The organism is Candidatus Kryptoniota bacterium, assembly GCA_036567965.1.
In the GTDB taxonomy this organism is placed as follows: domain Bacteria; phylum Bacteroidota; class Ignavibacteria; order Kryptoniales; family JAKASW01; genus JAKASW01.
Genome location: DATCTN010000024.1, coordinates 1 through 57671 on the forward strand (window position 1 = coordinate 1; position 57671 = coordinate 57671).

The window sequence follows — 57671 nt, forward strand, 5'->3', positions numbered from 1 at the left end:
ATCCAGGGAATCACTCTCACAGTAAGTGGTACGCTTAATTTCGGAACAGTGGTCGCAGGTACAACCCCGGCGGCCCTGAGCGCCAACACCAACGGCAGTGCACCCCTCTTCACAGCCACCGCCAATGGCGCGACTTCTCTCACGGTTACCTACGGAGCGACGGTTTCTCTGACCGGACCCGGCACTGCACTCACGTTCACTCCGAGTGTGGTCGGCGCCAATTCTTCCAGCAACCAATCGAGTGCTACCAGCGTTGCGTCGGGCTCAACTGTAACGACGAGCGGATCGACGGGGAGCGCGGGACACTACTATTTCTGGCTCGGCGGCTCGCTTGCGGCGATACCGGCAGCGCAGACACCAGGCACCTACAGCGGATCTTTCACTCTGACTGTCAACTATTGATTCACTGATCCTCCTGTAGTACAAGGAATTGAAGGCCTGACAGGATTCTGTCAGGCCTTCTTTTGTTTAAAGGCCATCAGGCACTCTCCTTCAAATTTCATCCAGCACCATTCAAGATTCTATCCGTTCAAAGGCGTCAACGAAGACTGTTGGGCGCGACAGGTCAATACCTTTGAATACCCGGGTTTCCCGGTGAAACAATAGCGGATAGAGGATTGTTGTGTGATTATAAACCTTGGGCTGGCGTTGCGTAATACTACGACGCGTCAGTAACACAGGAAGGAGAAGTCCAGATGCGGATCGGTATTGCATGCGACCATGGCGGCTTCGGATTGAAAGAAGAAATCGCGGAGTCGCTCAGGAGATCGGGTCATGTGGTGATCGATTACGGCGCCAATTCTCTCATGCCGGACGATGACTATCCCGACTATGTCCTTCCACTTGCGATTGCGGTCTCTTCCCGGGAAGTGGAACGCGGGATCGCAATCTGTGGAAGTGGCGTAGGAGCTTCAGTCGCCGCGAACAAAGTGAAGTGGGTCAGAGCGGCACTGGTCCACGACTGCTTCTCGGCGCATCAGGGAGTCGAGGATGATAACATGAATGTCATTTGTCTGGGTGGCAGGGTTATCGGAAACAAGCTGGCCTGGGAAATCGTCACGACTTTCCTCGGCGCGTCTTTCAGCGGAGCAGAGCGCCACAAGAGACGACTTTCCAAAGTTGCCGCGTTCTCGGAGTGAAATGCAGAGCTGACCTCATAATCTAAATCAAACGGGAGAATCAAGAATGGAGAGCAATCCGTTGTTGGAGTTGGAAAAACTTGGTTAGAGTGTTTGGATGGATTTCATAAGGAGGGGAACGATCTCCTCGGGAGAGTTGGCGAAGTGGGTGAGCCATGACGGGATATCGTGAGTAACGTCTACCCCGTCGATCTTCGAAAAGGCGATCGCGGGAAGTCATGATTATGACAGTTCCATTTACATTGATGACCGTGCTATGTTCGTGAGCGTGGCAAAAGGTCCCGGTATAGAGAGTATCGTTCACACCGATTACCGGTCTACTGTGGCTTCTCTCGCTTTAGTGGGATTATCGTTGTCGTGAGTCTGCACGTGTGCGCAATAATGTCAGGGATGAAAATAATGAGACATATTCTGATTAAGTTGAATTAAATAGAGTCAGATCGAAATGCACGCATTATATGCTTACCTCGCCGGCGATCACGAGCGGCTGGATGCCCTTCTCGATGAATCGTATCCCAATTCGGGGGTCATCGATCAGGAAAAATATTCGAAATTTCGAAGTGGACTATTGAGGCACATAGGAATAGAAGAGAAGATCGTATTTCCTGTTATTGCGCGGTTGCAGGGAGGAAATAAGTTTGAGGCTGCCGACAAGCTACGTCTTGATCACGGCGCACTCGTCGCGCTTCTAGTTCCCCCGCCTTCGGCAACGGTCATTAACACAATCCGTGCACTTCTTGAAATCCACAACGAGCTCGAAGAAAAGGAAAACGGGGTATATTCTGTACTCGACGGATTGGCTGGAGTCGAAGCCGCCGGACTTCTTGAGAAAATGAAGTTGGCGCCGGAGGTCCCGGTTCTTCCTCACAACGACAGGCCCGGAGTAATTGATGCCGCGTGCAGGGCGCTTCAAAGGGCCGGTTATCTATATCTCGCGAGATCCCTGAAAGTATCCTGAAAGTATTATCCGGGTCACTCCGCATTCCTGAGCTTAACTGTCTCGATATGTCGGTGGTGCGTCACTTGGGGATTGCGTAGGTCCGGATCCGATCCAATCTCCTCAGCGGAACGATTCGGCGGGCGTGTTGTTATAAATTGTACTCACAAAAGATTCAGGAAAATGAAATGAACATAGGAATATTCGGAACAGGCATGGTCGGAGCAACGGTAGGCACGAAGCTCGTTCAACTCGGTCACAATGTCAAGATGGGTTCGCGCACTTCGAATAATCAAAAGGCTTCCGATTGGGCAAAGGCGAATGGTACTCGCGCATCTCATGGCACATTTGAGGAGGCGGCATCCTTCGGCGAATTGCTGTTCAATTGCACATCGGGAATGGGCTCGCTTGATGCGCTTAAACTTGCGGGCGCTAAGAATATGAAAGGAAAGACATTGGTCGACATCTCGAACCCGCTTGATTTCTCGAAGGGCATGCCGCCCTCTTTGAGCGTCTGCAACACCGACTCGCTCGGCGAACAAATCCAGCGGGCGTTTCCGGACGTAAAGGTCGTGAAGACCTTGAATACGGTCAACTGCAGACTCATGGTCGATCCGGCAATCGTCAGAGGTGACCACGACCTGTTTATTTGCGGAAATGATCAATCCGCCAAATCCGAGATCACGAAGATTCTTAAAGACTGGTTCGGCTGGAAATCGATCATCGACCTCGGTGATATCTCGAATGCGCGTGCTCAGGAAATGATACTTCCGATCTGGGTGAGATTGATGGGGATATTCCAATCGCCGAATTTCAACTTCAAGATCGTCAGGTAATGCGCGCCGCGTAACAGGGGAGAGCCAGGTACACAGAGTCCCACATAGAAAAAACGGAGAGGCACTAAGGAGAAATAACAATCTCCGTGGACGACTGTAAGCCATCTTTTTCACTCCGTGCAACAAGTCGGGGGCTATCCTACGACTCAAGCCATGAGGTCGTCCATGCTATTGAAAGTATCATGGCGTCCCGATAAATTTTCTTTCTAACAATCAACCCGAAAGGTACTTTCATGCCGTATCCGAAACCGAAGAGAAGAAGCTGGGCCGAGCCATTCAAGATCAAGGTCGTTGAACCTCTCAAGACTACGACTCGCGAACACAGACTGCAGGTAATAGAAGAAGCGGGCTATAACACTTTTCTTCTGAGATCTGAAGATGTTTACATAGATCTTCTAACCGACAGCGGTACAAACGCAATGAGCGATTATCAGTGGGCGGGCATGATGCTCGGCGACGAAGCATACGCGGGAAGTAAGAATTTTTATAATCTCGAATCGAACATGCGAAAATATTACGGCTACAAGTATCTTGTCCCGACTCACCAGGGCCGCGGCGCCGAGCACATCATCTCACAGATACTGATAAAGCCTGGTGATTTTATTCCGGGGAACATGTACTTCACCACGACGCGTGAGCACCAGGAGCTCGCAGGCGGCACTTTTGTCGACGTCATTATAGACGAGGCGCATGATCCGGCTTCTACTTTTCCGTTCAAAGGAAATGTAGATCTTGAAAAACTGGAGAACCTCATTAAGAAAGTCGGGGAAAAGAAGATTCCATATATCAGTGTCGCTGCGACGGTTAATATGGCAGGCGGCCAGCCAATCTCGATGAAGAACATTAAAGCCGTCCGCGAGTTGACTTCAAGGTATGGTATCCGAGTAATCCTCGATGCAACGCGGGCCGTAGAAAACGCGTACTTCGTTAAGACGAGAGAAAGGGGATACGAGAAGAAATCCATCGAGGATATCCTTAGAGAGCTTTGTTCGCATACCGACGGCGCAACCATGAGCGGGAAGAAGGACCTCCTCGTGAACATCGGAGGCTTCCTCGCAATCAACGATAAGGATGTATTTGATGAAGCGAGGAACATGGTTGTGATATTCGAAGGGCTACACACGTACGGCGGACTTGCCGGCCGCGACATGGAGGCGATGGCGCGCGGCATGGAGGAGATGGTGAAGGAAGATTACATCCGGTCACGCATCGGCCAGGTCGAGTATCTCGGCCAGAAACTGATCGATTGGAAGATTCCTGTCGTAAAGCCGATCGGCGGCCACGCAGTTTTCCTCGACGCGAGGAAAATCCTATCGCATATTCCGCAGGATAGTTTCCCGGCCCAGACACTCGCGGCAGAAATCTACATCGACTCAGGCGTCAGGACCATGGAGCGCGGGATAGTTTCAGCCGGCCGCGATTCGAAGACCGGCGAGAATCGTCATCCTAAACTCGAACTCGTGCGCGTAACGATCCCAAGGCGCGTCTACACTCAAGCACACATGGACGTCACCGCTGAGTCCGTCCTGGAGGTGTACGAAAACAGGAAGAAGGTTAAAGGATTAAAGATGGTGTACGAACCCAAGCACCTCAGATTCTTTCAGGCGAAATTCGAGAAGCTGTGAACCTGCCGGACGCGCGCGGCTTGTTCAGCTCGACTTCGAACAGTACGTCTGGAATAATCCTGTAAGAAGCTCGGCGGCGAACGCGGGGTACGTACCCTCGATATCACTTCGGTGAATCATGGCGACAAATCTCCCGTCCCTGAACAGCGCAAAAGATGGTGACGATGGGGGCTGGTTCGTGAAATATTTCCGGGCGCGCTCGGTCGCTTCCTTGTCCTGTCCCGCAAATACGGTGGCTATATTGTCAGGGACAGTACTGTTCTTCAGCGCCATTGCGAGACCCGGACGCGCGATTCCTCCTGCGCAACCGCATGTCGAATTTACAAAAACGAGGAGCGTCCCCTTCGAGTTTGAAAGGGTGTCATCCACTTCGGCGGCCGTCCTCAATTCCTTCACACCGAGCGAAACCATGTCTCTTCTCATCTGCGTAATGAATAAGTCTATAGTCCCGGTCATTCCGTGCTCCATTTCTCTATTCTAACAATTGGGAATCATAAAAGGTTTTCGGCCAGTCGAGCTCACAACGAGTTCAGAACATGAACTCAGGGGCAAGAAGAATGATATTCTTCCTCTGTGTCTCCCCGTGCCTGCGCGTCGTAGCGCTTCGGCGCGTAGACGTGTCTCTCGTGGTTTAGTTAAAACAGTCGTGCTAAAGATGAGTTATCGCTTCGAGAACTTTGTCAACTTTCTCTTTTGAATCGGCTTCGCAATAATACCTGATGAGCGGTTCTGTGCCGGATGCTCTCACAAGGAACCAGCCGCCGTCGGCAAAGAAATATTTGAATCCGTCGATCCTCAGAACGTGATCGATCTTGTGGCCGGCGACATCTTTGAGCCCCTTCTTCAACTTAGCAAGCACCTTCTGCTTGTACTGTTCCGTCGTGCGTACATCGATTCGCCTGAAGATGTGCGGCCCAACCTGGTCGAACAATTCCTTCACGAGCTCTCCAAGAGTTTTTCCGCGCTTCACCATCATTTCACAAATCGTGAGTCCCAGGAATAATCCGTCGCGCTCAGGTATATGGCCTTTCAATCCGACGCCCCCGCTCTCTTCGCCGCCGATAAGTACATCTCTGCTTATCATGACCGATGCGACGTGCTTGAATCCCACTGGCAATTCCGTCAGGCGTAAGTTGTATTTTTTTGCGAGGATATCCGGCATCTCCCCGACCGACACCGTCTTTACCACTTCGCCCCGCAAACCTTTTGTCTCGTAAAGATATTTCAGAAGAAGTGCGTAGACTTCCTGGGGGCCCACGAAGTTGCCGTGCTCGTCGACCGCGCCTATTCTATCCGCGTCACCGTCAGTTGCCAGTCCCACGCTGTAATTTCCCTGTGGCACGAACTTCATCAATTCTGAAAGGTGCGCCGCGATCGGTTCCGGGTGCTCGCCGCCAAATGAAGGATTGAACTCGTTATGGATCACGACCGCATCTTCGATAAGATGTTTGAGAATTCCCTGGCCTGCACCGTACATCGCGTCGTGCGCGATCCGGAGACGTGCACTCTTTATTGCTGCGATGTCGATCTTAGTCTTCAGATCATCTATATACATCTGTCTCAAGTTAGCTTTCGCAATCAGACCTTTTTGGGTGAGCTCGTCGTAACTCTTCTTAATGGATGTGAGGGATTTCCGGGAAAGTTTGTTCGCCTCCTTTTCAACTTTTGCGACGTACTCCTCATCCTCCGGTCCGCCGAAATCTGCCTTCAATTTAAATCCGTTATATCTTGCCGGATTGTGCGAAGCTGTTATCACAACGCCCGCGGCCGCATTAAACTTTGGAATCGCGAGCGATAGCGCGGGTGTAGGACAATATCCGTCCGACAGTATCGCCTTCATGCCGGTGTTCGCAATCACCTCCGCCGTACGCTGAGCAAATTCAGCAGAAAGGAAGCGTGTGTCGTATCCTATCAGGATTCCATTCCTGGCTTTCTTGTGTTTCTTGTAGAACTTTGCCGTCGCAAGTGCTACCCTTGAAACATTTTCAAATGTGTAGTCCTGGGCGATTTCTCCGCGCCAGCCGTCAGTACCGAATTTGATCTTGTCCATGTATTCGTCCTCTTCGTCCTTGTCGAACAAAATAAAATCCATGACGTTAAGTTCCAATCTCGTTCGAGCCGGGAGGATTTGATATGGCCTCCAGCTCATTGGCACAAAGGCGTTGAGTTCGATGTGCTTCATCGCTTTGTCCCTCTTGAGAAATCCAATCTTCATACCACGGTTGATATTCGCGGCTATGCATTTTATATTCACGGAATCAAAAACTTCGCTGAATGACAATTACACCGGGCCTCCCTCGTGATTAATTTCCCCACTAAAGGGAAAACGCCAGACATACTGCCTGATGTTTATCTCATCAAAAAAGTACAAGGAGTAATCAATGGCTGATAGCTCGCAATTTCAGTCCTACGTCCCCGCTGAGACGACTATGAAGGAGTTCAGCGTCAGAGCCCTGATTTTGGGACTGGTAATGTGCGTCATCCTCGGAGCTGCAAACGCTTACCTCGGTCTCAAAGCCGGGATGACGATTGCCGCGACATATCCCGCAGCCGTCATCGGAATGGCTGTCCTGAGGTTGATGAAAGGAAGTCTCCTCGAAGAAAACTTTGCCAGGACCGTTGGCGCAATAGGCGAGTCGATCGCCGCGGGCGCAGTCTTTACGATCCCTGCATTCTATATCGCGGGAATCTGGAAACAGTTCGATAGCAGCCACTACCTCGAAGCGACTTCCATCATGTTTGTGGGAAGCGTTGTCGGTATTTTGTTCGTCACCATCCTTCGGCGTGTCATGGTTGAGGACAAGGAGCTTCCTTTTCCGGAATCAGTCGCAGCGTCGGAGATACACAAAGCGGGACGTAGCGGTGGGACGGGTGCAAAGTTCCTCTTCAGTGCTATGGGCCTCGGCGCAGCGATTCAGGCACTTGGACAGCTCAACTTCTTTGCCTCGGTATGGGAAAGGTTCATTAAGTTTACTCCTCTATCATTGTCGCTCAAGAACGGTTCGGGCGCTTCCACGGTTCAGTCGGGAGGCGGAGCTTTGCTTACGACTCCCGGCGTAAGTCCGGCTTATATCGGCGTCGGGTATATAATCGGGCCGCGCCTCGCGGCATTGAACTTCAGCGGCGGAATCTTGAGCTGGGGGCTGTTCGTCCCCCTTCTACTCTATTTCGTTGGACCGTCCGCTCTTCCTGCTGATGCGACCCAGGACATGTGGATAGCACTCAGCTATTCGGTCTGGCTGACGCTTGTTCGTCCAATCGCGATCGGCGGAATGATATTCAGCGCGGGATATACTCTCTATAAGATGAGAAAGAGTTTGAGCGTCGGCCTCGGAAGGGCCATTAGCGATGTGAAAAAATCGGCGGCGGGTGGAAAAGTTGAGATCCGGACGGAGCGCGATATGGACTTCAGATATGTCGGCGGCGGAATAATTCTTGCCGGCATAGCAACGTTCTTCATTTATAACTATTTCGCGCAGAACGCAGCGGCAGCTCTTACGGCGACGATCGTCATGCTGGTCACGGGATTTTTCTTTGCGGCCGTGTCAGGTTACCTCGTCGGAATAATCGGCTCCAGCAACAATCCGGTGAGCGGACTGACGATCTCGACACTGTTGATTGCAGCTATTTTAATGGTCGTCCTCGGTCAAACCGGTGCGACCGGAGTTGCGGCTGTGCTTGGTGTCGCGGCCGTCGTTTGCGTCGCAGCGGCTGTGGCCGGAGAGATGCTGCAGGATTTGAAAGTCGGGCACATACTCGGCGGTACGCCGTGGAAGATGCAGGTCGGTGACCTCATAGGTGTGCTCGCTGGATCTGCGGTCATGTTCATACCATTAATGATATTGAATCAGGGCGACATCAACCAGGGCGGAATCGGTTTCGGTGGACGGAACCTGCCGGCTCCGCAGGCGGGAATGATGGCTGCGCTTGCGCAGGGAATCGTCGGCGGACACATGGCGTGGCCATTGGTCATAGTCGGGATATTGATGGCTTTCGGATTCATAATAAGCGGAGTGCGAAGCCCGATGCTCGTGTTTGTCGGGATGTATCTTCCGTTCGGGACGGTCGCCGCGATCTTTGTCGGCGGACTGATACGAGGGATTGTCGATCTTATAGCCAAAAGCCGCAAGTATAACGAAGCCCAGACAAGCAGAGTTGAGAATACCGGAATACTTATTTCGTCCGGTCTAATCGCAGGCGAAGCACTCACTGGTCTCGTGTTCGCTGCCCTGGCGTTCTACAATATAAAGTGGATATCGATTTTTGCGGTTCCGACCTTCGGGATCAGCTTGCTGGTGTTCCTGGTTCTCGCGTTAGTCTTGATTTATTTTCCTGTTCGCAATGCCGGTTCGCCCGATCAGCCGGCACCACCGAAAGCGGCGATGTAATATTCGTAATTCGTTTTTTGTGGAGAGCGGGTCTCACCGCTCTCCTAACGAAGATCGGGACAAAAGTTCTCGAGGTCCGCGATTTTCCTTGACAAGGGCAGAGGCAATGAAGTTTGATGACATAATTTCTTATTCCGACATCGTTTCCGAAGAGGGGCAGAACATCCAGAAGGGAATGAACTTCAAGACGAGGTTTGGATATTCCATCTTGCTTATGTCAGTGAGAAGGAACGCTCCCTACGCGGATCAGCTGGACGCGAACACCAGTTTGATAGTATATGAAGGTCATGATGTGCAACGGAATCCTTCGCCGCTGCCCAGCCGTTCAAGCTCGGGCTACTACAACATGCGCACAAAGTCAAAGTCTATGAAAAGCTGGATGAAGGTGTATGGTCTTACAAAGGTTATTTCAATCTCGTGGATGCGAGAATTGTTTTCAGTGTCATGACACACGTCTTCAAGTTCTATCTACAACCCGTAGAACTCAAGTCTTTTGAACGAGTGATGGTCATTCCGAATGCGAGGATAATCCCCACCACGGTAAAAGTCCAAGTTTGGAATAGGGGCAGGGGAAGATGCGTCCAATGCGGCTCATCAGAGAACCTTCATTATGATCACGATCTCCCATACTCGAAAGGAGGAACAAGCTACAACGCTAACGAGGTGAAAATACTCTGTGCTAAGTGCAATCTCAAGAAATCCTCCAAGATAATCATGGTATCCCGCCCCATTTGAGTTAGGCTCCTCTGTCATGGCTCTCATTTCATCCAGCGGATTTTGACACTCTTTTCTACCTGTTTAAATTCGCTGTCTCCTGTTACCAGCTCACCCTTCTTCTTCATTGCCAGCGCCGCTGCAAAGCAATCTGCATAAGACATTTTGTTTGACGCTTTCAGGATGGCAGCCTGGTGAGTCAATTCTATATTGGCTTCGACAAGCTGGATGGGTAGGGTCGCCATTCCATCCTCAGCTAATCTTGCGGCTTTCTCACCGCCAACCCGCAGAGTGTGGTAGATGACCTCGCCCCAATTAATAATACACATAGATGCTTCGGAGTTTTTCGCGACGCACTCATCGAAGATTTCAGCCACTGTTTCGTAACCCGGCTCGTTTTCAAGATATGCGATTACAGCGAAGCTGTCCAAGACGATTGACTTCATAGCTCGCGCTCTCTCTTTTTGTCTTCCATCAACGATTTCAAAACCTTACCGTCCGTTCCAAGTATGCCCGCCATAGACAAGAAGTAATTCTTGTCCAGCGGCTGGATGAAGAGTCTTCCTTCGCGCTCAATGAAGGCGATCCTTGTCCCTTTCTTGATCCCAAATTTCCTGCGAATTCTTGCCGGCACTACGATTTGACCCTTCGTAGTGACTACACCTGTCTCCATTTCCTACTCTCCTTTTCCATATAATACAAAGCAACATATCGTAAGTCAAGTCCATAAATATCTTACCTTTCCTTGAATGGCGTACCCCACCCGGGATGTAGGGAAAATTGCGCCTCCTAATCCTCATTTTAGAATTTTGCCTCTGTACCTCTTACACCTTTTGACCTCCTCAAGTATATTTCTCCATAGAGATTCAAGCGTATCCCAACCATCTTAGGAGTTATCTGCCATGACTTTTCGCCATTTTATCCCAGCCTCTCTATTGTTGCTTCTTGCCTTCGGTGCCGCTGTCTTTGCCCAATCGGATAATTCTAAAGAAGGAGTAATGTCCGCATCCACTTTCACCGGTCTTACTCTCCGATCGATCGGTCCGGCTTTCACATCCGGACGCATCGGCTGCATTGCTGTGGACCCGAACAACCGTGCCCATTATTATGTCGGAGTCGCCTCAGGCGGAATCTGGGAAACCACCAACGACGGTACGTCTTGGTCGCCTGTGTTCGAACATGAACCATCATATTCAATTGGCGCAGTCGCCATCGATCCGAAAAATCCATTCGTCGTGTGGGTCGGCACGGGTGAAAACAACAGCCAGCGGAGTGTAGGTTATGGAGACGGGATCTATCGCTCCGATGACGGCGGCAAAAGCTGGAAGAACATGGGGCTGAAGAAGTCCGAACACATCGGAACGATCCTGATCGATCCTCAAAACTCAGATGTGGTTTACGTCGCGGCTCAAGGACCACTGTGGGGACCGGGCGGCGACCGCGGACTCTTCAAGACTACTGACGGAGGCATGACCTGGAAAAGCGTCCTGAGCGTAAGCGAGAACACGGGCATCACAAATGTCGTCATGGATCCTATCGACCACAATCTTCTGTATGCTGCCTCGTACCAGCGGCGGCGGCATGTGTTCGGTTTTATCGATGGCGGACCCGAGAGCGCAATTTATAAGTCGACTGACGCGGGGGAATCATGGAACAAGGTCACAGCCGGACTTCCCGGTGTGGATATGGGAAAGATCGGTCTCGCGGTTTCACCTGTTAAAAGAAATGTCCTTTATGCGACCATAGAAGCAGCGGAAGGCAAGGGCGGAATATTCCGGTCGACCGACTTCGGTCAAACCTGGGAAAAGCGGAATGGGTTCGACCAGACCGCCATGTACTATGCTACAATTTATTGTGATCCGGCGAATGTCGACCGCATCTATATTATGAACACCCTCGTCATGGTATCGGATGATGGCGGAAAAACACTCTACCGTCTCAGCGAGAAATGGAAACATGTCGACAGCCACGCAATGTGGATCGATCCGCATGATCCTGATTACTACCTGGTCGGCTGCGACGGCGGATTGTATGAAAGCTATGATCACGCACTGAACTGGGATTTCAAGAGCAATCTTCCGGTAACTCAATTTTATGATGTCGATGTCGACAATTCGAAACCTTTTTATTACGTGTATGGCGGAACTCAGGACAATAATTCGGTCGGCGGTCCGTCGAGGACCCGGAACGCGTCAGGAATCGTGAACTCCGACTGGTTCATCACGACGGGCGGAGATGGATTTCAGTCGCGCATTGATCCTGAAGACCCCAATACCGTGTACGCCGAAAGCCAGTACGGAGGTCTCGTGAGGTTCGACAGGAAAACAGGCCAGCAGGTCGGAATCCAACCTCAGCCTGGAAAAGATGAGGCTCCCCTGCGATGGCAGTGGGATTCTCCGGTAACCGTAAGCCCGTTTTCACATACGCGCGTGTACTTCGCGGGCAATAAACTTTTTAAGAGCGATGATCGCGGAGATACCTGGGCGGAGATCAGCGGCGACCTGACCCGCCAGATCGACGTGAATACTCTAAAGATAATGGGAAAAATTTGGAACGTCGATGCGGTGGCGAAGAATGCTTCGACCACTTTCTTCGGCACTTGTACCACCATATCCGAGTCGCCGCTGAAAGAAGGTTTGATTTATGTCGGGACAGATGACGGCCTCATACAGGCAACGGAAGATGGAGGGAAGAGCTGGCGGAAGATTGAGAATTTTCCGGGGATTCCCGAAATGACTTACGTGGCAAGGATCGTCGCGTCGCAGCACGATGTCAACACAGTTTACGCGGCGTTCGACAACCACAAGCGGGAGGATTTTGCTCCCTATATTCTCAAGAGCACTGACAGGGGCAATAGTTGGACGTCGATCAGCTCAAAACTTCCGGCCAACGGTCCTGTGCTTGCCTTTGCAGAAGATTTTGTCGACCCCGATCTTCTTTTCGCGGGAACTGAATTCGGCCTGTTGTTCTCGAATGATGGAGGTGAGAACTGGATCCAGTTGAAAGGCGATATGCCGACTATTCCTGTCCGTGACATCGCAATACAAAAGCGCGAGTGCGATCTCGTATGCGCGACGTTCGGCCGCGGTTTCTATGTCCTGGACGATTATTCGCCGCTCCGGAGCTCGAATGAGAAGCTCCTTTCCGGTGGTTCCACTCTTTTCCCGGTCAAGAACTCCCTTATGTACATCCAGGCGCTTCCACTTGGAGGTGAGGGGAAAGCTGCTCAAGGCGAAAACTTCTTCTCGGCGTCGAACCCGCCATTCGGCGCGACCTTCACTTATTACCTGAAGGAAAGTTTGAGGACTAAAAAAGAAATTCGTCAGGAAAAGGAAAAAGCAGACGAGAAAAAAGGGATCACGCCACCTTATCCGACTCCCGATGAGCTTACCGCGGAGAACCAGGAGCCTGCGCCGGCTGTCGAGTTGGTCGTAACTGACGAATCGGGAAATGTTGTCCGAAAACTATCCGGACCGGTGGCATCCGGATTTCACCGCGTCGCCTGGGATCTAACCTATCCGGGCATGGTTGTTCCGCAGGGAAAGGAGGAGTCCGGTCCGCTGGTGATGCCCGGGAAATATACGGTCACCCTGTACCAGCGAGTCGTCGCTTCGGTCGCTCAGCTCTCCGCTCCTCAGAGCTTCAACGTTTATGTCGAAGGAACGGATACGATGTCTGCGTCCGATCGAGCCGCTCTTGTTTCGTTCCAGAAGAACGTGACGAGGTTGAATGGCGCCGTCGACGGTGCAATCAAAACAGCAAATGCCCTGAAAGAGAGATTGAGACTCGTGAGCGATGCTCTCTCTCAAACAACTTCTCGGGTTGAGGAATTAAGATCGGAGGAGGAATCGATTAATCTGTCTGTCGACTCGATCCTCATTGCCCTCCGGGGAAATGAAACTCTCCGCGCTCTCAATCAGAATACTCCCATATCGATAAGTGAGCGCGTGGGGACAATACTCGGAAATGAATCTCTTTCCACATCGAAGCCGCCGAATACCGACTTGACTTCCTTTCAAATCGCGAGCGATGAATTCGTCACGCAGCTAAATGAATTGAAGTATCTGGTCAATACAAGATTGAAGAATCTCGAACAAAAAATGGCTGCATCTGGAAGCCCCTGGACTCCGGGAAGACTTCCGGATTGGAACGAACGATAGATTTGCGCGGCGATCGGTGGTCATTGTCTTCGGATTTTCCTCGGAAAATTCTTCACATGGAGTTAAATCTTAGCTAAATTAATCGTAACAATAATTAAATATCGTGACGGAAAATCCGAGAGATCATATGTTCAAATCAAAATCAATCTTCGTACTCGTAATCTTTGCTTTGATCATCGTGGTATACCCTGTCGCGGTATTTGCTCAGGATGAAATGGAATTTGACGAACCGGGGAGCGAAGACATTTTGAACCGACAGTTGTGGGAATTCGCGAAGGGGAGTCCTTACGATTCGGTCATGTCCTATGTTCACCGGGCTCAGGAGAGATCAAGAGGAAAAATGTCGAATGATCTGGAGCTCCCGACCGGCTGGAAACTCGGTCCAGCGGGAAAGCAGGTCGAGGTGGGACGGCTCCCGTTTGAGGCGATCATGTTCAACGGCAAGCTCGTCGTTCTGAATACCGGATACTATGTCCGCGAGCCGCAAGAAATTTCAGTTGTCGACCCTTCGTCGGCTGAAGTGATCAAGACGGAGTATCTCACTTCCATCTTCCCGAGCGCCAGGATCGGTAAAGATGGAAATCTGTATGTCAGCGGTGGATTCGATTCGAGCATATGCATGATCAACAAGAATTTCGAATTTCAACTTCAATACAATGTCGGTGGCTATGCCGCGGGACTCGCGCCTGTCGATTCGAGTCATATTGCCATCGTCTGTCTTGTTGCGAAGGATTCGTTGGGCAGGTACGATATGGGCAAGATCGAACTGCTTAATCTCAAGAATGGCGAAATTGAAAATGAAGCAGTCATAGGCTATTTCCCGTACGATGTTCAATTGGTGAACGGCAAGTACTATGTGACGTTATTGGGCGAGAACAGGGTCAATGTCTATGATACGCGCTTTCAAAAGCTCGACTCAATTGATGTCGGAAGCGCGCCGGAGGAGATGACATTAAGTGGAAACCAAATCTATGTTGTGAATACAACCTCGGACGACATATCGGTAATCGATGTAAGCACGGATCGCGTTGTGCGCACGATCTTCGTTGGAAAGCCCGGCTACAAGTCCGGTGTATCACCGACCTCCTGCTCCGTTTATGACGGCAAACTTTTTGTGAGTGAAGCAACGTTGAATGCCGTTGCGGTTTTTGAGCTGTCGACCGGCGAGCTCCTCGGCTATATTCCTTCCGGTTGGTACACGACAAAAGTCGTAATCGGTGGCGGTGATTTGTTTGCGTTAAGCGCGAAGGGAATTATTCCCCGCCGACCGAACCCTGCCGGACCCCAGCCTATCGAAGAAGAGAGCAGAACAGATTACGTCCTGACACTTTTGAGGGGCAGTGTCGGAATAGTGCCGCTCGATTCGATCGGACCAAATCTGAGTGCGTGGACGAAAATAGTGGAGGAAGGTTCACCAGAGTACAGCCCATGGAGCGGGATGAAGCTCCCGATAAAACATGTTTTTTATATCATCAAAGAGAATCGTTCCTACGACCAGGTGTTGGGTGATCTCGGACGAGGCAACGGAGACTCGAGCTTAACGATTTTCGGTCGTGCGGTAACTCCAAATGTCCACAAAATCGCGACCGACTTCGTGACACTCGATAATTTCTTCGCAGACGGGGAGATGAGCGTGCTCGGACACAGCTTCACGACGAGCGGCTACGCGAGCCCTTTTCTCGAGTGGCTCGGAAACGCGGAGTACAGCCACAAGTACAAGGGATATCCTTTCGGGACCGTCCCCGTGGTCTATTCCAGGGCATATATCTGGGACGCACTCGAGGCCGCTCATCTCGATTACAGGATCTATGGAGAACCGTACTATATAATGACGGCCGCTTATAAAGTCATCCGAACATTCTTCGGTGACACCGGCGAGATTGCGAAGAAGTTCTACGCGAACAGCATGGACCTCGCATCGAAGGTCGATAGGGGGGCTGAGTTCAGCCAATTCGTCGAATCGTTCTACGGGAAAGCATCGACAGTTTCAGCCACTTTTTCGTTGCTTGGCGATACTACGTTCACAAACGGCATTTCACGAGTACTTACCGGCGACCTGACGCTATCGGGGGCAATAAATTCTGACACGTCTTTCAAGAGAGCGTTCGCCGAGTTCGTGTACCATTATCCTCTGAACTATTATACCTGGGATCTCTGGTATTCCGACCTGCGTCGGTTTGAGTCATGGAAAACGGATTTCGACGCACAAGTGAAATCGGGTTCGGTCGTCCCATTCGAATACATCTGGCTCCCCAATGATCATACAGGCGGAACAGATCCGAACTATCAGGCTCCGTACCAGCTTGTGGCACAGAACGACATTGCACTTGGTTTAATTTTGAATACAATTTCGAATAGTCCAATCTGGAGGAGCAGTCTGATACTTGTCGAGGAGGACGACGCGCAAAACGGACCTGACCATGTCGACGCTACAAGGACGGAGGCGCTCGCGGCCGGTCCGTATGTGAAGCGTAGTGCGGTCGTGGATGATCGGTATGACCAGCTTAGTATGCTAAGGACCGTCGAACTCATCCTCGGGCTGGATCCTCTCAACTTTGAGGACGCGATGGCAGTGCCTATGTTCGGGATCTTCAGCAACGCGTCGGACACTACCCGATACAATCCAGCCCCACCGTCCGGATACCTGTCCGAATCGGACAGATTTATTTTCAACAGGATTTCTAACGGGATGAAGGACAAAAAATGAAAAGTGGACATGCTATTACACCGAATGAGCTTGCGGCAATGATCGATCACACGCTGCTCAAACCCGAAGCCACGTCGGGAGAAATTGAAGCTCTCTGCAAAGAGGCGATGGAATATGGATTCAAAAGCGTCTGCATCAATCCCGGGTACGTATTCCTTGCTAGAAACCTGCTCAAGGGATCTCGCGTCAAAGTTTGTACGGTCGTTGGATTTCCGCTCGGAGCAATCACGGCAAAGTCGAAAGTTTTTGAGACCGATGATGCAATTGCCAATGGCGCACAGGAAATAGATATGGTGATCAATATCGGGAGACTGAAGTCCGGCGATCATAAAATGGTGCGGGAGGACATCCGAGGAGTCGTCGTAACCGCCCAGTCGAAGTCCGTAATTGTCAAGGTAATAATCGAGGCATGCCTTCTGACGGATCCTGAGAAGGAGAAAGCGTGCATGCTCGCGAAAGAGGCCGGAGCAGACTTCGTCAAAACATCGACGGGTTTCAGTAAGAGCGGTGCAACGCCGGAAGATGTCGCTCTCATGAGGAGAGTCGTCGGCAATTCGGTTGGAGTGAAGGCGGCTGGTGGCATCAGGTCTTACGATGACGCAATTCGAATGATAGAAAGCGGCGCCAACCGCATCGGGGCGAGCGCGGGAATCAAGATCATCACAGAGGCACGACAAAGGTCGACTTGAAGCAGGAAGTCCAGCTGTTCCGAGCGGGCGACTTCTCGCTCTTAATGCTCAAATCAGTGATCGAATTCAGGTTTTGTTCTTACATACCAAAGCAACCTTCCAATTTTTTGTAGATTAATTCATCACGGTACGTTGAGATAATCATCGGGTCGTATTTCCGCTGAAATGTGATCGGATAGCCGTATTTAGAAGTCCGGTTGGAAATCGTCGTTGATGAACTCTACATCAACCGACGTCATCTCATGAACCGCATCCTGTCATCGTTTCTCCCTTGCGTAACTGTCGGTGAAACAGCGCGTTAATCCACAAGATTTTCTTGCCAACCTGCCAATTACGGAACGGAGATTGATGAATAGGGTATGAAGGTTATCAAGGATGACAAGAAGACAAACTCTCGTTAATCAATTACTCAAGCTGTTTCGTCCGTCGAAACGTCTTTCAGACTTTTTTATTCACTCGAACCGAATTCGCATCGAGTCAGAATTTGGAGTGACTGAAATTAAAAACTTGATTGCAGCTAAAACTCAGGAGGTTTGAAATGGTTGCCATATTTGTGGTCGCGACGATAATAGTTTTCATGATTATCGATTATTTCGTACAGCGTAGTGAGAAGCGCGCCGCGGCCACGGCTCCCGCCGCACCCGCCCACTCAAAAGCTCGGTTCGTGATCCCGAAAGGATATTTCTTTGGAAAGGGTCACACTTGGGTGGAAGTAATGTCTAACGGCATGGCGCGTGTCGGTGTCGACGACTTTGTTCAGAGAATAGTCGGAAAAGTCGAGAGCGTCAGTGCGGTTCCTGTGGGGACGGCCGTGCACGCAGGCGACAAGCTCTTTACGGTGAGTCAAGGGAAGAACATATTGTCTTTCCGCGCCCCAATATCCGGCAAGCTCGCGGCATTCAACGAAGACCTCTCCACTCTCCCGCGCCTTGTGAACGATGAGGGTTATAATGGCGGTTGGGTCGCCGTAATCCAACCCACGGATCTGAGCGGAGAAATAAGGAATCTTCCAATTGGAGACGAGGCCGCACGCTGGCTAAAGGAAGAGATAAGAAAGTTCCGCAATTTTATCACCGCACAGATAGCTCCTTCAACTGCGGCTACAATGGTGGACGGAGGGACTCCAGTCGAAGGTGCCCTGCAGCACGTTGCGCCGTCAGTGTGGGAGAAATTTGAAAATGATTTCCTGGCCTAGTTGATCCACAAACGAATTGTTGATCGCCTGTTAAGAGGTGCGAAAGGAGAACTTAGATGTCCAGAAAAGTCGGAATACTCGTCGATACAACGCAATGTATTGGATGCCTGGCATGTGAAGACGCCTGTGCTGACAAGTGGGGCTTTCCGCACACAGACGTGCACGAGCTATCGTGCGTGAAAAATACTGTCGTCCAACAATATGGAGATGTCAATGTGCCGAAGTTATGTATGCACTGCGAGAATCCAGCTTGTGCTTCCGTTTGTCCGGTCGGCGCGCTTCACAAGACCGCGGATGGACCGGTCGTATATGACGAAGAAAAGTGCATCGGGTGCAGGTATTGCATGCAGGCTTGCCCGTTTCAGATCCCGAAGTACCAGTGGAACAAGCCGAATCCGAAAGTGACAAAATGCACGATGTGTTATGATCGTATCGAGCAGGGAAAACAGCCGGCGTGCGTGGAAGTGTGCCCTGTCCAGGCACGTGTTTTTGGCTATCGCGATGAACTTCTCGAAACGGCTCATAAGAAACTTAATGACAATCCAAAGACATACGTCCAGCACGTGTTCGGAGAAACAGAAGTCGGCGGCACTTCGACCATGTATCTGGCCGGAATGGATTTTGCCAATCTCGGTTTCAGAACAGATCTTCCGAAGACTGCACTTCCGCAATACACGTGGAACATTATGTCAAAGATTCCTGACTACGTTATGTGGGGCGGTACTTTGATGACTGGATTCTGGTGGCTGACAAATAGAAAGAAAAAAGTTGCCGAGTACGAAGAGAAGCAGCGGCTGGAAAACGACCGGGAAAACTCGACAGACATTGAACGATAAAACTTTGGAGAATTTCAAAATGAGACATAGAAGATTTCCTGCGTTAATCAAGGACTGGTTCAGGAAAATGACATTCTGGAAAACCGTTTTCGTCCTCCTGGTGATGGTGGGATTGTGGTCCACGGTTGTGCGGTTTGTATTCGGTCTTGGCGCCTCTACCAACCTTAGCGACAAGTTCCCATGGGGACTCTGGATAGGGTTCGACGTTCTTTGCGGCGTCGGTCTCGCCGCCGGTGGATTCGTCGTTGCCGCGTCGGTTTATATATTCCACCTGGATGAATTCAAGCCCCTGATCAAGCCCGCGGTGCTTACTGCCTTCCTGGGATATGTCCTGGTCGTATTCGCCCTGATGTTTGATCTCGGACGGCCATGGAACATCTGGCATCCTCTAGTTATGTGGAACCCGCACTCGGTAATGTTCGAGGTAGCCTGGTGCGTGATGTTGTATTCAACTGTGCTGGCACTCGAATTCAGCCCGATGGTATTTGAAAGATTTCACATGCACAGGGCCAACAAGGCAGTACACACGGTGATCGTCCCGCTCGTCATATTGGGCGTCATGCTTTCTACGCTCCACCAGTCCTCTCTCGGATCGCTTTTCCTGATCTCGCCGGAAAAAATGTATCCGCTCTGGTATTCCGGCAATCTTCCGTTTCTATTCTTTCTATCAGCGCTCGCTGTGGGCCCGGCAATGGTCACCGTCGAATCGTTTCTAAGCTCTCGCGCGTTCGGAAGGGAAATTGAGCTATCGGTACTGTCCAAACTGGGGAAAGTTACCGCGGTCGCGTTGAGCGTCTATTTCGTTTTGAAAATTGAAGACATCGTCAATTACAACCTCTACCCTTACCTGTTTACGTTCAATATTGAAAGCTCGCTTTATTGGATCGAGCTCCTGCTCGGTGTCATCGCTCCGATCGTTCTTCTAGTCCAGGACAGGATACGCGCGAGTAAGAAAGGTTTATTTTACAGCGCAATACTTGTTGTCACAGGTTTTGTCCTGAACAGGATGGACGTCAGCATCACATCACTCGAGCGACACTATGGTGTGAATTATTTTCCGAGCGTGATCGAGATATCAATAACAATTATGATAGTGGCGCTCGGGTTTGGCGCGTTCGCCCTGGCTGTCAAGAATCTTGCGGTGTTCCCTGTGGGAAAACCCGCCCCATCCGCCTCACATGCCGAGGCCTATGAGGTAGTCGTCGTTGAAAATGGGATCGAGCCGGCAAGGCGTTCACCCGAATTTGGCATGGAAGTCAAATAAAATCAGGCGTAGGTGTATCATGGAAGGAATTAAGATTTCCAACCGCGTCATTCCCGACGACGAGCGCAACTGTATCTGGGTCGATGCAGGTTTACTTTCTTACAAACTGTGTGACCGGAAATTTGAGTGTGATGAATGCCCGCTTGACGAGGCTCTACGGAGACACCAAGGCTACAAGGGAGAAGAGATACGGACGTCTCGGACCGACAATATTCATTCCGCCGATCCCCCCGTGACCCCGCCCGGCCGTTCACTCGAAAGTCTTGTCAGCGATTTTACTTTTGCCCCCGTTCCTTACACTCTGCCCGTGGACCGGCTTTACTCCCGCAATCACCTTTGGGCCATGCGAATCGAAAACAATTTGTATCGACTCGGCTTCGATCAGTTTGTCGCACGTTTGGTTGAGATATCGGATGAGTTTGTTGTCGCGCAGCCCGAAACCAATATTACTGTCAACGATCCGTGCGCCTGGGTCCTTTGCGAGAACCTGACGGTCGCGGTCAGGTCTCCCTTGTCTGGAAGAATCAGGAAGACGAACCTGCTCCTGAATGGATCCGCCGCGAAACTTGGAGAAGATTTCTATGGAGCCGGATGGATATGTGAGGTTACGGTCGATGAAAAGACAGACCCCACAAAAAGGCTCTTTACCGGAGCTGAAATGTCGCAGAGTTCTACCGGACAGTTCATTGATTTTCGGAGAGAACTCCTCCATGATCTTGAGTCTAGCGTTCCACCGGTAGGAATCACGCTAGCTGACGGCGGTATGCGGCCGAATAACTTGAGAGATCTAGTAGGTCCACAAAAGTACATTGCATTCCTGCGGAAGATTCTCTCCATCAAATTGTGAATTAGATTAGCGTAATTATGCCACGCCTGCCCTGAGCCGATTGGGGCGGCGTGTGGTTTTTCTCGACATAGACGGATATTTGTTGATTTTCTTATCGTATTAAGCCCGCCGGATTCAATTAATGGTGAGATTCTCGGCATAATTGTTGTCAAAATACTCGCCGAGGGCAAATCTGCCGTTATGCGAATAACAAAATACCTAGCTTTCAAACTGTTGCTGATCGTGCTGACCGTGATGTTCGTATTCACGGCGATCTTTACCACTGTCATGTTAAAATGGCATTCCGAAAAATATCTTGATGCTACTACGGAGTGGGCAGGGAGAACGAGTGACCTGATTAAGAGATCGACTCGTTACAGCATGCTCGAGAATCGGCGGGAGGACATCTACCAGACAATAAATACTCTGGGCTCCGAGCCCGGGATCGAGACGATCAGAATTTATAACAAGAAGGGGGAAGTGACATTCTCGACCGTCAACGGAGAAGTTGGAAAGCACGTTAACATGGACGCAGAGGCGTGTACCGTCTGCCATCAGGCGGGGAAACTTCTGCCGTCGGATACCGGAGTGCCGCTTACAAGGGTTTTCACTTCGCCAAAAGGATATAGAGTCCTTGGAGTGATCACGCCGATCCGAAATGAGCCGGCCTGCTATAACTCGGAATGCCATGAGCACTCTTCGTCGCAGACAGTGCTGGGCGTGCTCGACGTCATGCTCCCGCTGAAGGGACTTGACGATAATCTCGCGCAGCTTAAGAACACCAGTTACTTGAGCGGCGCGTTAATGATTGTAGGCGTGACATTGTTTGCGGGTATCTTCATTTGGATAATGGTGAACATTCCCGTCCGGAAACTTATACTCGGCACGCAGGAAGTGATGCGCGGAAAGCTGGGTCATAGGATCGACGTGAGTTCGAGCGACGAGATCGGTGAGCTCGCGACTTCGTTCAACAAGATGACCGAGGAGCTCAGTCGTGCACATGACGAGCTCACGCGCTGGACTCAGACTCTCGAAGAGCGGGTAGAGCAAAAGGCGGACGAGCTGAGAAGAGCGCTCTCGAACATGGTACATATGGAAAAGATGGCATCCCTCGGCAAGCTTGCGGCGAGCGTGGCACATGAGCTGAACAACCCTCTGGCTGGTATCCTTGCATATGCCAAACTGATTCGGAAGAAACTTTCCAGGGAGGGCCGCACTGGTGAGGAAGCCAGTGAGATTGACACGGAACTCTCTATGATCGCCGATGAGAGCGCACGTTGTGGAAACATTGTAAATAATCTTCTGCTGTTTTCGAGACAGAAGATCGGCGAGCTCCAGCCGCAGAAACTGTCGAAAATAATCGAGCAGAGCTTGAAGCTGATAGCCCATCACTTGGCAATGAGCAATGTGAAAAGTGAAGTGAAAATTCTGACGGATGAGGTTGAGATCATCTGCGATCCCCAGCAAATCGAGCAGGCATTGATCGCCCTGGAGATAAATGCGATCGAGGCCATGCCTGACGGCGGGAAGCTTCAGATAGAACTTGAATACCGGCCGCAGGAAAAAGAGGAGCGCATAAGAGTTTCCGATAACGGCTTAGGGATTGGCCGCGAAGATCTGGAGCATATCTTCGAACCGTTCTTTACCACGAAGAAGGACGGGAAAGGGACAGGACTTGGACTCGCCGTCGTGCACGGTATCGTCGAACGGCATAACGGAAGAATAGATGTCGAATCGAAACTAAATGTGGGCTCCGTATTTACGATCATCCTGCCGCTGGATCCCGATGCTGCGGCCAAATCAAAACTGTCAAAGAGCACGAACACTGAGACGACCTTATGAATAACAACCAGAAGACACAGCAGGCAAGCATACTCGTCGTGGATGACGAACTTTCCGTCCGTGATTCGCTCGGCAAGTGGTTTAAGGAGGACGGCTACAGAGTCGAGACCGCTGAAAATGCGAACCGCGCGTTGACATTGATGAACAACGGACCGTGGGACATAATCCTCCTTGACATCAAGATGCCCGGGATGGATGGCCTCGAGCTGCAGAAGCGGATAAAGGAAATAGATAAATCGGCGGCGATCATAATGGTGACGGCCTTTGCCGCCGTTGACAGCGCGGTGCAGGCCCTGAAGGAGGGTGCATTTGACTACGTGACGAAGCCGGTGGACCCGGAACATCTTTCGCATCTTGTGCAAAATGCTCTCCGTACGAAGAAACTTGCTGATGAGAACTGGAGACTTCGTCAGCAAATGTCCGAATTATCCGGCGTCGACGAGATCATCGGTGAGAGTTCACAAATGAAGAAAGTCATCGACCTGGCCAAAACCGTCGCGCAAACGGATACGACCGTGATGGTTCGGGGAGAAAGCGGCACGGGAAAAGAACTGGTTGCAAGGACAATCCATGCGAACAGCTCGAGGAGGTATTTTCCGATAATTACTGTAAACTGCGGCGCTGTTCCGGAAACACTTCTCGAAAGCGAACTGTTTGGCCATGAGAAGGGCGCGTTTACCGGAGCCCAGTTCAGGCGAAAAGGGAAGTTCGAGATGGCGGACGGAGGAACAATTTTTCTGGACGAGATCGGAGCGATAAGCCAGAAGATGCAGGTACAGCTTCTTCGCGTCATCGAGTCGAAGCAGTTCACCCGCGTCGGGGGAAACGACGTGATTTCCAGCGACTTCCGCGTAGTCTGCGCGACTAACCGCGACCTCGAAGCAGCTGTGGCAGACAAAAGTTTTAGGGAAGACTTGTACTACCGATTGAACGTCTTCACGGTATTCGTCCCGCCGTTGCGCGAAAGACGCGTGGATATACCGCCGCTCGTCAATCACTTTATAAAGAAATATGCTTCCTCCATGAACAAGCCTTTGCTGGAGATTGCCCCCGAAGCAATGGATCTACTTATCCGGAACAAATGGCCCGGAAACGTGCGCGAGCTGGAAAACGTTGTCGAGAGGGCGATGGTGCTTGCAAAGCCACCGGCGATCCGCCCCGAGAACCTGCCGTTCCAGCTTACACAATCTCAGGAAAACGGATTCGTGCAGGACGATACTATAACGAGCATGGAGCGTGTGCACATTGCTCGCATACTCGAAAAGAACAATTGGAATATCACACGAACCGCCGAAGCGCTGGACATAGACAGGGTCACACTCTACAGCAAGATATCGAAATACGGATTAAAGAAACCCTGATCTCTGGATTACATAACCCGTTTGTTGAGAATGTTGCCGATATTGATTGTCGCGATAGATCCGGTGGACGTTTCCGCCATGTCTCCACTGACGAGGCGCCTGTCGAAAATATTTTCCTCCGGCGTCGAGCTGACATCCGTAAAACCCCTCGACGGCTCATTCGCATTCAACTTTTCACGTAACCAGTACGGGTCTACTCCACTTCTTTCGGCTCTCCTCGACAAGTACAAATCCTACGAAGGTAAAATACTCGGCGTAACGTCGGGCGACTTGTTTGTCCCTGTGCTTACATACGTTTTTGGAGAAGCCCAGCTCGACGGCAAGGCAGCGGTCGTCTCATCACACCGTCTCAGTGAAGAATTCTACGGCCTTCAACCTGACCGCGATCTTTTTGCGCTCCGGCTTCTGAAAGAATCAGCGCACGAGCTTGGCCACACATTCGGATTGCTTCACTGCAGGAATTATCTCTGCGCCATGCATTCTTCAACCGGTGTGGAAGAGATAGATCTTAAGACAGATAGATTCTGCGGCGACTGTTCCGACAAACTCCGGCAAGGCGGCGGACAGGAATCCTTCTCTAACCAACATTGACTTTTCAGCTTATTCAATTTACCTTCATCTAAATCATACAGGTGCCGGGGTGGCGCGGCAAAAGGTATGCGACAGTTCTCGTACGACTTCAGTGGGCTGCTTCACTTCAGGCTTAGAATAGTCTTGTCGGTTTAGGCATTAACAATTTTCAGGAGGAAAAAATGAGAAGTGCAATCGTTCTCATGGTGGGAATCGCATTGATGTGCGGCATAGCTTCAGGACAGAATTATGGATTGGGAAATGCCGACCCGGCTGTGTTTTCAAAGTTCAAGATTCCGGAGACAGACCTGCGCGCGTTCTGGTCGACCGCCGGGTTCTCAACCGATTACTACAAGACAAACGACACAATGTCATTTTATAACTACAACAACTTTAGCACTAGCCTGTCAGGAATTCTCTATCCCCATTACTACTTGTTGAAAGAAAATGACGACAGATACCTGTCATTAAGCGCGGATATTTACGGCAATTATCTGAATTACTTCTCTCAATCCTCAGGCACGCCATACGCTCCACTGGTCAACAAGACGCAGAACAAAATCTCCGATGTCAACCTCAACGCAGCATTTACCTACAGAAATTATCCCGATGAGGGGGAAATGTATTATTCAATCGGGTCCAATGTCCAGGCAGACCTACACGATTCATACCAGTACGAGTCTTATACGTCCGTATCGAATCAATATTTTGGGACCAAATCTCAGACTTACAGCCTATCACTTGGAATAGGCTGGGGAAAGATGAGAAATGTAACTTCAATCGTCTCTGCCATAAGATTTCAAGAGAGATTGAAGCAATTGAACCTCGCCAACAGCGACTTGAGCGAAAAGACTATTGAAGACCTCGCGCAGGAATTCTACAGACAGGGCTATTACTCTCAGGTGCACGTCAGACCGGACAAGTTCTTTTGGCAGGACATAGAGAAGGCACTCTCCAACGACGGAGTCTCATTAAATGGAATCAACGAATATGCTGACTCATACTTGCGAGAAGTACCGGGCGAGTTAAGGTTCGCAAGGACCGAGGGTCTCATTGGCGGAATCAACTTGCAGATGAAATATGTAAACTCGTACGGCTCTAACTGGTTCCCGAAGATCCAGGAGCAGCTTTCTCCAACGATCAGCGTCTATACTGATTTGAGCCATCAACTTTCTCTCAATTCCCAGATATCCATAAATCTCTCAATCGACGGCGGACCAAACCTAATAAAATATTCGACTGTCAAGCAGCAATATGATGGTTTGCTGAATATTGATTACAACTACGAATTGACCGACAGGCTGGTGTTTTCGGCTGGTAATACTCTTTCTGACAATTTTCAAAACTCATATCAACAAGGGACGAACTTTACAAACATCTTGAACCTTACGATCAATTATTTTGTGGAAGATCAGCTGTCCCTTTCAGGTTCATACTATTGGCATTACCAAAGGATGAATGACTACAACACATATATTAAGTACGGAGAGAGTGATAATTCTCTCCAGATCGGACTTACTTATTACATAGATCGCGGTTTCATCTATCCATAAGATCTTTCAACACATAGATTCAGTGAGATCATGTGGACTCCTCCGGTCCAATCGGAGTTGCCGGAAAAGTCTGTGAATTCGTAGCATGAAACTCATACGACCGTCCAGAAAGTATGAAGCAAGCTGGAAAGAAGCTCTTCGTGAATTCGATGAGGAGAATGTCACCGGTTTCTGGAACTATCCCGACAGGCCGTCCGACATAGACTCCTACATCCGCGGCGACGCGGATAATTCACGCGGGAGGAATCTCGTCGAAGGTTGGGTGCCTTCGACAACTTTCTGGCTCATCGACAGGGGAATGTTCATCGGGCACGTCAACATTCGCCATGAATTGAATCTGAAATTGAAGGAGCACGGCGGACACATAGGCTACGCTATTCGACCGACCCAGCGCAGAAAGGGTTATGGAAACAAAATCCTTGGACTCGTTTTACCGGAAGTAAAAAAACTCGGGATTAGAACCGCATCCATAATGTGCGAGGATTCGAACATCGGTTCGAGGAGAATAATAGAAAATAACGGCGGTGCTCTTCAAGAGATTGTAACTCACGACGATAAGATCATCAGGAAATATCTGATCGAGATAAGATGAGGACCTGACAGGGAGGAGCGAAATCGATCCGGGCGATTAACGAATGAGCAGCAAGGAAGTGGGATCGAACTGAGAGCAACCGGGCTCGCCAATCAGCATATTAATTGACGAGCCCGAATCGTCTTTACGGAAGTGAGAACATTGTCAATCAGAGAAGGACTTCTACGTCGACTGCCTTTATATCTCCTTTTGGAATCGGAATGATCTCACCCTCCACTGTCTTTCCGTCAACTGAAATTACGCCCCGGCTCCCCTTGGCGGCTCTCTTCACGTTAATCCGGTAAGTGACCCCGCGATAAATTCTGGTCGCCGAAAACCCCGGCCACTTCGATGGGATTATCGGCTTTATCCGGAGTCCTTTCAGCGTCGGTCTGATTCCGAGAATGAACTGCGTTATCGCGTAATAATTCCATGCGGCCGTTCCGGTAAGCCAGGAATTCTTGGCCTCACCGTGAGTCGGTGCGTCGCGGCCCGCGATCATCTGGGAGTAAACGAACGGTTCGCATCTGTGAAGATCGCTTATTGCTTCTCGTGCGGACGGATTGATCCGCGAATAGTAGTCGTGAGCGCGATCGCCATTCCCGATGAGGGCCTCTGCGATCATGATCCACGGATTGTTGTGACAAAATATTCCGGCGTTCTCCTTGTACCCCGGAGGATACGACGAGATTTCACCGAACTCGATATAGTATTTCGAGTAAGCGGGCTGTTGAAGCACGATGCCGTGCTTTGTCGCAAGATACTTGTTTACCGAATCGAGCGCCCTTTTGGCCAGACCGTCTTCAATCCCGATGCCAGCCATGATGCAGAACCCCTGCGACTCGATGAAGATCTTTCCCTCATTACATTCGTTCGATCCGATCTTTCTTCCGAAATCGTCGTAAGCGCGGATGAACCACTCTCCGTCCCAGCCGTGCTTTCGGACAACTTCCTCCATCTTGTTCGATTCGGACCTGCACGTATCGGCAAGTCTCGTGTCGCCTCTGAGATCCGCGATCTCTGCGAGTTCCTTTGCCGATGCGACGAAGAGACCCGCGATGAATACAGACTCGGCCACTTTGCCCTCTTTGTTTGTAGTCGTCTGAAACGATTGACCCGGTGTGTCGGAAAAGCAGTTCAGGTTCAGGCAATCATTCCAGTCTGCCCGCCCGATGAGCGGAAGTCCGTGTGGGCCAAGTCGGTCGATTGTGTACTTCAAACTCCTGTGAAGATGCTCGTAAAGCGAAGTCGCCTTAGAGGAATCGTTGTCGTATGGCACTTTCTCGTCGAGAATGGACCAGTCGCCGGTCTCGCGAATGTAGGCGTAAACTCCTGTGATCAGCCACAGGGGATCGTCATTGAAGTTGCTCCCGATATCGTTGTTCCCTCTTTTGGTCAGAGGTTGATACTGATGGTAAGCGCCTCCGGACTCGAGCTGCGTCGCGGCGAGATCGAGAATTCGCTCCCGTGCGCGCGAGGGAACCATTTGCACGAAACCGAGAAGATCCTGCGTCGAATCGCGGAAGCCGAGTCCTCGCCCAATCCCACTTTCGTAGAATGAGGCTGAACGCGATATATTGAAAGTCGCCATGCACTGGTACGCATTCCAAATGTTTACCATTCGATTAGTGTGGACATCGGGTGTATTTACCTGGCAGATCCCGAGAACACTGTCCCAGTACTTCCTGAGATTCTCAAATGCGTCATCCGCATTTTTCTTGACAAGGTATTTCGCGATAATCGGTTTAACAGTCTTCTTGTTGATCGTCTGTGAGTCCGGCGGGTCAAATTTGCTTTCGACCGGATTTTCATGGTAACCAAGGACGAAAATTATCTCCTTACTTTCACCCGGTTTTAGATTGAGCTTCACATGGTGGGATCCCATCGGCGCCCACCCGTGTGCGATGGAATTGAATGACCTGCCGCGTTCGACCGCGACCGGGTTATCCCAACCATGATATGCGCCGAGGAATGTATCACGCTGTGTGTCGAAGCCGGCGAGCTTTTCGGAGCACGCGAAATACGCGAAATGATCCCGCCTCTCACGGTATTCTGTTTTATGGTAGATCACTCCTTTGTCAACTTCTACCTGGCCCGTGCTGAAGTTTCGCTGGAAGTTTGTCTGATCATCCCACGCGTCCCAAAGGCAAAACTCTATACTGGAGAATACAGACAAAGCTGCCCGTCGTTTTCGCTTATTTGTTACTGTTAATTGCCAGATCTCGAGATTTTCTCCGAGCGGGACGAAATAGCGCGTCCGCGCCTCGATGCCGTTGTACGTCGAGCCGATCACGGTGTAGCCCATCCCGTGTCTGCAGAAATATCCTGAAAGTTTATTCTGCGTCGGCTGCCATGATGGCGACCAGAATTTCGTGGAGGTGTTGTCGCGCACGTAGATGTATCTTCCTCCGACGTCGAACGGCGCGTTGTTATAACGGTAACGCGTCAGCCTGCGCATGCGAGCGTCCTTATAGAATGAATATCCCCCTCCGGTATTTGAGATAATGCCGAAATAAGTTTCGCATCCGAGATAGTTAATCCAGGGAAGTGGAGTATCCGGCCTGGTGATTACATACTCGCGTTTCTTGTCGTCGAATTTTCCAAATCTCATAGCCTCTCCTTGATTCTCGTTTGTCCGGGGATTTCCCGCGGCCCCGGGCCAATCATGAAGTGAGAAGGACGAGCACGATCGTCCTAAAAAAAATTGTCAAACTTAAGAGTCCTGACGCTCCAGCCCGTCCGGAAAAACGAGCTCCGGATCAGTAACTATGAATATATGGACTGAAGGGTATAACTCAAAAACTGCGAACGCTGAGCGCTGCGCTTTCGGACACGGGGAAATCGGAAAAGCTCACTTCCGATTTATTGTCGAAAGATCTTCGAGGGAAACTCGTGCATCATTTCTTACTCGGTGCAGACTCGAGAAATCCTATCCAGCCGGGATGAGGAACAAACGAGAGGAAGCTCTTTTCTGAACGCATCAGTTCCTTGAACTCTTCGTCGTTGCTCGCCACTTCGATTCTCGAGGGATCACTTACATAGAAATCGTAATACTTGTTCTCGAGCAGATCGGTAACCCAATGAAGTTTTTTCCAGTCGAATCCCATTAACCTTGCGGCAGTAATGTCCACCGCCAGATGATTGAAGCCCGAGACAATCACACCGACTTTCCGCTCGTCGGGGAAAAGTGGACCGTTGCCTTCTCCGCCGATAATTCCATCCACCACTGAAAAGACTCTTCGCTGGGGCGAATCGCGCATGATTCCGTTTTTGTCGGCGTAAATTGAAATCTTCATCAGGTCAGACACCATACGCCAGGCGCTGTCGTTTCCGTGCCAGTTGCCGCCGTCGAGAAGGACAATCTTTGACGTAGTTTTCTTCAACATCGGTTTGAGGAATTTTCTGTACGGTGTATATATCATACGGAAGAGAATCGATCCCGCTCTATTTCTTTTTGCAAGTAGCGCATCGTATAGATACCGTTGGACAGCAACAATCAGTTTCACCTTTCCGGTCAAGAATCCGGCCGGAAACTGATCGCCTCCCTTTCCAGGTTCGCCGATCGTATAATGCACCAAATAGTTCTTGTTCGTGATCGTTCCGACAAATCCTTTCGCGTTCAGCGTTACGCCGACTTTCTTGTGGACTTTCAATTTCGGAATCGAGATCAGTACGTCCGCGCCGAGCACGGTCTTCGAGACCATGTACTCCTGTTTCGCGCCGGTGTGATGTGAAATGGTTTCGTCCCTGTTGTAATCGGCGCCGTAATAGTTTGTGTTTCTGACCGAATCGAACGCGCTTTTTCCGTGAAGGTTGATGACAAGGTTTCCCTCCGGGTCACCGGGAAGTCTCTGCCGCCTTTCCTGGCTCGCTACATAATTCTCGTCCTTGTACTTGAACCAGAACTGACGCAAATCCCTAACGGGTATGTCGAATCCGAAAGTGGTTTTGTATAGTTCCTGGATGGCCGGCAGATTTGTCCGCTCGAGTAGCTCACCGAAGTCGCAATCCATCTGTGGAGTGTCGGCAATTATTATCCGGCCGGTGCCTCGCAAAGCTTTGAACGCGTAGTCCACCACCGCTCTGATGACCGAAGGATGCGTTATCACGGAAAACAGATTTCCACCGCGGTAATGATCGCTCAGCACGAAATTCGGTTTGATGACCACCGTATTTCCCGGGACTATGATCTCTCCGAGAGGATTCCAATCCGGCGTATCATAGTTGGAACGGTCGAGGTCGAGCAAATGGAGTGCGTTCCTTACTCCCTCATACGCCGCATTTTCTTCACTGCCAGTTTCAAGACGCCGATCGTACTCGGGATATCTCTTCGACGGATTGAACGGTGGGACGGTCGGATAATCTGTTCCACCTTTGTGGATCGCGACGGATAAGTTGCGAAAATATTCGCTAATGTCTTGCATGATCTCCGTAAGCCACTGGTAACTCCTGGATCAAGAATCTGAATTTCCCGCTCTGTGGTATTTCTATCTTGTTGACGTAAGCCAATTCAAGATCCACATCGGTGCCGAGCTTCTTCAATAATTCTTTTCGGATATTCTCGGCGTCATGATTACTGTAGTTTATGTTCTTTACGATATTGAAAGTCACCTTTCCCGCCTGCGTTTGCCGGAACTGAAATTGTTTCACATTGTCAAACACGTTCGAATGCATATTAAGTGCCGTCATCGATATGAATCTTCCGGATTTGGTGACGATAAGTTCTTGCAGCCTTCCGTCGATTGATGACAAAAGCTGGTAATTTCTACCGCATTCGCTGCATTCGAGAGCTCCCTTACGCGCCATGTCCATCGTCCTGTATCTAATGAAAGGTGTTGCGAGATTCCAGAAGGAAGTCCCAACAAGCTCGCCAGTCGCGCCCGCCTCCGTCTCTTTATCCTGCCGGTCGAGAATTTCCGCGAAGCCGTAGAACGGATCGAGATGGAGGTTGCCGGAGTGCTCGCACATTGGCGCGAAGAGGACCTGCTCTGCATGTCCATACCACGAGAAGATCCTTGACTCCGGAAAGGCAGCCATGATTTTTGTCTTCTGCCAATCGTAAAGATTTTCGGATCCCAGGAGAAGTAATTTGAAACGTAGCTTCCCGGCGTCGTTGTTCCGCAGGACCAGGTCCGCGAAGATTGTGGCGGCAGATGGATATGCCTGCAAGTGTACAGGCTTCTTGAGCGATAGGATTTCGAGAAATCTAGAATAGGTTCGGGCATTCAAAAAATATGACGAGAGTCTGAGGTCTTTCAGAAACGGGTCATATTCCCAGATTTCTTTCTCGGAACCGACGAACGCTCCTCTAAGAAGGGCTGACATTTCTCCGCGCTGCCAGCCGGCTCTCGCCCATGCGTTGTGCAGGAAGGCGGCTTCTCTCTCTATGTCCGCTTGGAGAATGTTGAAGCCGAATGGGATCCCGGTCGATCCTCCCGTGGTTCGATAAAGCAGTTTCCATTTTGGGATTCGGTCCGAAGTGAATTCCCGAAGATTGTCTCGAAGCAGCTCCTTTGAGACGAAAGGGAAATGTCTTATGTCTTCGAGCGTATTAAGTTCTGAAGGCGAGACTCCCGCTTCACGATAAATCTGTCTGTAGCCAGGCACAGATTCGAAGGCGTACGAGACAATCTTTTTCAGGTTCGCTAGCTGCCATTCTTTTATCTGCTTGCGATTCCAGAATTCTTGCGCGCGAATCAGTTTCATGGTTTGTCTGTAGCCCCGTCCCATCCGGAGTTGAAAAGGAACGAGAGAATACAACGCACGCACGAACTTTTGGATGTGCGGAGGAAAAGTGCGGTATAGGGTGATTTTCATTGGTCTCAGAAATCGGGAACAGAAGACGATATTCTGTTCAGCTACGTGGCAAACTACTGAATTTGCGTCAGAGTATCAAGAAATCGAAAACGGTGGGCGCACATGCTGACTTCTGATAACCAGCTGACAATCTTTGCGGCCTCTCGGCAGGCTTTGCCGCCATGTTTAACCGCACGACATGCAAAGGTGCCGTAAAGTCCGATTCTTAATTGGGTTCGCTTTGATTTTTGCAGTGACAAATCGCACTTCACACTAAACGTTGCCTTGTAGACCCGTTCCTGGTTAAATTGTATCGCGGAATAAAACGAGGACAATCTTTGAATTCAATATTGGATCGTCCGACAACAGCGACGGTGCAGGATGAGATTACATCTATAGTCAGGCGCGCTCTTGTGGAGGACATCGGAACCGGCGACGTGACTACGGAGTCGATCGTTCCGACCACTGCTGTTGTTCGCGGAAGATTCATAGCAAAGACCGAAGGTGTGATAGCAGGATGGGAAATTGCGGAGAAGACATTCTGTCTATTGGACAATAATGTCAGGGTGGTACCACTTGCGCCAGACGGCACAGATGTGCAGAAAGGCGAAATGATCGGGACGATAAGCGGCCCGGGGAGGGCAATTCTGACTGGCGAGCGTGTGGCGCTGAATTTTCTTCAGCGAATGTCGGGCATTGCCACAACTTCACGCCATTTCGTCCGCGCGGTTGCTGGAACTCGGGCAGTTGTTCTCGATACGCGCAAGACTGTGCCCGGTCTGAGGATCCTGGACAAAATGGCTGTGAAAATTGGCGGCGCACAGAACCATAGAGCAGGCCTGTTTGATATGATACTCGTGAAGGACAACCACATTGCCCAGGCCGGCGGTATTTTCACTGCCGTAGAGCGGGCACGGGCCCACGCGCCTAAAGGAACGAAGATAGAAGTGGAAGTCCGGCACCTGGATGAGTTGAGAGAGGTCCTTACACTTAATGTGGACAGAATACTCCTCGACAATATGAGCGTTCCGGAAATGGCCGCCGCCGTTGATCTCGTCGCGGGACGTACCGAGCTCGAAGCATCTGGCAACATAGACATGATTAACGTCGCTGCCGTCGCTGCCACAGGTGTCAATTACATTTCGATCGGTGCCCTGACACATTCAGTCACCGTTATGGACATTAGCTTGATGATAGACAGATAGAGAAAGAGAGTTAGAGATGACAGTTCAAGAAACATATACATTTATGAAAGAGAAACTCCGGGATGTCGTACCGGAACCGGAATTGAGATACAAATCCGAACTGGCTTACGAGATAAACCGTCTCAAGGCGGAACGAAACGCCGTGATCCTTGGCCACAATTACATGGAACCTGCGCTCTATTATTCGATCCCCGATTTTGTAGGCGATTCTCTGGAATTGTCGCGGAAAGCTGCCGAAACAGACAAGGACATTATTATTTTTTGCGGCGTGAAGTTCATGGCGGAGACGGCAAAAATATTAAATCCCGGTAAAACGGTCCTCCTCCCTTCGGAGAAAGCGGGATGCTCGCTTGCGGCGAGTATTACAGCGGAAGATGTCCGCAAACTAAGAGCTCAGTTCCCCGGAGTCCCCGTCGTCACTTATGTCAATACCTATGCGGATGTCAAGGCCGAGTCGGATGTATGCTGTACATCGGGGAATGCGGCTGCGGTCGTGAACGCGCTCGACAGCGACGTGGTCATTTTTCTCCCGGACGAATATCTCGCCAGGAACGTTGCCGCAGAAACCGGAAAGAAGATTGTCTTTCCGAAGAAGGACGGAACAATTATCGAAGGAAAATTCGAGCTCATCGGATGGAAAGGGAGATGCGAAGTTCACGAACGATTCACCGTGGAAGATATCAACAATGTCCGCAAGCAATTCCCCGACGTCGTCATACTGGCACATCCTGAATGCAGCCCTGAAGTCGTCGAGGCTTCCGATTTTTCCGGTAGTACCACGGCTATGGTACGATATGTTGAGAAGACAAGCGCTCCACGGTATCTGCTTCTTACCGAATGCGCGATGGGCGACAATGTTGCTGCCGCGAATCCGGACAAAGAAATGCTGCACCTTTGCAATATCCGTTGCCCTCACATGAACCAGATAACTCTTGAAGACACTCTCGACGCGCTCAGGAAAACACAATTTGTAATCGATGTCCCTGAAGACATCAGGGTGCGTGCCTCACGCGCGGTCCAGCGCATGATATCAATAGGTTGATTGCTTGCCTGTAGTTCTCATCGAAATTAGTCTGCCGGATATTATCTTATCGGCACAATGAACGCACTCTACGGTGAGCCGGCTGATTTTGAGACCGATGTTCTTATAATTGGGAGCGGCATTTCGGGGGCGATCGCAGCACTTCAGCTCGCGGATAGCAGTGCCAGAGTCACGCTCGTGAGCCGATCGACCAACCCGGAGGAATCGAACACATACTACGCGCAGGGCGGGATAGTCTATACCGGTCATCACGACTCGCCGCAGCTTCTCGCGGAGGATATCCTTCGGGCAGGTGCGGGGTACTGCAATCCGCGCGCGGTCGAAATTCTGACCAACGAAGGCCCGCGCCTGGCTAAGGAAATCCTTGTCGAAAAAGTAGGCGTCCCCTTCGATCGCGCGGAGAACGATGAGCTGTCGCTTGTCAGAGAAGGCGGGCATTCAATAGACCGGATCGCGCATGCCACCGATGCGACCGGGAAAGCGATCGAGATATCTCTTCTGCAAAAGGTCAGATCTCATTCGAGAATCAAACTTCTGGTCGGCCATACTGCGGTGGATCTTCTCACGCCCGCGCACCACTCACTAGATCGGCTGAGAGTTTACGATCCGATTTCGTGCGTGGGAGCATATCTTCTCGACCAGGAGCGCAAGGCGGTGGTCCGCTGCCTCGCGAAGAAGACCATACTTGCGACCGGAGGACTCGGACAAATCTACTTGCGAACCACAAATCCTCTCGGTGCGAGAGGCGACGGCCTCGCAATGGCGTACAGAGCGGGTGCAAGGGTGATAAACTGCGAGTTCGTTCAATTTCATCCGACAGCTTTTTATCTCCCGAACGCTCCGTGCTTTCTGATTTCTGAAGCGGTCCGGGGCGCCGGGGCGAGACTTGTAAATTCCGACGGAAAACCTTTCATGGAAAAGTACGACAAGAAATGGATGGACCTCGCTCCACGTGATGTCGTGTCTCGCAGCATTCACCAGGAGATGCTCTCAAATGACGTTTCGAATGTCTACCTGGATCTTTTTTCCTACATGCCTTCCGACAAAATCAAAGAACACTTTCCTTCTATATTCCAGAGTTGTTTGCAGTATGGGATCGACATTACACACGACCTTGTCCCTGTCGTGCCGGCGGCTCACTACTTTTGCGGCGGAGTTTGGGTTGATGAGTGGGGAAGGACTTCTGTCGACTCGCTCTACGCGGTGGGGGAGGTTTCCTGTACCGGTCTCCATGGCGCGAACCGGCTGGCAAGCACTTCGCTCCTCGAGGGACTTGTTTGGGGTTGCCGAGCCGCGCAACGAATTGGAGACGAGCTGAGAACCTCAAGCGATCCGTCGATCAACAATATTCCGCATTGGCAGGATACGGGCACAGAGACCGCCGACCCTGCGCTTATCAGCCAGGATATGAGCGTTCTTAAACATATTATGTGGAATTATGTCGGGTTAGTCCGGACGACCAGGCGACTCAGAAGAGCAATCCGCGAATTGCGACATCTCGAATCTGAAATTGAGAACTTCTACAGAGCCGTTCATCTCACCGATGAACTCATCGGTCTGCGCAATGCGGTTAGAAACGGATTGATCGTTACACTCGCTGCGTGGGAGAACAACAGCAGCGTAGGTTGTCATTATAGAATTTAGATCTCACCGCGTTCGATGTGAATGTGTCGAACGGCTGAGTGAGATCACCGGGCAAGTATCACGAACCAATGTCAGGGCGGCATCTTGAGGAATCTTCCTGCATTCAAGGCGGCGGTATTCTCGATGATCGGAATCTTTCTCGGGCGAGAATTCCCGCAACACGTCCACGCGTTCCTGGTCTTAACGGTCTGCTTCATTATTATTTTGGTGACGTGGTTCTTTCTAAAGAAAGAGAGAATAGGAATCGTCGCCGCGTTTTCTGTTTATTGCGCGCTCACTTTTTCTTTCGCGTTCTACATGAGCAGCAGGACCGCGGCTCTGAGGTCGCCGGCACTCGGAGAATATCGCTGTTTCGAAGGGACAATAGATGAGTGTCCGAGGGATTCCACGAAACCTGTATACCTGCTTATCAACTGCTACGGGTATGATTCCAGCTGGACGAAAATTCCCGGCGAGTTGATCGTCAATGCCGGCTCTTCGCGGGTTTTCAAGCCTGGCGATAGAATCATCTTCACCGGAAAACCGGGTTCGGTTGCCGACGCGAGGAATCCTGGGGAGTTCAACTTGAAAGCCTACTATGCGCTTTCGGGCATCTCCGGCAGGATCTACACGAAAAGCGACAAAGATATCCTTGCGGTCTCCCGATATACCGGATTCAATTTCAAAGGAAGTATTGTCGATCCAATTCGAAATTCCCTCCGCGAAAGAATAAGAAAATACATGAACGGAGAAGAAGCGGAACTTGCCAGGGGAATGCTTCTCGGTGAGAGAATGGGAATCGACAAGGAAGTCAGCGACGATTTTGTAAATTCAGGCACGATTCATATTCTCGCCGTTTCGGGACTGCATGTCGGCTTTATCACCGGGATCCTCATGGCACTAGCGTCGCTCTTCAGGATTCCTCGAAGGCTCAGATTCTTCGCTATCGCGCCCGTCCTCATTCTGTATGCGTTCATAATCGGATTGACCCCCAGCATCTCACGGGCCGTTCTGATGGCAGTGGTGGTTCTCTTCGGTCTATTTCTTCAGAGGAGACCGCAAGTTCTTAACTCTCTTGGTTTCGCCGCGCTTGTCATTCTGGTGTTTAACCCGGCGCAGCTTTTCTCTCCGGGTTTCCAGCTTTCGTTCGCCGCAGTCTCTTCGATAACGTTTTTCCATGGAAGAATTTCAAACCTGGTGAAAAGATCTTTTCCCCGTCTCGAGGAACGAACTCTGACCAGCTCAATCGTGTCGGTTTCCATTCTGACATTATCGGCCACGATCGGTACGGTGCCTCTCACCGCTTTCTATTTTAATCGAGTGTCGTTGATAAGTGTCGCCGCGAATCTCCTGGTGGTCCCGATGTCCGGAATTTTTATCGCCATGTCATTCACATTCCTTGCGCTCAGCTTTCTATCAGGAGGAATCGCCTCGATCTTCGGTTCAGCTTCGCAAATGATTGCTTTTGCAATTTTGAAGACGAATTCTGTCCTCGGCTCCTTTGGATTCAGCAGCGTGCGATTTACGGAATCAACCGGCACTTTTGCCATTCTATATTTTATCTGGCTTGCCGCCACTGCAGGATTCGGAGGAAACGCCCTGTGGAAAAAGGCTGCCGTCGGCGTTCTCCTAGGTGCTGACCTTATCTTGTTCTCTTCATACTTCACGAAGCAATCCGCAAGCATATACGTCCTTGATGTCGGACAGGGTGACTCGATATTTCTCCAGTTGCCGGACGGAAAGAACATTCTGGTCGATTGCGGAATGAAATTTGGAAATTCGGATGCGGGCGAGCGCGCAATAGTTCCTTTCCTCGAAAGACGGGGAGTAAGGACTCTTGATTATCTCATCATGACACACCTCCATTCCGACCACATCGGTGGTGCTCTGTCGGTGATCCGCAAGATCAAGGTGAACTGTTTCGTATATCCGGACCAGTTCTCTCAATCCTCAACATGGCATAACCTGGAATCGTCTGTTCGTTCAATGAGTATCAGAACCGTTGTTGCACACGCGGGGATGACACTTGATTCATCGGCATCATGCAGGATTTATGTTCTTCATCCGAATCGCAAATATACCGGCGAAGGCGGGTATTCCTACCGAACAAGATTGAACGATGGTTCAATCGTCATGAAAGTCTGTGTGGGCAAAGAGAGTTTCCTCCTTGTCGGCGATGCCGAGAAAATTGTTGAGCGCGATCTCGTGCGCGTCTACGGTAAGTTCCTCGCTTCGGATGTGTTGAAAGTGGGACATCATGGCAGCAATACCAGTTCTGGAATCGAATTTGTTCAGATGGTTCACCCTACTTATGCGGCGATCTCAGTGGGCGCCAACAACAGCTTTGGTCATCCATCACCCGAGGTATTGAGCGAACTGTCGGCAGAAGGGGTGGCCGTATGGAGAACCGATTCACTTGGTGCAGCCTATTTCGATGCAGACCTGGATACGGTTCAGTTGGTTGACTGGAGATAGTCCGGTTTCGCTTTAGCGTCGTAACCTTCGGTGAATATGAATGTTAAATGCCTCGGCAAGCTTTGGAATCCTTGATTCTTACCGCATGCCGGTTTAAATTTTACAGCAAAAATTAAGGCGGAAAGTTTGATCAAGTTCACTCCCGACGATCGCAGGCTGCAGGAAAATCTGAAAGCAAGCGGCAGTATTCCGGAGCACATTGCGATCATAATGGACGGAAATGGTCGTTGGGCCAAACAGAGGGGGCTACCAAGAGCTGCCGGTCATCGCGAGGGCGTGAGCTCCGTTCGCGACATCGTGGAGGCCTGCGGACAGCTCGGAGTGAAGCACCTTACACTATACGCGTTCTCGACAGAAAATTGGAAGCGGCCAGAGCAGGAAGTGTCGACCATAATGCGGCTGCTCGTCAAGGTTCTTCGCGATGAGACAGATAAACTTCACGAGAACAATGTGCGTCTGACATTCATCGGCGACGTCGATTCTCTTCCCCTCGGTGTTCGCCGCGAATTATACGACGGTCTTGAAAAGACAAGGAACAATACCGGTCTCAATTTGAACCTCGCGCTTAGCTATTCCGGTCGCTGGGATATCGCGGAGGCAGTCCGCAAGATTGCTTCGGATGTTCTTAATGGAAAGATTTCCATCGAGGGAATAAGCGAGTCACTTATCGGAAACTACCTGACAACCGCTGGGATTCCGGATCCCGATTTGCTCATAAGAACAAGCGGTGAACTAAGGATAAGCAATTTCCTCCTTTATCAGCTCGCATATACGGAAATTTTCATATCAAAAGTGTATTGGCCCGAATTCCGGAGAAGACATCTTTACGACGCCATCGGCGACTTCCAGAAGCGGGAACGGCGATTCGGACTCGTGAGCGAACAGGTGAAGCACGTTCAAACTATTCAATAACTCAAAGGTCAGAACGGCTTAACTTGCCCGGAATAAGAAAACCGAAGTAACCCTCATGAAAACACGCGCGAGGACGCAGCTTCTGCCCGAAAGATATCATAATACAACTCTTTATTAGAAAATTGATCCCATGAAGTATGTAGTCCTTTTGTTGTCTCTAATCGTCGTTTCCGCAAATGCACGGGCCCAGGTCGCGCCAAAGCAGCCATCTCTGAAGATTCTCGGGATATCAGTCGAGGGAAATAAACAGACGGACGCCGGCGCCATAATCCGCTATTCAGGCCTCAGGATTGGAAACGAAATTGTCCAGGGCGGCGACGAAATTTCGCAGGCGATAAAACAACTCTGGTCCCTCGGGATCTTTTCAGATATTCAGGTTCTCATCGACAACCAGGTAGAAAACGGAGTCTTCCTCCTTATCAAGGTCCAGGAGTACCCGCGACTGAACGATATCGTGATCAAGGGGAACGATGAGCTGAGTGAAAAGGACATCAAAGAACAGATCAATCTGGTCAAAGGTCAAATTGTAACTCAGGACGCGCTGAGTACGCTCAAGTACAATATCATGAAGAAGTACGAGGACAAAGGATATCTCCTCGCCGAAATAAATCCGGAACTTGAACCTGTAGCGGACACGTCCGGCGCACCGGTCAACCTCGTCTTGAAGATCGACGAAGGCAAAGAAGTCGTCGTCAAGTCGATCACGTTCAGCGGGAACAAATCGATCTCGGACGGCGACCTGCGCGGCGCTATGGACGACACCCATGAGAAAGTCTGGTGGATGTTCTGGAGGAGCGCGAAGTTCGACCCGAAGAAATACGAGGACGACAAACAGAAGATTCTGGATTACTACAACAAGAACGGGTACGTCGATGCATCGATCGTGTCGGACTCAACATGGTACAGCCCCGACAAGGAATACATGAATATTCACATTAACGTCTACGAGGGGAACAAGTACTACATAAGACACATCGTCTGGGAGGGGAATACAAAATATCCATCGTCCGCGCTGAACGAACGTCTCGGTTTGAAGGAAGGCGACGTGTATGACAAGCAGAAATTTGAGGAGAATCTGCGCGGCAACAAGGATCAGACAGACGTGGCATCACTCTACCTTGATACAGGTTACCTGACGTTTAACGCGATACCTTCGGAGACTAAGGTAGGCTCGGATTCAATGGACATCGATGTGAAGATTTACGAGCGGAATCAATTCCATATCGGTCAGGTTCTCATAACCGGGAACTCGAAAACCCAGGACAAGGTAATAAGGCGGGAATTGTTCACGGTGCCGGGCGATTATTTCTCGAGATCGTTAATTATCCGGAGCGTCAGACAGTTGTCGCAATTGAATTATTTTAATTCAGACAAAATCAAACCCGATTATAATATTGTCAACGATTCGACGGTGAATGTATCGTACGGTGTCGAAGAGAAATCGAGCGACACGTTCAATATGTCGGTCGGATACAGCCAGCTTTACAGTTTCACGGGATCGATCGGTGTCAGCTTCAACAATTTCGATTTGAAGCATCCGCTCCAGGGTGGAGCCGGCCAGGCGCTCACATTCACCTGGCAGTTTGGCGTAAGTTCGTATTACAGGACATTCCAGCTCGGCTTCAACGAGCCGTGGCTTATGGACACGCCCACTTCGCTCGGCATGAATCTCTTCGACACGCGACAGGTGATCTACTATGACCTGCAGATGACTGGTGCGTCGCTCACCATCGGCCGCAGGTTGAGATGGCCCGACGATTACTTCCGTGGTGATTGGATCGTGACTCTTCAAAGAAACAATGTCATCAACGGCGGCGGAATTTATACGCCGGGACTTACCACTGAGTTCAGCGTTACACAGGTCATTTCGAGGAACAGCACGGACAGTCCCATTTTCCCCTCGGTCGGTTCCAGTGTTTCCTTGAGCGACGAGATCTCAGGCCCTCCGGTTCTTCCGGGTAATGTAAGTTTTCACAAGCACGTCTTCTCGGCCGACTGGTACGCTCCTCTGTTCGGGACGAACCGCATCGTGCTCTACAGCGGATCGTTGTTCGGCGTCCTCGGTACCCTGACCAGGAATTCTCCCCAGCTTCAACCGTTCGATCTTTTCTTCATGGGAGGAACCGGGCTCGGCTATATTTCTACAACTCCGCTCCGTGGATATGACGATCGAGTAGTCGGACCTAAGGTCCCCGACACGCCGAGCGGTGAACCTTCCGGCGGAAGGGTCCTCTTCAAACAGACATTTGAGTTGAGGTTCTCGATCACGCAGGACCCGATACCGCTTTACTTCCTCATGTTTGCGGAAGGCGGCAATGTCTATTCGGATTTTGCGCATACCGATATATTTCAGCTTGCCAGATCTGCTGGTGTCGGTGCTCGCGTCATGATCAACCCGATCGGCCTGATTGGCTTCGATTACGGCTACGGATTTGATTCGGTCTCCCCCAATTACCCCAAATCCGGCTGGCATTTCCATTTCCAGTTTGGGAAGGGATTTTAAGGTTCAGGACTGTTATTTTAGTTAAAACTAAAAAAGAGGTAGAAAGTGAAAGAAAAGTCAGTAGTGCTTATTTCAGCGGCAGTAATCATATCCGCTCTCGGATTCATGTTCGCCGCGTCACCCAAGGATTCAACTTTGAAAATAGGATATGTCAATTCAACACTCATCCTCGGTCAACTGCCGGACGCTCAGGCCGCCCAGCGGAAAATTGACGCGCTCGTGAAAGCATGGGGCGATACCGTTGACCAGATGACGGCGGAATACCAGGGCAAGGTCGATTCCTATCAGAAACAGGCGGCGATGATGACCGATCAGGCCAAGCAACAGGCGCAACAGGAAATCGGGACATTGCAGCAGCAGATCCTTGCCTACCGCCAGCAGAAAATGTCGCAGGGCGGAGAGCTGGACATAACTCAGCAGAAACTGATGAAGCCGATCAGGGACAAGGTGTACACCGTGATCGCCAGAGTCGCGAGAGACCAGAAGATGCAATATGTGCTGGACAAGAACGACAACATTGCCGTCGTCCTTTACGCTGACCCTGCTTACGACATTACATATAAAGTTCTCGATATTTTAAATCAGCAGGCTACAAAGTGAGGTGTGTATGAAGACGAGGGGTTCTAATCGTTGGCTGATAGCCGGCGCGGTCGTCCTTCTTATTCCTGTGATCGCGGCTGCCCAGCAGAAAGTCGGCTGGGTCGACACCCAGGAAATAATGAAACAATATCCCGACGCTGTCGAAGCGCAGGGCAAACTCGACGCTCTGGTTGCCCAGTGGCAGGTAGATATCAGTAAACTGCAAACACAGTTTCAGCAGGAAGCAGATGATTATCAGAAGAGACGGTTGATTCTTCCCGAACAGGCGAGGATCGAGGAAGAGACCAAGCTTGCGGATATGCAGAAGAAGATTTCCGATCTGAGGAATCAAAGATTCGGACAGAACGGCGATCTGTTTCAACAGCAAAACGCAATAATGCGTCCCATCCAGGAAAAAGTCCTGACAGCAATCGGGGACGTCGCGAAGGATGGAAGCTACGATTACATATTCGACAAAAGCGGCCAGGTACTCCTTATGTTTGCGAATGACAAGTACGACGTCACGCAGGATGTGCTCAGCAAGCTGAAGATTACTGCCAACAAGCCGACCACGAATCCTGCGGGTACCCAGACAGCTCCCCCCGGCGTGCATTAATGAGAATATCCGAGATCGCCCGGATAATTGGTGCGAAGATTGAAGGAAATGCCGGCGTTGAGATTTCGGGAATCGCGAAGATTGAGGAGGCAAAGAAAGGTGACATCACATTCCTTTCGAATCCCAAGTATGAGAAACATGCGGCCGTCACGAAAGCATCGGCAATAATAGTCTCCGAAGAATTCAGGACGGACCGCAAAGACATCGTTCTCCTGCGCACGAAGGATCCGTATGTCGCGTTCGTGTTTGCGCTGAAGGCGCTCGTCCCTCCGCCTGAGATCCTGCCGGAAGGTATTCATTCTCTCGCCTACGTTTCGCCTAAAGCTTCAATAGGGAAGAATGTCCGGATCGGCGCCTACGCAAATATACTTGACGGCGCGACGATCGGGGATAGAAGTTCAATCCATAACGGAACGGTCGTTGGTGCTGGCGCGATAGTCGGAGACGATTCGCTCCTCTATTCGAACGTGTCGATATACCACGGTTGTAGGATCGGGAACCACGTCATCATCCACAGCGGGACCGTGGTGGGAAGCGACGGTTTCGGCTTTGCGCCGAAACAGGACGGTACTTATGAAAAGATACCACAGCTCGGGATTGTGGTAATCGAAGATGACGTGGAGATCGGCTCAAACTGTTCTATTGACCGGGCAACTCTCGGGGAAACGAAAATCTGCCGCGGTGCCAAAATTGACAACCTGGTACAGGTTGCGCATAACGTGGTTATCGGTGAGAACACTGTAATCGCGGCTCAGTCGGGAATATCGGGGAGCACTCGGATCGGCAGACACTGCATGATCGGCGGTCAGGTCGGGTTCGCCGGCCATCTCGATATTGCCGATAACACGAGCTTCGGTGCCCAATCGGGCGTGGCAAAATCGATAAATGAGCCGGGCAAGACTTATTTCGGTTATCCTGCAAAAGAACTTCGGGATACCCTTCGCATCTGGGGAGCGATGGAAATGCTCCCGCGTATCGTCCAGGAGTTCACCGCGCTCCAGCACCGGGTGGACGAGCTGGCCAAGTCGGTCACGCAAGGTGAACCGGCAGAACATCGTCAAAAGGAGTAGTCTTATTCATGCTTGTTCAACAGCGTACCATTACAAATAGAGTTTCCATATCGGGCGTCGGACTCCATACCGGCTGCGAATCGACAATCACTTTCCTGCCGGCCCCGGAGAACCACGGCGTTGTTTTCAGGCGCACGGATGTTGGTGGGAAGCCTGAAATTCCGGCGCTTGCCGATTTCGTCGTGGACGTTTCGCGGGGAACGACTCTCGGTATCGGTGACGTGAAAGTTCATACGGTGGAACATGTTCTCGCCGCGGTCGCAGGACTCGAGATCGATAACATAATAATTGAGGTGGACGCGCCGGAGCCGCCGGTCGGTGACGGGAGCTCGAAACCGTTTGTCGATGTACTGCTGAAAGCGGGTTTCACCGGTCAGGACGCTCCTAAAGATTATCTCATTATCGATCAAACTGTCGAGTACCTCGACGAGAAGAAAGAAGTGCAGATGGTGGCACTACCCCTGGATGATTTCAGGGTAACGATAATGATCGATTACAAGAATCCTGCTCTCGGAAGTCAGCACACAGGCATGTTCTCACTGGAGGAAGAATTCATAAAAGACTTTTCTGCCGCGAGGACTTTTTGCTTCCTGAAGGAAGTCGAAATGCTCCGCGAGAATGGATTGATCAAGGGCGGGAACCTTGATAACGCAATAGTGATCGTTGATGATGAGATGAGCCCCGATGAACTGAGGAGGCTCGGCAAGAAACTCGGAATCAACGGCTCGATCATACTCGGTTCGAGCGGGATACTGAACGACAAAACTCTCCGGTTCAAGAACGAGCCCGCCCGTCATAAACTTCTCGATCTTCTTGGCGACCTCGCACTTGTCGGTGCGCCGATGAAAGCCCAGATCCTCGCCGCGCGTCCCGGTCATCCCCATAATGTCCAGTTCGCGAAGAAGATCAGGAAACTTTATCAGCAGAAGAAAATTGTAAAGAAATATCAGTTCACCAAAACTGCCGGCGTCATTTTTGACAACGAGGCGATCAGGAGAATCCTTCCGCATCGGTATCCGTTCCTTCTTGTCGACAAGATTGTCGACTTCAAGCTCGACGAGAAGGTTGTCGGAATCAAGAACGTTTCCACAAATGAGCCGTTCTTCGAGGGCCATTTTCCCCAGAAACCCGTCATGCCCGGCGTCCTCGTCGTGGAGGCGATGGCACAGACCGGCGGTATTCTCCTGTTGAACGGGATGGATAACCCCGGTGGCAAATTGGTTTACTTCATGGCAATGAACAACGTGAAATTCAGAAGGACCGTTCTGCCGGGCGACCAGCTTGTAATGCAGGTCGAGATGTCGTCGAGACGGAGCAAGATTGCGACTCTCATCGGCAAAGCATTTGTCGACGGCAATCTGGTCGCTGAGGCCGAAATGACCGCGGCCATAGTGGATGCCGACGGCAATCCGAACGCATCATCCGAACAAAGGTGAAAGGCTGTTAGTGGGCACATCTATCGATCCCCGGGCGGTCGTGAGCCCGAAGGCGGAGCTCGGCAAAGACGTGACAGTAGGACCTCACACGATCATTGAAGACGATGTTGTGATCGGAGACGGAACAAAGATCGCCTCTTCAGCGCTCATCGCGAACGGAGCGCGCATCGGGAAGAACTGTTCGGTCCATCATGGTGCGGTGATTGCAAACGCCCCGCAGGATCTGAAGTATGCCGGTGAGAAAACACTCTTCGAAATCGGCGACAACACGGTTGTTCGCGAGTTCTGCACGCTCCACCGCGGAACTGCGGAGACCGGAACTTCAGTCGTGGGCAGCGACTGTCTCCTGATGGCGTACGTGCATGTCGCGCACGACTCTAGGGTCGGTGACCGATGTATCTTCGCCAACAATGTCACTCTTGCAGGTCACGTCGAAGTGGGAGAATGGGTGATAATCGGCGGACTGACTCCTATTCACCAGTTCGTGAAAATCGGATCGCATGTCATGATCGGCGGGGGTTTCAGAGCCGTCCAGGACGTCCCACCTTATGTCCTCGCCGGCAGGGAACCTCTCCGATATGAAGGAGTGAACGTTATCGGTCTGAAGAGAAGAGGCTTTACACGTGAACAACTTGACACCATAGAAAAGATTTATTACGTTCTTTATTCCCGCGGTTATATGTTCAGCGAAGCGATTCGCAGGATCGAAGAAGACTTCCCGCCGTCTAAGGAAAAAGATACCATAGTTGGTTTCCTGAAATCCTCGTCGCGAGGAATAATCAGAAAAGGTTAGAGATGCGCGCTGGAGCGTCCGGCATACCGGAACCTATCGGCAGCTGGCTGTGCATCGACACTGGCGAACATGACGGCCGGTTCAATATGGACTACGACCTGCGTCTCGTTGAGAACTACAAATCGAACCGGGTTCCCATTCTCAGATTCTACACCTGGAAGCCTTTTTGCATTTCGCTCGGTAAAAATCAAAATGAGAGCGACATCGACAGGGAGCGGGCGGCTAGTGACGGGATCGATGTTGTCAAACGTCCTACCGGCGGCAAAGCGGTGCTCCACGCCGAGGAGCTGACTTATTCCGTCGTTATGGAAACCGGCGGGCGCTCGGTGCGTGAGACTTACAACGCTATCAGCGCGGCGCTTGCGTCCGGTCTGAGGAGACTCGGGGCCGATCTGGAATTATCCCGGAGTTCGGCTGACTTCCGCAAACTGTTCCATGATCCGTCTGCCATTCCGTGCTTCTCCACGTCGGCTGTTTACGAGGTGGAGAGTGGCGGACGAAAAATAATCGGGAGTGCACAACACAGGTTCGGAGATGTCCTTCTCCAGCACGGCTCGATCCTTGTCGGCGATTTTCATAAGCGGATCGTAGATTACCTGAAAATAGATGAGAATCTCAGGAGGAAGACCCGTGAAGATCTGGACAACCACACCGTGGCACTAGCACATCTCATCAGCGGAAACATTGAATCCGAAAATCTGAAAAGTGCGCTAAAATCCGGTTTTGAAGAGGTTTTCCGGATACGCGTCTCGGACCTGCCGGCAGCAGAATTAATTTCTCATCGCTTGACGCTGGCTGCAAGTTGATCTTGCTTGCTCTACTATTTCGGCTCAGACCATGCAGGGGAACTCGACGGCCAAACATACGGAGGTTTGAATGCCACGAAAGACAGACGAATCCATGAACCCGCCGGCTGAAAAGTCAAAGGCGATTACCACCAGAACGATCGTTCAGTTGAAGAAGAACGGTGAAAGGATCGCGGCACTCACAGCTTACGATGCTATCACTGCCAGGATTCTCGACGAATCCGGCATCGAGATAATTCTTGTAGGGGATTCGCTTTCGAATGTCTTTCAGGGGAATACGACGACGATTCCGGTCACCCTTGACGAGATGATCTACCACGCAAAGATTGTTGCGAAGACGGTTAAGCGAGCGCTCGTGGTGGTTGACATGCCGTTCATGAGCTACCAGGTAGACACGGAAGAGGCCCTTAGAAACGCGGGAAGAATTCTGAAAGAGACCGGTGCGAGTGCGGTGAAGCTGGAAGGAGGGAAGGCGATCGCTGAGTCTGTGAAGCGGATGACTGAGATCGGCATTCCCGTGATGGGCCACCTCGGGCTTACGCCTCAGTCGATAAACAAGTTCGGCGGTTATCGGCCTCGCGGCGAAGAAAAGGAGGAGGCGACAAAAATATTGTCGGACGCAAAACTTCTGGAGTCATCCGGAGCTTTTGCCATAGTTCTTGAAAAAATTCCGGCGTCTCTCGCGGCCCGCCTTACGAAGAGTGTCGATATACCTACCATAGGCATCGGCGCTGGGCCACACTGTGACGGTCAGATCCTTGTATATGCCGACATGATTGGGCTGACGCATGAGTTCAAACCTCGTTTCGTCCGCCACTACGCAAACGTATCGGAGATGATGCACAAGGCGTTCGTCGAATATGTTGAAGACGTGAAGAAAGGGAACTTCCCTTCCAAAGAGGAGAGCTACTGAATCCAAACTGACTCCAGTAATATTCGTTTCAATTCAGTTCCCGTTTTTCAGGTTCAGTTTCTCAAGATCACGGAGAGCACATGACGCCTTCATACCTGCAACAACCTCTACCGGCAGAATACGACCGCTTCTTTGCCGGTTATGTCAGACTGGTGCCTGAGACGGATGTAATGTCTGTCCTCCGATCTCAGCCTGAAATAATAATGAAAACGGTAAGAGCTATCGACGCGCAGAAAGTCGACTTTCGTTATGCCCCCGGTAAATGGTCTGTACGCGAGGTCTTCGGACATATTGTAGACTCGGAAAGAGTTTTCAGTTATCGTGCGATGTGTATCGCGCGGGGCGAAACCGCAAACCTCCCCGGGTTCGACGAGAACCTGTATATGCTCAAGTCGGGATTCGGCAAAGTGCCGCTGTCTGAGATCGCATCGGAATTTGAATCGCTCCGTGTCTCAAATGTACTTATGCTGGAGCATTTGGATGATGGTTCGTGGCTGCATGCTGGTACAGCAAACAGCAAGGCCGTAACCGTCCGAGGACTCACCTTCATAATGGCGGGCCACGTCCGACACCATATCCGTGTACTGGCGGAACGTTACTCAGTAAGCTGAAAATCTAATTTAGAGAAATCCGGCGGCCGCTTTGCCACCATTGGGTTCAAGGCACTCACTTTTCGTAACACCCGCAAGATCAACGTGGTTTGAAGTCATGTCTTTCTTCCAACCCATCCGTCTTCGCTAATGCGTTGTACCATGTTAACCCAAAAAAACTTGACATTCTGTCAACAGCTGGCTAAATTCATGTGGAATTTTGACGAACTCATGTGATAGCATGGATTTTTGTTACCTCTTGGCCGTTCCGCTATTTTTCACATCCGTTAAATTCCCCCCCAGCTGGAAACCGGTAAAGCAGCGAGTGACTGGTTCTCTTCTCCCGAATACCTTTCTGTCTGGGGCCTTTAACTGGCGAGCAGTTCGAAGGGAACCGTAGGTGTCTATCGCGCTTCCGTGCGGCTGCGTTTTACAAAACATCTTTTGAGTTGATGATAAAACTAGGAGGTCACCGATGCCTAACGGCAAGGTAAAATGGTTCGATGGAAAAAAGGGCTTCGGCTTCATCGAACAGGAAAATGGTCAGGATCTTTTTGTGCATTACACCGATATAAAGACCGACAAGCAATACAAGACTCTTGACAAGGGGGTCGATGTCGAATTCGAAATCGTAGAGGGTGCACGAGGTCTGAAGGCTGTTAATGTAACAGTCAAATAGACATAAGTCTCGTCACCGGGGTCCGAAGGCTCCGGGCGGGCAAATTTCAAACCCGATGTCGGAATGAATTTGATGACATCGGGTTTTTGATTATAATATGTATCGAAGATGAGTTTTGAGTTCAAACCGAAGGATATTGAGAACATCAGCGGTGTTCTCCAGGTCAAACCGGTAAAAAGGGGAGACTGCTACAGGCTCGAGCTGAGCGACATCAAATCGAAGCGGAAGCTCGCAATTGAGATCTATCCTTCAATCAAGACCGGGAACCGGAAGGGAAATCTCATTTCCGTCTATACTATCAATTCTCACCTCCAGTTGCATCAGTGCTCAGGATATCTTGCCTCAGAAATGTTGGGGGAAGTGACTTTCTACTCCGAGTCCGACGGCAAGATAAGCGGACTTATTGTAGAGAGGGAGGCGGGCTGTTCACTCTACGCGAACGTTGACCGAAGCGTCCTGTCGGGCGACTTCACACGCTTCGGACCTGAGGTCATGCTGAGCAGCATCGCACTTTCACTCGCAGAGACCAGCCTGTCACCGCAAGGGTCGGGCACATCGGGAAAGTGAAAGTCCAACTCTTCACGAATTATACTCCAAGACCGAAGTTCCATGGAAAAGAGATCGGCACGCTCGTCCGAAAGATCTTGCGGGAGGAGAAGAAGAATGCCGATAGTATTAACGTGGTTCTCGTTGACGACGGCTACCTCCTCGAAGTCAATAAGAAGTTTTTGAACCACAACTACAAGACCGATGTTATAGCTTTTGATTTGGGCGAAGGTCGTAATATAGAAGGCGAAGTTTACATCAGCGTGGACAGGGCTCGGACTCAGGCAAGGCGATATGGAGTCTCGCTCGAAAATGAAATCATGAGGTTAATCGCTCACGGACTTCTTCATCTCGCGGGATGGGACGACGCTTCGCGCGCTCAGAAGCTGAACATGAGAAAACGCGAAAACCTGTTCATTGAGTGGCTTTACGCACGACGCACCAAACGATAACTTGACTTTGGGAATTTTCAAAGTATATTTGTCTTTAGATCTAGGAGACAGATGCAGGAAAAAATCGTCGAACTGATCGTATTTCTGATGAGAGAGATCAGCCAGGCACGAGACATCTCGCATGTCGATGTGTCAAAGCTCGCCGAGAGAGGTTACAGCCAGTCTGAAATCTCGACGGCGCTCAGCTGGATATACGATAAGATGAATCTCCGCGAGCCGCTGAAGCGCGTGAAGAGTCCTCGCGCGAAATCGTACAGAGTATTTCATGAGGCCGAACGCCAGATCATTACTAAAGAAGCACGCGGGTTCCTTACCGAGATGTACGAGCTCGGCCTTATCGACAAGCTGGACCTCGAGAACATTATCGAACGATCTTTGATGTCCGGATCGAATACTGTGGATAGAGACGAGATAAAATCAATCATCGCGGGCGTGATTTTCGAGTACAATTCTCCCGGCAAGCCGGGAAGCCGGATAATGCTGAACAGTTCCGACACCATCAACTGAAAGATCTGCACCTAATTTGAAATTCAGTCAATCCTCTTAAAACTGGTAAAATCCCGAAATGGCAAAAAAGCTTGTTATAGTCGAATCCCCTGCGAAGGCAAAAACAATTAACAGATACCTCGGAAACGATTTCGTGGTTGAAGCGTCGGTGGGCCATATAAAAGATCTGCCAAAGAGTAAACTCGGCGTCGATGTTGAAAAGGGTTTCGAGCCGGATTACAAAACCATTCGCGGCAAGAGTGAAATCATAAAGAAATTGAAGGACCTTTCCGAAAAGGCGCAGCAGGTATATATCGCGACCGACCCTGACCGCGAAGGAGAGGCGATCGCCCAGCATATCGCCGATGAATTGAAACAGAATTCTGAAAAAGTTTACCGTGTGCTTTTTACGGAGATCACTCAATCCGGAATTTCGCGTGCGATGGAGAAACCTCTCAAAATCGATTCGCATTTGGTTTACGCGCAGCAAGCGCGAAGAGTGATGGACCGGCTTGTCGGCTATAAGGTCAGTCCTCTCATTTGGAAAGCCGTATACCCGGGGCTTTCTGCGGGACGAGTACAGTCAGTAGCTTTGAAACTGGTTTGCGAAAGAGAAAACGCAATAAACAGCTTTTCGCCCATAGAGTACTGGTCGATTCTCGGAAAATTTCTCACGGACCGGAAAGAGGAATTCGAAGCGAAGCTTGTCACGATCGACGGAAAAGAGTTGAGAGATCCGCAAGGAAGCGCGACGGATCCTGAGAGGAGCAAGAAAGAGTTTTCTATCGAGAGCCAGGAAGGTGCGACCCGCCTCGCCGAGGATATCAGGAAACAGAAATACGCGATCACGTCGATTTCGAGGAAGGAACAGAAACGGAATCCAGCACCGCCGTTCATCACCAGTACCCTTCAGCAGGCGGCATCGACACGTCTCGGGTTCTCGCCGAAGCGTACGATGATTCTCGCACAACAATTGTATGAAGGTGTCGATCTAGGCCCGGAAGGAAGGGTCGGGTTAATCACTTATATGCGTACGGATTCCACCCGCATCAGCAACGAGGCGCTCGAAGCCGCGAGAGATTATATCAAGTCTGAATTCGGAGAAGAATTTCTCCCAAAGGAGGCGCGTCACTTTAAAAAGGGAAAAGCTTCTCAGGATGCGCACGAAGCGATCCGACCGGCACATATGGAATTCCTTCCTCAGGAAGTGAAAAAATATCTTCCGCGCGAAATGTTCTTATTGTACGATCTGATCTGGAAAAGATTCGTCGCATCTCAGATGAATCCGGCCGTGTATGATCAGTTCACCGTGTCAATCGAAGGCGGTAAGTATATCTTTCGTGCGACAGACTCGCACGTAAAGTTCGCCGGCTTCTTGCAAGTTTACGATATCACCGCGGAAGACGCCGACATGTCGAAGCCGGACGAGGACGGAGAGGAACTCCAGAAATTTAAGCTTCCTCCAACGCTCAAGGAAGGAGAGCGGGTCGACCTCGAGGATATTCTGCCGCGCCAGCATTCGACAAAACCGCCGCCTCGATACACCGAAAGCAGTCTCGTGAAAGAACTCGAGTCGCTTGGAATCGGCAGACCGAGCACGTATTCATCCATAGTATCGACCATCGAGGACCGCGGATACGTCGAGCTAAAAGAAAGAAAACTGTTTGCGATGGATCTCGGTATGAATGTGAACAAGATTCTCTCTTCCAACCTTCCCGAGTTTTTCGATGTGAAGTTCACGGCTGAGATGGAATCGGAGCTTGACGAGATCGCGAGCGGGAACAAGAAATATCTTGACGTGATGAACGAATTTTACACTCCGTTCGACATTGCGGTAAAGAAAGTCGAAGGTAAGATCGAAGAGATTAAATCCACTGTTGACGGTCAACAGGTTGCGTGCGATCTCTGCGGCGCGCCGATGGTCATCAAATGGAGCAGGCGCGGAAGATTTCTTGCCTGCAGCAGGTATCCGGAGTGCAAGAATACGAAACCGATCGACGCGCACGACGACAACAACCGCCCGACTGGCGCGAAGTGTCCGGAGTGCGGAGGCGACCTCATTTATAAGAACAGCAGGTTTGGAAAATTCATCGGCTGTTCGAATTACCCGACGTGCAAATTCACGAAGAGCATCACGACGGGCGTAAAATGTCCCGAGTGCGGCAAAGGTGAGCTCGCGCAGAGGTTCACAAAGAAAAAGCGTATATTCTACGGATGCACAAATTACCCGAAGTGCCATCACGCGACATGGGACAAACCGGTCGACATACCGTGTCCGCTCGGCGACTCACCGTATCTCCTGGAAAAATACTCGAAGGCAAAGGGAAATTATTACAAATGCCCGAAGTGCGAGAGCGAGATATCGCCGGACGAGGTGAACGGGCAGAACAAAACAGACAAGCAGGTTGAAGTTGCGGCTAAGTGACTAAGTCGCCGATTAGAGAGTTGGCAGCATCTTTTCTCGACTATTTGAGAAAGGAGAAGGGAGCGGCGGTGAAGACTCTCATAACTTACGAGCAGTCCTTGCGTGAGTTTAACAATTTCCTTTTTGAATATAACGGCGGGCGGGAGATTACTCTCGATGAACTGCCGGAAGATGGGGTGAGAGCATTCCTCGTCGAGCTGGACAAGCGGGGAAACGGCAGACGGACAGTCAGGAAGAAACTCTCAAGCATCAGATCGTTCTCGAAATATCTGGTGAAATTCGAATTTACAGACCGCGATTTCACTTCTTTCATAAGTACGCCCAAGGCGAAAAAGCCGATACCGGTTTACATTGAGGAGGACGGAATAAATGAGATTCTCAATGTGAAAGTCGACGGGCCGGCCGACTACCGCGACAAAGCAATCCTCGAACTCCTGTACGGCACTGGAATGCGCGTAGGCGAGCTGTGCGGACTCGACCTTCCTGATCTCGATTTCGACTCGTCGCAGGTAAAGGTCCTTGGAAAAAGGAGCAAGCAGAGAATAATTCCGGTGATCGACAGGGCAGTAAAATCTGTTCGGGATTACTTGAAGTTCAGGGATAAAATTTGCGAGAAAAATATTGATGAGCAGGCTTTGTTCGTCTCGTCGAACGGCAAGAGGATTTTGCCGGCCGCGGTTTACAGGATCGTGGCGAGAAGGATCCGGAAAGTTTCGGAGGTCGAAAGGAAAGGTCCTCACACATTGAGGCATTCGTTCGCGACGCATCTTTTGAATCACGGCGCGGATCTCGAGGCCGTCAGGCAGCTTCTCGGACACGAAAGCTTATCGACTACACAGGTTTATACGCATCTTTCTATTGAACAACTCAAAAAAGTATACAAGGAGGCACACCCACGCGCAAAATGATTCTCTGTCATTAAAGGTTCACGGATCAATTAAACATTCTCAACAAAGGAGGAATCTTATGAACATCAGCATCACTTCACGTCATTTCAAGGCTGACCCTGCTTTGAAGTCTTATGCTGAAGACAAAGTCGCAAGACTGAACAGATTCTTCGACGGCGTCGTACACTGCGACGTCGTTTTCCTCAATGAACATTCAAAACCAAACGGCACAGACAAGATGGTGGAGATAAAACTTTCAGTCCACAACGGGATCCTGAAAGCGGCGGAGACAACGGATGATTATTTCAAAGCTGTAGATAAAGCGATAGACAAACTGGAAGCGCAGCTTGTGAAGTTCAAACAGAAGCTTAAACATGAATAGAGACTTCTGAAATTGTATGTCAGCGCCCCGCCTTCATGGCGGGGTTTTTATTTTATACAGTCAGGAGACGTCGTTCTTTTCGAGGAGCTCCGGTATCATCTGCCCAGTGGGAAAGGTGAACCAATCTGAGTGCTCCTCCATGGTACCTTTCTGGAGACCTCCGGAAGATTCTTCACCTCGTGAATCCGTCTGAGCTCCATGGACGGAACCACTTCGTTCGGAATGACAAATAAAACCCAGTTGTCATGCTGAGGAGTCTTTCGAGGATTGTTGCAGCGACGACTAAGAATCTGCTTGAGGACTCCTGAATGTCGCTTTCGTTGAGAACCGCAAGTCTTTTTGGGTCTTTCATGGGTTCTAAATGATCGACCTAATTCAGTATATCCTCATTACCTCCGTGCATTTCCGCCCATTTGTTTATATATTTTCATCGTCATGGCATCAAGAATCTGGGATACGAAGGAAATTCGGCGAAAAGACATTACCATAGGTGAATTCTATAAGTCTTCGCGTGAAAAAACCAAACTCCAGCCGATAAACGGCGATATCGGTTTCGCGAAGCTCATCACTGACAAGAACGTCCATCGCCCCGGCCTCGCACTCGCCGGATATGTAGATCTGTTCACATTCAGCCGGGTGCAAATCTTCGGCAATACCGAGGTGCGCTACCTCAGCTCACTCAAACTCGAGGACCGCCGCCGCGCCCTCGAAACAATTTTGCAGTTCAACATCCCGACGATCATCTTTTCTAACAGCAACGAGATCGAGCAGGAGCTCGTCGATCTTATTACTGCTCATGGCATCTCAGTATTCACCAGCCCGCTCGAAACCACACGCCTTGTGTATTTCCTTGGCGAATTCCTTGATGAGGTCTTCGCGCCGAACACTGTGATCCACGGCTCGCTCGTGGACGTCTACGGCATCGGAGTCCTTTTTGTCGGCAAGAGCGGAATCGGTAAGAGCGAAATCGCCCTCGACCTGGTCGAGCGCGGACACAGGCTCGTAGCCGATGACGCGGTGGGAGTTTTCAGAAAAGGAGAAGACCTCCTCATAGGCAAGAGCTCACGCATCGCCCAGCATTTCATGGAAGTCAGGGGACTAGGCGTCATTGACGTCAGGAACATTTTCGGTATCCGCGCTGTGCGCAAACAGAAGAGAATAGAAGTTGTTGTCGAGCTCGAAGAATGGGATTCCGCAGAAGATTATACACGCACGGGACTCGACCACGATTTCATATCGATCCTCGGCGTCGAGATTCCTGTCATAAAGCTCCCCATATTGCCCGGAAAGAACATTACCGTTATCGCGGAAGTAATCGCGTTGAATCATCTCCTCCGCTCGTATAACTATGACGCGGCGGAAGTATTCAACCAAAAAATCCAGGAAGCGATAAAGAAAAAGAAAAAAGAAAGTACCGAAGCGAGCAGGTATTTTGAAAGAGATTTTGAGTAGATGAAGAAGAGCAGTATTACCAAACCGCACCATGACTTGACCCAGCTTTCCAGTGACGAGAATACCCTGAGCGGCAAGATAGCGATAGTCACAGGCGGATCGAGAGGGATCGGCAAGTTCATCGCAAAGCGGCTTGCACGGGAAGGCGTTTCGATCGTTATTGCGGGCCGGACCCCCGCCGACCTCAAAGTGACTCAGGAAGAAATCGCCGGCGACGGCGGACGCGTTATCGCTGTCCAGACTGATGTTTCAAACGAAAAGAGCGTTCACCGGCTCCTATCGAAAACGCTCACCGAATTCGGAACGATAGACATACTTATAAACAACGCCGGCCAGTTCCTCGAGAAACCGATAACGGAAATGTCGGTCGAAGAGTGGAGCAACGTGATTGGCACAAATCTCACGGGCCCGTTCCTTCTTTCACGCGCCGTTTTACCGGAAATGAAGGAAAAAATGGACGGCACCATCGTGATGCTCTCATCCACATCGGGAAAACGTGCCATGGCGAATTCAGCGGCATACGCCGCCTCGAAATTCGGGATAGAAGGATTCTCCGAAGCGCTGGTTAGAGAGGTCAGAGATTACAACATCCGCGTCATAGTCGTTACTCCGAGCTCTGTCGACTCGAGCGAAAGGGAATCGCGCCAGATCCTGAAAGGTGGGAAGGGTGCGCGGCTGCGTGCGGAAGACGTGGCGGAAATCGTCGTCGATACGATAAAGCTCCCCCCGCGGGCGCTCGTGCGTGAGGTTGAGCTGTGGGCGACGAATCCCTGAAAAAGGCAGATAGGTA

The 57671-nt window shown here is 50.6% G+C and carries 50 protein-coding genes; 43 read left to right on the forward strand and 7 right to left on the reverse strand.

Annotation, left to right across the window (positions count from 1 at the left end):
- The 5 genes from VIS48_09900 to VIS48_09920 form a co-directional block, all read left to right on the forward strand.
- The coding region (locus tag VIS48_09900) for a DUF4402 domain-containing protein (GenBank protein ID HEY9166460.1) at positions 1 to 402 on the forward strand (402 nt) is incomplete at its 5' end.
- A gap of 293 nt (positions 403 to 695) precedes the next feature.
- Positions 696 to 1139 carry an RpiB/LacA/LacB family sugar-phosphate isomerase gene (locus VIS48_09905; protein ID HEY9166461.1) on the forward strand — a complete coding sequence of 148 codons (444 nt, stop codon included), beginning with the start codon at positions 696 to 698 and terminating at the stop codon, positions 1137 to 1139.
- Between the two features lie 445 nt (positions 1140 to 1584).
- Complete coding sequence (locus tag VIS48_09910) at positions 1585 to 2097, forward strand: hemerythrin domain-containing protein (protein HEY9166462.1); 513 nt, start codon at positions 1585 to 1587, stop codon at positions 2095 to 2097.
- 167 nt (positions 2098 to 2264) lie between these two features.
- The gene (locus tag VIS48_09915; GenBank protein ID HEY9166463.1) at positions 2265 to 2912 is read left to right on the forward strand and encodes an NAD(P)-binding domain-containing protein; all 648 of its coding nucleotides are present in this window, start codon (positions 2265 to 2267) and stop codon (positions 2910 to 2912) included.
- Positions 2913 to 3145: 233 nt separating this feature from the next.
- Positions 3146 to 4537, forward strand: coding sequence for a tyrosine phenol-lyase (locus VIS48_09920; GenBank protein ID HEY9166464.1), 1392 nt, complete (start codon positions 3146 to 3148; stop codon positions 4535 to 4537).
- Positions 4538 to 4561: 24 nt separating this feature from the next.
- Here the strand turns inward: VIS48_09920 and VIS48_09925 are convergent, their stop codons facing one another.
- Positions 4562 to 4993: a BrxA/BrxB family bacilliredoxin gene (locus tag VIS48_09925; protein ID HEY9166465.1), complete on the reverse strand. Its 432-nt coding sequence runs from the start codon at positions 4991 to 4993 to the stop codon at positions 4562 to 4564.
- Positions 4994 to 5186: 193 nt separating this feature from the next.
- Positions 5187 to 6719, reverse strand: a complete 1533-nt coding sequence (locus VIS48_09930) for a phosphoglucomutase/phosphomannomutase family protein (protein HEY9166466.1) — start codon at positions 6717 to 6719, stop codon at positions 5187 to 5189.
- 199 nt (positions 6720 to 6918) lie between these two features.
- On the opposite strand from VIS48_09930, the gene VIS48_09935 reads away from it, so the two are divergent.
- The 3 genes from VIS48_09935 to VIS48_09945 all read left to right on the forward strand — a co-directional run bounded on the left by VIS48_09935 (position 6919) and on the right by VIS48_09945 (position 9660).
- Positions 6919 to 8925, forward strand: coding sequence for an oligopeptide transporter, OPT family (locus VIS48_09935; protein HEY9166467.1), 2007 nt, complete (start codon positions 6919 to 6921; stop codon positions 8923 to 8925).
- Positions 8926 to 9031: 106 nt separating this feature from the next.
- Positions 9032 to 9373 (forward strand): hypothetical protein, encoded by a 342-nt coding sequence (locus tag VIS48_09940; protein ID HEY9166468.1) that lies wholly within the window; start codon positions 9032 to 9034, stop codon positions 9371 to 9373.
- A gap of 56 nt (positions 9374 to 9429) precedes the next feature.
- Positions 9430 to 9660 carry an HNH endonuclease gene (locus tag VIS48_09945; GenBank protein ID HEY9166469.1) on the forward strand — a complete coding sequence of 77 codons (231 nt, stop codon included), beginning with the start codon at positions 9430 to 9432 and terminating at the stop codon, positions 9658 to 9660.
- 23 nt (positions 9661 to 9683) lie between these two features.
- Here the strand turns inward: VIS48_09945 and VIS48_09950 are convergent, their stop codons facing one another.
- Together VIS48_09950 and VIS48_09955 are read right to left on the reverse strand one after the other, a co-directional pair.
- A complete protein-coding gene (locus VIS48_09950; protein ID HEY9166470.1) occupies positions 9684 to 10085 on the reverse strand; it encodes a type II toxin-antitoxin system VapC family toxin in 402 nt (133 codons plus the stop codon).
- A complete protein-coding gene (locus VIS48_09955) occupies positions 10082 to 10312 on the reverse strand; it encodes an AbrB/MazE/SpoVT family DNA-binding domain-containing protein (protein HEY9166471.1) in 231 nt (76 codons plus the stop codon). The genes VIS48_09950 and VIS48_09955 overlap by 4 nt, the downstream gene beginning before the upstream one ends.
- A 325-nt stretch (positions 10313 to 10637) precedes the next feature.
- On the opposite strand from VIS48_09955, the gene VIS48_09960 reads away from it, so the two are divergent.
- The 12 genes from VIS48_09960 to VIS48_10015 all read left to right on the forward strand — a co-directional run bounded on the left by VIS48_09960 (position 10638) and on the right by VIS48_10015 (position 27234).
- The gene (locus VIS48_09960) at positions 10638 to 13799 is read left to right on the forward strand and encodes a glycosyl hydrolase (protein HEY9166472.1); all 3162 of its coding nucleotides are present in this window, start codon (positions 10638 to 10640) and stop codon (positions 13797 to 13799) included.
- A 127-nt stretch (positions 13800 to 13926) separates the two neighbouring features.
- The gene (locus tag VIS48_09965) at positions 13927 to 16506 is read left to right on the forward strand and encodes a hypothetical protein (protein HEY9166473.1); all 2580 of its coding nucleotides are present in this window, start codon (positions 13927 to 13929) and stop codon (positions 16504 to 16506) included.
- Positions 16507 to 16520: 14 nt separating this feature from the next.
- On the forward strand, positions 16521 to 17195 hold the full coding sequence (deoC, locus tag VIS48_09970; protein ID HEY9166474.1) for a deoxyribose-phosphate aldolase: 675 nt from the start codon (positions 16521 to 16523) through the stop codon (positions 17193 to 17195).
- Positions 17196 to 17733: 538 nt separating this feature from the next.
- Positions 17734 to 18390: a hypothetical protein gene (locus VIS48_09975; protein ID HEY9166475.1), complete on the forward strand. Its 657-nt coding sequence runs from the start codon at positions 17734 to 17736 to the stop codon at positions 18388 to 18390.
- A 56-nt stretch (positions 18391 to 18446) separates the two neighbouring features.
- On the forward strand, positions 18447 to 19226 hold the full coding sequence (locus VIS48_09980) for a 4Fe-4S dicluster domain-containing protein (GenBank protein HEY9166476.1): 780 nt from the start codon (positions 18447 to 18449) through the stop codon (positions 19224 to 19226).
- A gap of 19 nt (positions 19227 to 19245) precedes the next feature.
- Positions 19246 to 20490, forward strand: a complete 1245-nt coding sequence (gene hybB, locus VIS48_09985) for a Ni/Fe-hydrogenase cytochrome b subunit (protein HEY9166477.1) — start codon at positions 19246 to 19248, stop codon at positions 20488 to 20490.
- 19 nt (positions 20491 to 20509) lie between these two features.
- On the forward strand, positions 20510 to 21337 hold the full coding sequence (locus VIS48_09990; GenBank protein HEY9166478.1) for a hypothetical protein: 828 nt from the start codon (positions 20510 to 20512) through the stop codon (positions 21335 to 21337).
- Between the two features lie 180 nt (positions 21338 to 21517).
- Complete coding sequence (locus VIS48_09995) at positions 21518 to 23158, forward strand: ATP-binding protein (GenBank protein ID HEY9166479.1); 1641 nt, start codon at positions 21518 to 21520, stop codon at positions 23156 to 23158.
- On the forward strand, positions 23155 to 24519 hold the full coding sequence (locus tag VIS48_10000) for a sigma-54 dependent transcriptional regulator (protein ID HEY9166480.1): 1365 nt from the start codon (positions 23155 to 23157) through the stop codon (positions 24517 to 24519). Before VIS48_09995 ends, VIS48_10000 begins: the two co-directional genes overlap by 4 nt.
- Positions 24520 to 24549: 30 nt before the next feature.
- Positions 24550 to 25110, forward strand: a complete 561-nt coding sequence (locus VIS48_10005; protein ID HEY9166481.1) for an archaemetzincin family Zn-dependent metalloprotease — start codon at positions 24550 to 24552, stop codon at positions 25108 to 25110.
- Between the two features lie 161 nt (positions 25111 to 25271).
- On the forward strand, positions 25272 to 26642 hold the full coding sequence (locus tag VIS48_10010; protein HEY9166482.1) for a hypothetical protein: 1371 nt from the start codon (positions 25272 to 25274) through the stop codon (positions 26640 to 26642).
- A gap of 85 nt (positions 26643 to 26727) precedes the next feature.
- On the forward strand, positions 26728 to 27234 hold the full coding sequence (locus VIS48_10015) for a GNAT family N-acetyltransferase (protein HEY9166483.1): 507 nt from the start codon (positions 26728 to 26730) through the stop codon (positions 27232 to 27234).
- Positions 27235 to 27382: 148 nt separating this feature from the next.
- On the opposite strand, the gene VIS48_10020 is transcribed toward VIS48_10015, so the two are convergent.
- From VIS48_10020 to VIS48_10030, 3 genes are all read right to left on the reverse strand, one after another.
- Positions 27383 to 29824, reverse strand: coding sequence for a glycosyl transferase (locus VIS48_10020; GenBank protein HEY9166484.1), 2442 nt, complete (start codon positions 29822 to 29824; stop codon positions 27383 to 27385).
- A gap of 286 nt (positions 29825 to 30110) precedes the next feature.
- Entirely contained in the window at positions 30111 to 31637 is a 1527-nt protein-coding gene (locus VIS48_10025; protein ID HEY9166485.1) for a DUF362 domain-containing protein, read from the reverse strand.
- Complete coding sequence (locus VIS48_10030) at positions 31624 to 33030, reverse strand: hypothetical protein (protein ID HEY9166486.1); 1407 nt, start codon at positions 33028 to 33030, stop codon at positions 31624 to 31626. Before VIS48_10030 ends, VIS48_10025 begins: the two co-directional genes overlap by 14 nt.
- Positions 33031 to 33347: 317 nt before the next feature.
- Between VIS48_10030 and nadC the strand changes: the two genes are divergently transcribed.
- The 23 genes from nadC (at position 33348) to VIS48_10145 (ending at position 57655) form a co-directional block, all read left to right on the forward strand.
- The gene (nadC, locus tag VIS48_10035) at positions 33348 to 34214 is read left to right on the forward strand and encodes a carboxylating nicotinate-nucleotide diphosphorylase (protein ID HEY9166487.1); all 867 of its coding nucleotides are present in this window, start codon (positions 33348 to 33350) and stop codon (positions 34212 to 34214) included.
- Between the two features lie 16 nt (positions 34215 to 34230).
- Positions 34231 to 35256, forward strand: coding sequence for a quinolinate synthase NadA (gene nadA / locus VIS48_10040; protein ID HEY9166488.1), 1026 nt, complete (start codon positions 34231 to 34233; stop codon positions 35254 to 35256).
- A gap of 57 nt (positions 35257 to 35313) precedes the next feature.
- On the forward strand, positions 35314 to 36900 hold the full coding sequence (gene nadB / locus VIS48_10045) for an L-aspartate oxidase (protein HEY9166489.1): 1587 nt from the start codon (positions 35314 to 35316) through the stop codon (positions 36898 to 36900).
- Positions 36901 to 36984: 84 nt separating this feature from the next.
- Positions 36985 to 39354 (forward strand): DNA internalization-related competence protein ComEC/Rec2, encoded by a 2370-nt coding sequence (locus VIS48_10050; GenBank protein ID HEY9166490.1) that lies wholly within the window; start codon positions 36985 to 36987, stop codon positions 39352 to 39354.
- A 126-nt stretch (positions 39355 to 39480) separates the two neighbouring features.
- Entirely contained in the window at positions 39481 to 40266 is a 786-nt protein-coding gene (locus VIS48_10055; GenBank protein ID HEY9166491.1) for an isoprenyl transferase, read from the forward strand.
- 130 nt (positions 40267 to 40396) lie between these two features.
- Positions 40397 to 42769, forward strand: a complete 2373-nt coding sequence (gene bamA / locus VIS48_10060; protein ID HEY9166492.1) for an outer membrane protein assembly factor BamA — start codon at positions 40397 to 40399, stop codon at positions 42767 to 42769.
- A gap of 45 nt (positions 42770 to 42814) precedes the next feature.
- A complete protein-coding gene (locus VIS48_10065) occupies positions 42815 to 43369 on the forward strand; it encodes an OmpH family outer membrane protein (protein HEY9166493.1) in 555 nt (184 codons plus the stop codon).
- A 7-nt stretch (positions 43370 to 43376) separates the two neighbouring features.
- A complete protein-coding gene (locus tag VIS48_10070) occupies positions 43377 to 43964 on the forward strand; it encodes an OmpH family outer membrane protein (protein HEY9166494.1) in 588 nt (195 codons plus the stop codon).
- Positions 43964 to 45034 (forward strand): UDP-3-O-(3-hydroxymyristoyl)glucosamine N-acyltransferase, encoded by a 1071-nt coding sequence (gene lpxD / locus VIS48_10075; protein HEY9166495.1) that lies wholly within the window; start codon positions 43964 to 43966, stop codon positions 45032 to 45034. The genes VIS48_10070 and lpxD overlap by 1 nt, the downstream gene beginning before the upstream one ends.
- An 8-nt stretch (positions 45035 to 45042) precedes the next feature.
- The gene (locus VIS48_10080) at positions 45043 to 46470 is read left to right on the forward strand and encodes a bifunctional UDP-3-O-[3-hydroxymyristoyl] N-acetylglucosamine deacetylase/3-hydroxyacyl-ACP dehydratase (GenBank protein ID HEY9166496.1); all 1428 of its coding nucleotides are present in this window, start codon (positions 45043 to 45045) and stop codon (positions 46468 to 46470) included.
- 10 nt (positions 46471 to 46480) lie between these two features.
- Positions 46481 to 47263 (forward strand): acyl-ACP--UDP-N-acetylglucosamine O-acyltransferase, encoded by a 783-nt coding sequence (gene lpxA, locus VIS48_10085; protein HEY9166497.1) that lies wholly within the window; start codon positions 46481 to 46483, stop codon positions 47261 to 47263.
- Between the two features lie 2 nt (positions 47264 to 47265).
- On the forward strand, positions 47266 to 48069 hold the full coding sequence (locus VIS48_10090) for a lipoate--protein ligase family protein (protein HEY9166498.1): 804 nt from the start codon (positions 47266 to 47268) through the stop codon (positions 48067 to 48069).
- Positions 48070 to 48163: 94 nt separating this feature from the next.
- Complete coding sequence (panB, locus tag VIS48_10095) at positions 48164 to 48982, forward strand: 3-methyl-2-oxobutanoate hydroxymethyltransferase (GenBank protein ID HEY9166499.1); 819 nt, start codon at positions 48164 to 48166, stop codon at positions 48980 to 48982.
- An 80-nt stretch (positions 48983 to 49062) separates the two neighbouring features.
- Positions 49063 to 49593, forward strand: coding sequence for a DinB family protein (locus VIS48_10100; protein HEY9166500.1), 531 nt, complete (start codon positions 49063 to 49065; stop codon positions 49591 to 49593).
- Between the two features lie 454 nt (positions 49594 to 50047).
- The gene (locus tag VIS48_10105; GenBank protein ID HEY9166501.1) at positions 50048 to 50251 is read left to right on the forward strand and encodes a cold shock domain-containing protein; all 204 of its coding nucleotides are present in this window, start codon (positions 50048 to 50050) and stop codon (positions 50249 to 50251) included.
- A gap of 108 nt (positions 50252 to 50359) precedes the next feature.
- Entirely contained in the window at positions 50360 to 50818 is a 459-nt protein-coding gene (locus tag VIS48_10110) for a hypothetical protein (protein HEY9166502.1), read from the forward strand.
- The gene (gene ybeY / locus VIS48_10115; GenBank protein ID HEY9166503.1) at positions 50815 to 51249 is read left to right on the forward strand and encodes an rRNA maturation RNase YbeY; all 435 of its coding nucleotides are present in this window, start codon (positions 50815 to 50817) and stop codon (positions 51247 to 51249) included. The genes VIS48_10110 and ybeY overlap by 4 nt, the downstream gene beginning before the upstream one ends.
- A gap of 51 nt (positions 51250 to 51300) precedes the next feature.
- Positions 51301 to 51756, forward strand: a complete 456-nt coding sequence (locus tag VIS48_10120; protein ID HEY9166504.1) for a DUF494 family protein — start codon at positions 51301 to 51303, stop codon at positions 51754 to 51756.
- 58 nt (positions 51757 to 51814) lie between these two features.
- Complete coding sequence (gene topA, locus VIS48_10125) at positions 51815 to 54160, forward strand: type I DNA topoisomerase (GenBank protein HEY9166505.1); 2346 nt, start codon at positions 51815 to 51817, stop codon at positions 54158 to 54160.
- Positions 54157 to 55068, forward strand: a complete 912-nt coding sequence (locus VIS48_10130) for a tyrosine-type recombinase/integrase (GenBank protein HEY9166506.1) — start codon at positions 54157 to 54159, stop codon at positions 55066 to 55068. The genes topA and VIS48_10130 overlap by 4 nt, the downstream gene beginning before the upstream one ends.
- Positions 55069 to 55126: 58 nt before the next feature.
- Positions 55127 to 55429, forward strand: coding sequence for a ribosome-associated translation inhibitor RaiA (gene raiA / locus VIS48_10135; protein ID HEY9166507.1), 303 nt, complete (start codon positions 55127 to 55129; stop codon positions 55427 to 55429).
- A 435-nt stretch (positions 55430 to 55864) separates the two neighbouring features.
- A complete protein-coding gene (gene hprK / locus VIS48_10140) occupies positions 55865 to 56881 on the forward strand; it encodes an HPr(Ser) kinase/phosphatase (protein HEY9166508.1) in 1017 nt (338 codons plus the stop codon).
- A complete protein-coding gene (locus VIS48_10145; GenBank protein ID HEY9166509.1) occupies positions 56882 to 57655 on the forward strand; it encodes an SDR family NAD(P)-dependent oxidoreductase in 774 nt (257 codons plus the stop codon).
- Positions 57656 to 57671 lie beyond the last annotated feature (16 nt).

Excerpts from the sequence above, each read along its gene's own strand:
- VIS48_09955 (HEY9166471.1), bottom strand. The coding sequence starts at position 10,312 with ATGGAGACAGGTGTAGTCACTACGAAGGGTCAAATCGTAGTGCCGGCA.
- VIS48_10120 (HEY9166504.1), top strand. The coding sequence starts at position 51,301 with ATGCAGGAAAAAATCGTCGAACTGATCGTATTTCTGATGAGAGAGATC.
- nadB (HEY9166489.1), top strand. The coding sequence starts at position 35,314 with ATGAACGCACTCTACGGTGAGCCGGCTGATTTTGAGACCGATGTTCTT.
- VIS48_10100 (HEY9166500.1), top strand. The coding sequence starts at position 49,063 with ATGACGCCTTCATACCTGCAACAACCTCTACCGGCAGAATACGACCGC.
- hybB (HEY9166477.1), top strand. The coding sequence starts at position 19,246 with ATGAGACATAGAAGATTTCCTGCGTTAATCAAGGACTGGTTCAGGAAA.
- nadA (HEY9166488.1), top strand. The coding sequence starts at position 34,231 with ATGACAGTTCAAGAAACATATACATTTATGAAAGAGAAACTCCGGGAT.
- VIS48_10105 (HEY9166501.1), top strand. The coding sequence starts at position 50,048 with ATGCCTAACGGCAAGGTAAAATGGTTCGATGGAAAAAAGGGCTTCGGC.
- VIS48_10000 (HEY9166480.1), top strand. The coding sequence starts at position 23,155 with ATGAATAACAACCAGAAGACACAGCAGGCAAGCATACTCGTCGTGGAT.
- VIS48_09975 (HEY9166475.1), top strand. The coding sequence starts at position 17,734 with ATGGTTGCCATATTTGTGGTCGCGACGATAATAGTTTTCATGATTATC.
- VIS48_10015 (HEY9166483.1), top strand. The coding sequence starts at position 26,728 with ATGAAACTCATACGACCGTCCAGAAAGTATGAAGCAAGCTGGAAAGAA.
- VIS48_10070 (HEY9166494.1), top strand. The coding sequence starts at position 43,377 with ATGAAGACGAGGGGTTCTAATCGTTGGCTGATAGCCGGCGCGGTCGTC.
- VIS48_09935 (HEY9166467.1), top strand. The coding sequence starts at position 6,919 with ATGGCTGATAGCTCGCAATTTCAGTCCTACGTCCCCGCTGAGACGACT.
- VIS48_09915 (HEY9166463.1), top strand. The coding sequence starts at position 2,265 with ATGAACATAGGAATATTCGGAACAGGCATGGTCGGAGCAACGGTAGGC.
- VIS48_09925 (HEY9166465.1), bottom strand. The coding sequence starts at position 4,993 with ATGACCGGGACTATAGACTTATTCATTACGCAGATGAGAAGAGACATG.
- VIS48_09920 (HEY9166464.1), top strand. The coding sequence starts at position 3,146 with ATGCCGTATCCGAAACCGAAGAGAAGAAGCTGGGCCGAGCCATTCAAG.
- topA (HEY9166505.1), top strand. The coding sequence starts at position 51,815 with ATGGCAAAAAAGCTTGTTATAGTCGAATCCCCTGCGAAGGCAAAAACA.
- VIS48_10020 (HEY9166484.1), bottom strand. The coding sequence starts at position 29,824 with ATGAGATTTGGAAAATTCGACGACAAGAAACGCGAGTATGTAATCACC.
- VIS48_10080 (HEY9166496.1), top strand. The coding sequence starts at position 45,043 with ATGCTTGTTCAACAGCGTACCATTACAAATAGAGTTTCCATATCGGGC.
- VIS48_09960 (HEY9166472.1), top strand. The coding sequence starts at position 10,638 with ATGTCCGCATCCACTTTCACCGGTCTTACTCTCCGATCGATCGGTCCG.
- VIS48_09930 (HEY9166466.1), bottom strand. The coding sequence starts at position 6,719 with ATGAAGCACATCGAACTCAACGCCTTTGTGCCAATGAGCTGGAGGCCA.
- lpxD (HEY9166495.1), top strand. The coding sequence starts at position 43,964 with ATGAGAATATCCGAGATCGCCCGGATAATTGGTGCGAAGATTGAAGGA.
- VIS48_09965 (HEY9166473.1), top strand. The coding sequence starts at position 13,927 with ATGTTCAAATCAAAATCAATCTTCGTACTCGTAATCTTTGCTTTGATC.
- hprK (HEY9166508.1), top strand. The coding sequence starts at position 55,865 with ATGGCATCAAGAATCTGGGATACGAAGGAAATTCGGCGAAAAGACATT.
- raiA (HEY9166507.1), top strand. The coding sequence starts at position 55,127 with ATGAACATCAGCATCACTTCACGTCATTTCAAGGCTGACCCTGCTTTG.
- VIS48_10090 (HEY9166498.1), top strand. The coding sequence starts at position 47,266 with ATGCGCGCTGGAGCGTCCGGCATACCGGAACCTATCGGCAGCTGGCTG.
- VIS48_10010 (HEY9166482.1), top strand. The coding sequence starts at position 25,272 with ATGAGAAGTGCAATCGTTCTCATGGTGGGAATCGCATTGATGTGCGGC.
- VIS48_09950 (HEY9166470.1), bottom strand. The coding sequence starts at position 10,085 with ATGAAGTCAATCGTCTTGGACAGCTTCGCTGTAATCGCATATCTTGAA.
- VIS48_09940 (HEY9166468.1), top strand. The coding sequence starts at position 9,032 with ATGAAGTTTGATGACATAATTTCTTATTCCGACATCGTTTCCGAAGAG.
- VIS48_10005 (HEY9166481.1), top strand. The coding sequence starts at position 24,550 with ATGTTGCCGATATTGATTGTCGCGATAGATCCGGTGGACGTTTCCGCC.
- VIS48_09945 (HEY9166469.1), top strand. The coding sequence starts at position 9,430 with ATGGTCATTCCGAATGCGAGGATAATCCCCACCACGGTAAAAGTCCAA.
- VIS48_10030 (HEY9166486.1), bottom strand. The coding sequence starts at position 33,030 with ATGAAAATCACCCTATACCGCACTTTTCCTCCGCACATCCAAAAGTTC.
- VIS48_10110 (HEY9166502.1), top strand. The coding sequence starts at position 50,360 with ATGAGTTTTGAGTTCAAACCGAAGGATATTGAGAACATCAGCGGTGTT.
- VIS48_09905 (HEY9166461.1), top strand. The coding sequence starts at position 696 with ATGCGGATCGGTATTGCATGCGACCATGGCGGCTTCGGATTGAAAGAA.
- bamA (HEY9166492.1), top strand. The coding sequence starts at position 40,397 with ATGAAGTATGTAGTCCTTTTGTTGTCTCTAATCGTCGTTTCCGCAAAT.
- VIS48_09990 (HEY9166478.1), top strand. The coding sequence starts at position 20,510 with ATGGAAGGAATTAAGATTTCCAACCGCGTCATTCCCGACGACGAGCGC.
- VIS48_10145 (HEY9166509.1), top strand. The coding sequence starts at position 56,882 with ATGAAGAAGAGCAGTATTACCAAACCGCACCATGACTTGACCCAGCTT.
- VIS48_09980 (HEY9166476.1), top strand. The coding sequence starts at position 18,447 with ATGTCCAGAAAAGTCGGAATACTCGTCGATACAACGCAATGTATTGGA.
- VIS48_10025 (HEY9166485.1), bottom strand. The coding sequence starts at position 31,637 with ATGCAAGACATTAGCGAATATTTTCGCAACTTATCCGTCGCGATCCAC.
- VIS48_09995 (HEY9166479.1), top strand. The coding sequence starts at position 21,518 with ATGCGAATAACAAAATACCTAGCTTTCAAACTGTTGCTGATCGTGCTG.
- panB (HEY9166499.1), top strand. The coding sequence starts at position 48,164 with ATGAACCCGCCGGCTGAAAAGTCAAAGGCGATTACCACCAGAACGATC.
- VIS48_09910 (HEY9166462.1), top strand. The coding sequence starts at position 1,585 with ATGCACGCATTATATGCTTACCTCGCCGGCGATCACGAGCGGCTGGAT.